Source organism: Aquibium sp. ELW1220, assembly GCF_030398385.1.
In the GTDB taxonomy this organism is placed as follows: domain Bacteria; phylum Pseudomonadota; class Alphaproteobacteria; order Rhizobiales; family Rhizobiaceae; genus Aquibium.
In genome coordinates, this window is record NZ_JAOAOQ010000044.1 from 1 (window position 1) to 47,409 (window position 47,409).

Here is a 47,409-nt window from a genome sequence, read left to right on the forward strand (position 1 = left end):
CGCTCCGTCGCCGACCGCCTCCTCAACGTCGCCTGCGCCATGCTGAAAGCCGGAACCTCCTTCGACCCCTCCCGGGCAACCCAGAAAACCTCTTGCTAAACGGTGGGGAGTCCCCCCCACTGCGTGGGGTTGGAGGATGGGCGCTGCGGCCGGCCACTCATCCTCCACCCCACGCAGTGGGGGCGGAGGTGGCGTCGCGAAGCGACGACGGAGGGGGGGGCGACGCTGGAGGATATGGCGACGACCGTGGAGCGGCGCCGACGGGCGGCGACGCAAGGTGGCTCGTCCTGGACCGGATCGCGGGCATGGACGGCGAGGCAGGGATTCCGGATACGCGCCGTCTCGCTTCGCTCGACGTCGCGTTCCGGGATGACGAAGGTGTAGAGGGGTCGCTGGCCGAGGTAGGCCCGTGCGGTTACCGGATTGGCCCCGCGGTGTCCCCCCTCCGCCTCGCTGCGCTCGGCACCTCCCCCCACTTCGTGGGGTTGGAGGATGGGCGCCGGCGCCACCGCTTTATCCTCCACCCCACGCAGTGGGGCGGAGGTGGCGTCGCGAAGCGACGACGGAGGGGGGGCGACGCTGGAGGATATGGCGACGACCGTGGAGCGGCGCCGACGGGCGGCGACGCAGGGTGGCTCGTCCTCTACCGGATCGCGGGGATGGACGGCGAGGCATGGATCCCGGATACGCGCCGTCTCGCTTCGCTCGACGTCGCGTTCCGGGATGACGAAGGGGAGGGGGAGGCGGCCGAGGCGGACCGGCTCAGCCCCGGGTGGCGATGAACCCGGCGATGGTGTCGCAGATGCGGTTCTGATCGTCGGCCGTCAGGTAGGGATGCATCGGAAGGCACAGGATGCGCGAGGGGAGTTCCTCCGACACCGGCAGGCCGGTCGGCACGCGCGGGAAGTGCTCATAGGCCACCTGCAGGTGCAGCGGCTTGACGTAGTAGATCACGCTCGGGATGCCGGCCGCCTGCAGATGCGCCTTCAGGGCGTCGCGGTGCGGGGTCTCGATGGCATACTGCGCCCAGGCCGAACGCCGGTTCTCGGGCACGACCGGCGTCTTGACCACGCCCGCGAGCCCTTCGGCATAGCGCCGCGCCACCACCTGGCGCTCCGCCATCTCGTCTTCGAGGATCGCGAGCTTCTCGATCAGGATCGCCGCCTGCAGCGTGTCGAGACGCGAGTTCAGGCCGACATGGACGTTGTCGTACTGCGTGGAGCCCTTGCCGTGGAAGGCGTAGGAGCGCAGCGTCTCGGCGAAGGCGTCGTCGTCGGTGAACATCGCGCCGCCGTCGCCGTAGCAGCCGAGCGGCTTGGCCGGGTAGAAGCTGGTCGAGCCGACGTCGCCGAAGGCGCCGCACCGGCGGTTGTCGAGGCTGCCGCCGATTGCCTGCGCGGCGTCCTCGATCACCATCAGCTTCTCGCGCCGCGCGATGGCGCCGATGGCGGGATAGTCGGCGGCAAGCCCGAACAGGTCGACCGGGATGACGGCCCTCGGGGTCAGCCGGCCTTCCGCCCTGACCATGGCGATGGCGGCTTCGAGGGAGGCGGGGTCCATGTTGTAGCTGTCGGGATCGATGTCGACGAAGACCGGCTCTGCCTTCGCCAGCGCGACCACCTCGGCGGTGGCAGCGAAGGTGAAGCTCGGGCAGAACACGGCGTCTCCCGGTCCGATGCCGCTGGCGAGCAGGGGCAGCAGCAGCGCATCGGTGCCGTTGGCGCAGGCCACCACGTTGCGGACACCGACATAGTCGGCGAGCTGCGTTTCGAACGCGCGCACGTCCGGGCCGAGAATGTAGGCGCCGCTGTCGATGACGCGGTCGACGGCAGCCTTCAGGCGGTTGCTGATACGCGCCCGCTGGGCCCCGAGATCGATGAACTGCATTGGCTCTCCAGCACTTCCCGCGCCGCGTCGGCGCCCTGTCCCGAACGTGTCTTAGGACGCGCGCCGGATCATTGCCAGACGCATTCGATCACCATGCGTAGGGTGCGGTAACGTGACGTTATGCAAGGAGAAAAAGGCGGTCGCCGAGCCTCAGCGGGCAGCTGAATCGAAATGGCGCCGCAGCAGGCGGACATTGCGGTTGTTGGCCTTGTAGAAGACGTCGAAGACCGAGCCCAGCACCGGAATGCTGCCGACGACGGTGTCGAGCGCGACGTTTCCGACCATCCGCGCGATCACGTGGCCGGGCGCGCCGGCGCGCCAGCCATGCAGGATGATGTGCCCGGACACCAGTGCGGCAGCGACGTCGCCCACGCCCGGGATCAGGCCGGCGACGGCATCTAGCCCGAAGCGGATGCCGGTGCCGGGGATGTGCCAGCGCGAATCGAGGTTTCGCGCCAGTTCCTCGAGACCGGCGATCCTGTCGCCTTCGTTCGTTCGGGCAGAACTGGTCATGCCGGGAGGTGCGGCTGCCGCGACTCCTCGAGGGCACGCAGGAAGATGCGGCGGGCGATGTGCGGCGAGGCACGGCCTTCGCCGGCGGCGCGGCAGGCCTGGCGGGCGGCCCAGTACCATTTGCCGCGCGCTTCGGGCCAGTCGTTCTCGAGCGCGATCGACGCCTGGGCGGCGTCGTGAATCTCGAGCGGGCGTGCATCTTCGCCCTGCAGCAGTTTCACCGGTTCATGGAAGAGGGACATTGCCTGCACTCGCTCTTGGGGACCGGATGATGAACGTACGGGAACCGGCGTGGTTCCGGCATGATCTGCAGCCGGACCCTCTCACGGAAAGCTTTCGCCGATGTGAAGGCGCCGCCGTCCGGCGACGGCGGCACAGGGACGATCGCGGCAGGAACGCGTCAGTCGCGGCGCTCGCGCCGCAGTTCGCGCCGCTCCTGCCGCAGGTCGCGGCGCTCCTCGCGCACCTCGCGACGGTGGGGCCGAAGGTTCTCGCCATCCCGCCGGGCTTCGCGCAGGTCGCGGCGCGCGTCGCGCAGATCGCCGCGGGCATCGCGGACGTCACGGCGCTCGCTTCGCAGTTCCCGACGCTCGCTCCGGTCCCTGCGGTCGAGGTAGCGGTCCCGGTACCAGGGCCGGTCGCGATAGTGGCGGCCGTGGTAGGCGTAGGGCTCGAACCCGACCACCGGCAGGCCGATGGAGACGCCGACGGACGAGATCGTGCGGTCGCGATAGCGCTCGCTGCGATAGGCGAGGTAGTTGCCGGAAACCCAGCCCCGTTCGCCCCGCCACCCGACGTCGCACCAGTTGTATCCGTTGAGACAGCCATGGACCACGACGCGGTCGCGCGACGGTATCGTGTCGAAGCGCTGGTAGGAGGTGCCGGGTCCGGTCCGGATGTTCAGGTCGCTGGTCGTGATGGCCTGCGTGGCGGCGCTGGCCGCGACGGGTGCGAGCAGCCCGAAGGCGAGCGTGGTGGAGATCAAAGTGTGCTTCAGCATGGGGAATTTCTCCTCTTGTTGAACGGTTTCCTTCCCTTCGCAGCCAGAAATCGGTGAGGCGCGGGTTCGTTCCGGCATGAAAAAAGGCGATTCCGCGGCACGAAAGACGCAGGGCAGGGCGCGGATCTACCCCCCAAGGCTGCGCGGACGGGACGCGGGCGCGCGCGACGGTGCGCGCTCGCGGCGGTCGGCTTCGCGGCCCGTGTGGTGTCGCGATCCCCGTCGGGGCCTCAGTTCGTCGAGAGGAGCGCGGCGATGTCGAGCGGCAGACGGCGGATGCGCTGGCCGGTGGCGTGGAACACGGCGTTGCAGATCGCCGGGGCGACGCCGACGATGCCGATCTCGCCGACCGGCTTGCCGCCCATCGGCGCGGCGCGGAAATCCGGCTCGCCGACCGAGAACACCTCGATGTCGGGAATGTCGGCGTTGGTGGGGATCAGATAGTCGCCGAGATTGTCGTTGACGATCCGGCCGTCGCGCGGGTCGACCCGCCCGCCCTCGAGCAGCGCCTGGCCGATGCCCATGACGATGCCGCCCCGGAACTGGCTGGCGGCGAGGTGGGGATTGTAGAGCCGGCCGCAGTCGAAGCCGGAAACGACGCGCCGGACGCGGACGGTGCCGAAATCCTCGTCAACCTTCACCTCGACGAAATGCGCGCACCACGAGGCGACCGAAGAGACGCCGCCGTCGGGCGGCCGCAGGCCGGCGACCGTCGTCATGATGCGGTGCCGCTCCTGCGCGCTCGTGCCGGCCGGGAAATTGTCCTCGATGCGTTCGATCCGGTCGCGGCCGATCGCCTTGAGCAGGTCGGCGATCGGAACCGCCCTGCCTTCGTCCAGCGTCGGGTGGATGCGGCCGCGGGTGATGTCGAGCGTGTTCAGTTCGCTGCCGCGGAACGGCGAACCCTGCTCGGTCAGGGCAAGGCCGATGATCGTCTCGCGCATCGCTGCCGCGGCCTTGTGGACGAGCCCGGTCATGACGCCGGCCAGCAGCGAATTGCCGGCGAGCGGCCCGCTCGGCAGCTCGCTGTCGCCGAGCCGCACCGTGACGTCGCCCGGCAAGACGCCGAGCGCGTCGGCGGCGGCCTGCGCCAGGATGGTGTAGGTGCCGGTGCCCATGTCGATGCCGGCCGACAGCACCTCGATGGAGCCGTCCGCATCGACGCGCAGGCCGGCTTCCCCGAAGTGGTCGAGCGCAGGGAACAGGCCGGCGGCGACGCCCCAGCCGAGGAAGGCTCCGTCGGCGTCGCGCATCGAGCGGGGCGCGGCAGGACGATCCTTCCATCCGAACCGCCGCGCGCCTTCGACGAGCGCCTCGCGCAGCCGGCGCGAGGACCAGGGCTGTCCGGTCTGCGGGTTGAACCCGGCCTCGTTGCGCAGCCGCAGTTCCACCGGATCGATGCCGGCCAGATGGGCCAGCTCGTCTATGGCGGATTCGAGGCCGAAAGCGCTCGGATGCTTGCCGGGCGCACGCATGTGCGCGGGCGTCACCGTGTTGACGTGCACGAGACGCTGGCGCGAGCGCAGGTTCGGCACGTCATACATGACGCTCGTGGCGGCGTTCAGCTGCTCGACGAAGGGGACGAAGACGGAGGTCTCGCTCTCGCCGTCCTGGACGATGGCCTTCAGGCGGCCGTCGGCATCGGCGCCGAGGCGCAGCGTCTGCCGCGTCGCCGCGCGGCCGCCATGGGCGGTGAAATTCTGGGCGCGGGTGACCGCCACCTTGACCGGCCGGCCGAGTTCGCGCGCCGCAAGCGCTGCGACCGCGCCATGCGTCATGGCGGTGACCTTGGAGCCGAAGCCGCCGCCGACGAAGTGGGAGATCAGCCGGACGTTCTCGAAGGGAATGCCGAACCAGCCGGCATAGGTGCGGGCCATCGCGTCGATCCACTGGCTCGGTTCGCGGACCGTCAGCCGGTCGCCCTCCCACCAGGCGACGGCACCGTGCGGCTCGATGGGGACGTGGTATTCGCGCGGGGTCTCGTAGGTCGCCTCGACGCGGAAGACCGATCCGGCGAGCGCGGCCTCCGCATCGCCCCGGTCGATGTCGACGGCGCCGACGGGGACCCCCGGTCCCGCGTCTTTCGACAGAATGCTCGGCACGACGTCGCCGGGCGCATAGTCGATCCGCAGGAGGGCCGCGGCGGTTTCGGCCTGCTGGCGGGTCTCCGCGATGACGGCGGCGACCGCCTGACCCCAGTGGAGGATCGACGCGGGGAAGACGTGGAACGGGCCTTCGCCCGGCGTTCCGTCGAGGAAACTGTCGGGGGCGCCGAGCACGGGCGTGTCGAACGGGGTGAACACCATCAGCACGCCGGGGCTCTGCCGCGCGGAAGCGGCGTCGACGGACAGGACCGTCCCCGCGCCGATCGTGCCGCGGACCAGGACGCCATGCGCCAGGCCGGCGGGGGCGGCGTCCAGGGCATAGGCCGCTTCGCCGCGCACCTTGCGATCGCCGTCCACACGCGCCAGCGGGGAACCGAGATGAAGAGCGCCGTCGGAGGCGTCGCCGTGCTTTCGCTTCGTCGGGTCCGTCACGACAGGTCCAGTGCGGTCAGGAGGGCGCGTTCCAGCGTGCGCGTCAGCAGGCGGATCTTGAAGTGGTTGTCGGGCGTCGACCGGGCGTCGCCAGCCGCGGTCGCGGCGGCCTCGGCGATGCGCGCCCGGGTGGGAGGCCCCGCCCGCAGGACGGCCTCGACGGACGGGAGCCGCCAGGGCTTCGTCGCGACGCCGCCGACGGCGACGCGGATCTGCGGACCGTTCCCCGTCAAGTCGACGGCGAGCGCCACGCTGACCGCGGCGAATTCGTAGGACTGACGGTCGCGCAGCTTGAGGTAGCTCGACCGCGCCGCACCCGCGTCGGCCGCTACGGAGACCGCCGTGATGATCTCGTCGTCGGCAAGCACCGTCTCCCTGCCGCTGCCGGCTTCAGCGAACAGGTCGACGAGCGCGACGTCGCGCATGTCGGTGTGGACGGTCGCGTCGAGTGCCGCCAGCACGATGGCAAGGTCTCCGGGATAGGTCGCCATGCAGGCATCGGTGGCGCCGAGGATCGCGTGATTGGGAGTGACGCCGCCGATCGCGGCGCAGCCGGATCCGGGCGTCCGGCGATTGCAGGCGGCATAGGTCGAGGCGTCGCGGAAATAGGCGCAGCGGGTGCGCTGGAGGATGTTGCCGCCGATCGTGGCCATGTTGCGGATCTGGCCGGAGGCGGCGCGTTCGATCGATTCCGCGATGGCGGGTGCCAGCCTGAGCACGTCGGCGTTGCGGGAGACGTCGGCCATGCGCGCCAGCGCGCCGATGTGCAGACGGCCGGCGTCGACGCGAACGGCGTCGAGACCGGCAAGGCCGCCGATGTCGACCAGGAGGTCGGGCTTCATCGCCCCGAGCTTCGCGAGGTCGACGACGGTCGTGCCGCCCGCGAGCGCGATCGAGCCGGGCAGGGCCAGAGCCTGCTTTGCCTCCTCAAGCGACGAGGCCCGCAGATAGGCCAGGCGGTTCATCGGCGTTCGACCACTGCTGCCGCGGAACGGACGGCTGCCACGATGTTCGGATAGGCGCCGCAGCGGCAGAGATTGCCCGACATCGCCTCCCGGATGGCCTCGTCGGAGGTCGCCGCCCCTTCCAGGATGCAGGCCGTGGCGGAAACGATCTGGCCCGGGGTGCAGTAGCCGCACTGCAACCCGTCCTCCGCCACGAAGGCCGCCTGAACGAGGCGCCCGACGGGGTGCTCGACCATGCCCTCGACCGTCGTGACGGCGCCGTGCTCCGCCTGGGCCGCAAGCGTCAGGCAGGACAGCACGCGGCGGCCGTCGACGAGCACCGTGCAGGCGCCGCACTGGCCGTGGTCGCAGCCCTTCTTGGTGCCGAACAGGCCCAGGCGCTCGCGCAGCACATCAAGGAGGGTTTCGCGGGCTTCCGCGCGGATCCGATGGCTGCGGCCATTCACCCGCAGGTGCAGATCGAGGTCGGTCCTGGCCGCGCTTCGAACGAAGGGGGTGTCGGCCGAACGCATCGTGCTGCTCCTTCGGCGGCTGACAGAGGCCGCCAGTTTTGAATACATCTTGTCCGGACCTTATCATGCCCGATGGGGCTTTCAAGAGCGCACAAACGACTCGCCCTTGGATGCAGCCGCGTCGATGCGGGATTCGAAAACAGACGATAATCAGAGATTTAGCCGAAAGCCGGCATGCCGAATTCCTGATCCTGAGCGACTGGAGCCGTTGACATGATGCGGACAATGTCCCTATCTTTGTGCACAAACATGCAGCCAAATATGTCCGGACATTGGACTGCCTGACAAAAAGGGGACGACGGTGGACGGATTTCGAGGGCGCAGAGCCGTCGTCACGGGAGCCAGCCGGGGGCTGGGCCAGGCCATGGCCGCTGCCCTGGCATCTGCCGGAATGGACGTCGTCATCACCGGCCGCGACCGCGAGGCGATGGCGGCGACGGTGGACCGGATCGAGGCGGACGGCGGCAGCGTCTCCGCCCGTGCGCTCGACGTCACCGATACGGCCGATGTGGAACGCTTCGCCGACGAGGTCTGGAGCGCCGGTCCGGTCGATGTCGTGATCGCCAATGCCGGGGTCAGCCTGGTGAAGCCGGCGATCGAAACGACGGACGCCGACTTCATGCGCGTCATCGAGGCCAATGTCCTCGGCACCTTCGCAACCATGCGGTCCTTCGGCGCGCGCATGCATGGCCGGGGCTCCGGAAAGCTGATCGCGGTTTCCTCCGACATCGGCATCCGCGGCAGCGCCAACTGGGTGGCCTATGCCGCGAGCAAGGGCGCCATCAATGCGATGGTGAAGACGCTTGCCTGGGAGTGGGCGCCGAAGCTGACGGTCAACGCCATCGCGCCGGGCGCCTTTGCGACCGACATCAATTCGCATCTGCTCTCGGTGCCCGAGATCATGGCGGCCATCACCGCCGAGACGCCGCTGGCGCGGGTCGGAGCCCCCTCCGAGATCGGACCGCTCGCCCTGTTCCTCGCCGGCCCGGGATCGGATTTCATGACGGGCCAGATCATCAGCCTCGACGGCGGCATCCAGAAGTCATGAGCGCGGCGGTCCTCCAGGCGGCCGGCATCCACAAGACCTTCGGGGGAGCGGTCGCGCTGCATGATGCGCGGCTGACCCTCCATGCCGGCGAGATCCACGCCGTCATGGGCGAGAACGGCTCCGGCAAGTCGACGCTCCTCGCCATTCTGTCTGGCGCCCTGCGCCCCGATTCCGGGACGATCGGCTTCGACGGCAGGAGCGTCGGCGCGCTCGATCCGGTCGAGGCGCGGGCGGCGGGGATCGCGATCGTGCATCAGGAGCCGCAGCTCGCGCCGTCCCTGACCGTTGCCGAGAACATCCTCATGGGCCGGCTGCCGGCATCGGCGGGATTTCTGCGCTGGCGGACCGTCAACGCCCGCGCCCAGGCGGTCCTCGCGACGCTCGGCATCGACGTCGACGTCCGCACGAAGGTGGCGGAACTCTCCATCGGCCGCCGCCAGATGATCGAGATCGCCAAGGGCCTCGTCGACGAGCCGCGGATCCTGCTGCTCGACGAGGCGACGAGCTCGCTCGACGAGGCCGATGCCGCGATCCTGTTTCGCCTGCTGCGCGCGCTGCGCGACAAGGGCGTCGCCATCGCCTTCGTCTCGCACCGCATGACGGAGGTGATGGAACTCGCCGACCGGGCGACCGTGCTGCGCGACGGCCATTTCATCGGCACGACGCCGATCGCCGAAACCGACGAGCGCGCGCTCGTCTCGATGATGGTCGGCCGCGACCTGAAATCATACTGGCACCGCGCGCCGGCAAGACCCGGCAAGGTGCTGCTCGACCTTCAGGAGGTCTCGCGCGGCTCTCTGCGCGACGTGACGCTCACGGTGCGCGCGGGCGAGGTGGTGGGCCTCGCCGGTCTCGTCGGCAGCGGCCGCAGCGCGCTCATGCGCACCATCACCGGCGTCAGGACGGCAACCTCCGGCGCCATCGTCGTGGACGGCCGGCGGGTGGACCCCCGCTCGCCGGCCCACGCCCACCGTGCCGGCATCGGCTACGTTCCGGAAGACCGCAAGGTCGAGGGCCTCGTCATGGGCTGGTCGATCCGGCGCAACGCGGCGCTGTCGCGCATGAACCTGCGCGGACCCATGGCGTTCCTCGGCAAGGCCTTCGACGAGGCGGCCTTCGTCGACGGCTCGCAGGGCCTGAAGATCAAGGCGACCGACTCCGGCCAGCGCGTCAGCGAACTCTCCGGCGGCAACCAGCAGAAGGTGGTGATCGCCCGCGAACTGGCGACGAACCCGAAAGTGCTGCTGCTCGACGAGCCGACGCGGGGCATCGACGTCGGCGCCAAGGAAGACATCTACGCGCAGATTGCGAAGCTCGTGGGCGAGGGCATGGGCCTTTTGATCGCGTCCTCCGAACTGCAGGAACTGCTCGGCGTCTGCCACCGCATCTGCGTCCTCTACCAGGGGCGCATCGTGGCCGAGTTCGACGCGGAAGAGGCGACCGAGGAAGCCATCGCCTACTGGGCGTCCGGCGCCCACGAACTGGAAACGTCATCTCAGGGAGCGGTGCACGCATGACGACGAACGAAGGTGGGCAGGCGGCGTCCGGCTCCGGCGTGCGGGTGGGGACCGTTCTCCGGCGCTATCTCGGCGTGGGCGCGGCCCTGCTGGTGCTGATAGTCGTCCTGTCGCTGACGCAGGACAACTTCCTGCGCTATTCCAACATCATGAACATCCTGCGCACCAATGCGGTGCTGTTCGTGGTGGCGGTCGGGCTGACCTTCGTCATCGTCAGCCAGGGTCTCGATCTCTCGGTCGGTTCCATGGTGGCGCTGGGCGGCGTGTTCCTGGCCTCGATGCTCGAGGCCGGGGTTCCTGCCTGGCCGGCGATCCTGATCACCGTCCTCGCCTGCACCTTCCTCGGCGCGCTCATCAACGGCGGTCTCATCGCCTATGGCGGCCTGAACTTCTTCGTCGTGACGCTCGGCATGCTGCAACTGCTGCGCGGCGCAGCGCTCGTGCTCTCCAACGGCGTGACGAAATCGACCATCGCGCACGAGCCGGTGCAGTGGCTGGGCGACGGCTTCGTGGCGGGGTTTCCCATGCCGGTGCTGATCGCCATTCTCGTCGGCATCGTCGGCTACGTGGTGATGCGGTGGACCCGTTTCGGCCGCAGCGTCTATGCCGTCGGCGGCAACGAGGTCGCGGCGCGGCTGTCGGGCGTCAACGTCAGGGCGGTGCGGTTCTCGGTCTACGCGATCGCCGCCCTCACGGCGGGCATTGCCGCCGTGATGCTGACCGGCCGCCTGACCTCCTCCCAGCCGGTCAGCGGCGCGCTCGGCCTCGAACTGTCGGCGGCCGCCGCCGTGCTCCTCGGCGGCGCGAGCTTTGCCGGCGGCAGCGGCACCGTCGCCGGCACGGCGATCGGCGTCCTCTTCCTCGGCATCCTGGCCAACGGCATCACGCTCGCGGGCGTACCGTCCTACTGGCAGGGCATCGCAACCGGCGTCGTTCTCGTCGCCGCCATCGCACTCGACCGCTTCCGCGGCCGATGACGCAAACCTCGTGAACAACCAAAAGGGGAAATCGACATGACGAAACTGAAGTCCATTCTGCTCGCAGGGGCGGCCGCAACCGCCGCGCTGACGGGCCTGGCCAGTGCCCAGGACAAGCAACCCGTCGTCGGCATCATCGGCGCCAACTACGCCATCGAGGCCGCGCGGGCGCAGTATGAATCGGTCGCGGCCGGCCTCAAGGCCCGCGGCATCGCCTACAAGTTCCTCGACGCCCAGCTCGACATCAACAAGCAGGTCGCCCACATCGACCAGTTCGTCGACGAGGGCGTGGCGGCGATCGCCATGGACATCGCCGGCGATCCCAACGCCGTGCTCGGCCCGCTGATGCGCGCCGATGCGGCCGGCGTGAAGATCTTCTCGATCGGCGGTACGCCGGGCTTCGACAAGACCCTGGTGCAGGTCAACATGCCGTCGCGCGAACTCGGCGTGAAGTCGGGCGAATATGTCTGCGAGGCGACCGGCGGCACGGGCGAGATCGCGCTCATCGAGGCGATCGAGATCCCGGTGCTGACGCCGCGCTGGGACGGCTTCAAGGAGACGATCAAGGAGAAGTGCCCCGACCTTGAGATCGTCGCGATCGAGCGCGCCATCCCCGACGACGCGGCGACCGGCCGTCCGCTCGCTGAAAACCTGCTGACGCGCTTTCCCGACCTCAAGGCCATCTGGTCGATGAACGACGGCATCGCGCTCGGCGCGGGCCTCGCCGCCAAGTCGTCCGGCCGCGAGATCCTGATCACCGGCCTCAACGGCGAGAACCAGGGCATCGACGGCATCAAGCAGGGCGTCATCTCGGCGAGCTGGGACATGATGCCGACCGACGGCGGCATGGTTCTGGCCGGCCGCATCGCCGACATCCTGGAAGGCAAGACGCCGGCGCCGACGACGACGGAAGTCATCCAGATCTCCGACGTCGCCACCTGGACCAAGGACAACGTCGCCGACTGGAAGCCCTACGACCAGCGGGTCGAGTACCCGGGTCTGCAGTAAGCCGAAGAGCCGGGTCCGGAGACACAACCATGCGCGCACTTCTCCTCAGCCAGATCGGCGTCGCCCAGGAGGTCGTCGACGATCTCGACGTCGACCTTCCGCAGGAGCATGAAGTGCTCGTCCGGACCTGCGCCTGCGGCGTCTGCCACAGCGACCTGCATTTCCGGCAGGGGAAATGGACCTCCTTTCCCATGCCGCTCGTGCTCGGCCACGAATGCGCCGGCATCGTCGAGAAGGTCGGGTCGCAGGTCAGCTACCTGAAGCCCGGCGATCACGTGGTGGGCTGCCTGACGCCCTTTTGCGGCGAGTGCGAGTACTGTCTCTCCGGTCGCATGTACATCTGCAACGGCGGCGGGCTGAACCGGCCGGAGGGCGGCAGGCCCCGCCTGTCGCGGCGCGGCAAGCCGGTCTCGCAATTCGTCAATCTCTCCGGCTTCTCGGAGATGATGCTGGTGCACGAACGCGCGCTGGTGAAGATCGACGAGGACATTCCGCTCGACGTCGCGGCCGTCGTGGGCTGCGCCGTCACCACCGGCGTCGGCGCGGTGTTCAACACGGCCGAAGTGCGGCCCGGCGAGACCGTGGCCGTGTTCGGCTGCGGCGGCGTCGGCCTCAACATCGTGCAGGGCGCCCATGTCGCAGGTGCCGGCCGCATCATCGCCGTCGACCGCTCGCCCGCCAAGGCTGAGGCCGCGCGGGCCTATGGCGCGACCGACGTCGTCGTCTCCGACGACGAGGTGGTCGGGCGCGTCGTCGAGATGACCGGAGGCGGCGTCGACCATGCCTTCGAGGCCGTCGGCCTGACCGTCACCGCGCAGGCCGCCTTCAACGTGCTGAAGCCCGGCGGGACCGCGACCATCGTCGGGCTGCTGCCGATGGGCGACAAGATCAGCGTCGATTCGACCATGCTGACCTTCGACCGGCGGCTGCGCGGCTCGTCGATGGGCTCCAACCGCTTCCGCATCGATATCCCCCGCTACCTGAAGATGTGGCAGGACGGCCGGCTGAAGATTTCCGAGATGATCACCGCGCGGATCACGCTCGACGAGGTCGACGACGCCATGGTGGCGCTCGACAAGGGCGACGGCATCACGCGCTCGGTGGCGATGTTCTGAGCGGCGGGACCGTCCGCGCCGGCGGACGGTCTGCCTTCCGGGTGTTGGTGGACGGTCTGGTCAGGCGGATAGCAGTAGACGCTATCGCTCATTCAGCGGCGTGTAATGTCGCCGCCGAACGTGCGCGTTCCCTGATATGGGCGAGGCGCCTTTCGTGCGACCAGCCCTCGCGCTCGAACCTCTCGGACATCGCCGTCTGCTCCGGGCTGGGCGGGCTGTCTTCGATCGATTGCAGATGCGCGGCCGTCGGGCGCTGCCTTGCTTGCACAAGCGCTTCGTCGGACGGGCCTTTTTCGTCTTTCGTCATCCTTGGATCATACCGGAATCAGCCCCGAATTGCCAGCTTCCAACGGCTTTTCCCGCTGACTCTCGCCGTTTCCGTCCGCCTCCATTTCATGGTTCTTTGTCGCGGGCGCCGGAGCTGAACCGGTGGAGAACCCCGGTGCAAGCCCGGCGGGCATTCTGGCAGCACCTGCGCAACAACCGGCAGTCGAACCGCGTCTTCGCCGACGACGAGGCGATCATCGAAGCCGCCTGCGACGCCTGGCGCAAGCACCTCGCCCAACCAAACGCAATCACATTGATCAGAATGTTGGGCCGGACGCATGTCGGGCAGCGGACAAGGTGGTTGGTATTATGAACCGACTTGCTGTCTTCCGCGGGCAGCGGGCGCGACCGTGGCGGCGGCGCGAGACAGATCCAGAACGACCACGCTGATCGCGGCTTGCAATTGCTCGGGCATCTCCGCGAGGATCGCCTCCCTAAGTGCACGCGCCGAACTGATACCGGTGGTTCGTAAACCCGCAACCGGCACATCGGCGCCATACCAGAATACAAGGTAGATGCCTTGCCCGGCGGCATTGGGATGAATGGCGTATCGTTCAGCAAGCTGCGCAGAAGCAGCGGTAAAAAGCCTGCTGCTCCACTGCCCCTTTACCTCAACCACCAGGAGCCGCTGAATGCCTGGAAGTGTCGCGCTCACCGTAATGTCGCACCGGTTTTCGTCGGCCATGTGGCGCTCGATCTCCACGGACAATCCAAGTGCCATCATGCGCGCATACAGCCGGTCCACCACGCGGTTGCGGCCCGTGTTCTCATCGACATGCGCGCCGCCTTCATAGAAGGTGTCGAGTGGGTCGGTTTCGGAGCCGCGTAGCCAGCCCTGAAGCGCTGCCAGTTCCTCGACCATCAGCGCGCGCAGATCCTCAACCGTAGCAACCTGGTGCCGGTCGAGCATCGCAACGATCTGCGCGGGCGACGGCGCTGCGAAATCCCGCAGCGCCAGGGCATGCAGCGTTTCGGCGCGCAGGGTCAGAAGCTGCGCTCTGAAGACATCAAAGCGGGAGTCGCCGAGCATATTGTCTAGCACAGGCAACTTGCGGTCAAGATCCGCGCTACCGATCTTCCAGATCACATCCGTGAAGAATCGGAATGCGCGTTCCCCTGGTGGTGAGCTCGTGCCGAAGCCGTTCGGGAGCGGGACCGGCGGCCACGCGGTAACGAATGTGTCGAGGATGCGGAAGATCGCCTCAGGTGAGAGCGGCAGTTGGTAAGCATTTTCCTTAGCGCCGAACCATCCGATGCGGTCCTGGATGTCAAGAACGACAGCTGGGTCGAGGCGTAATTCAGACCATGCCCGCGAGAGCGACGGAGTCTCGAAGAAAAAGCATTGCAGCGCCCAGAAGCGATGGCGGCGGGCCGCACTCTGATCCTGTTGCGTGTTCTTCCCGCTGTCCGCGACAGGATCGGCAAAGCGCGCATCGATCAGAGCCAGGAGCCGCGCCCGGTCGCCATGCTCGGCTGCCATCTCAAACAGCGTCTCCATCGCGTGCTGCGGCATGAGCGGATAACGCTCAAGCCAGTCGAGCGGCTGAGTTCTCAGGAAGCCCCGGAAACGCGCCTTCCGCTTCAGCCACGCGACGTTCGTCGGCGTCTCTTCGGTCGACACGAGCGCCGGCTCGATGTACGCGGCAATAAATTGGTCTACCGCCGCCTGATCCAGAAAGACAGCGTCCTCAAGGGCTTCCTCGAACGCCTTCTCTTCGGCGTCGTTGTCCATGAATGCTGGCCATGACCCGGCCTCGGTGTAGGCTGCCTTCAGGACGACTGGAGGGAGCGCGGTCAAGTCCGAGCCGTCCCGGAACCGCACGAGGCAATGCGCGTAGAATATCTGGGCCGTCGCCCGGCCTCGCCCGGTGGCTAGGTCCCGCAACGATGGACTGTGCACCATAAGATGCGGGATGCAGTTGCGCAGCGCCTCTGCAGGTGTGGCACCATAGTCCATGTGCGCCAGCTTTTCGGGTTCGAGCAGGTACATGCTCGCGAAGTATCTCGTCCACCCACCGACCAGACCGGCGGCAATTTCTTCGCGGTGTGCGTTGAAGTGCGTTTGGTTCTCCGCATGCACTTGCGCTTCGCGCCGCTGGTACCGTCCGCGGCGAAAGTGCATGTCTCGCCTTTGCTGCTCGCGTTGCAGGCGGGACTGACGCTCCCGCAGTGCCCAGACCCGCATCAGTGCCGGATTGGCCCGTGCGTGCGACCGCTGAAGCGTGCGGATGGGGCTAGCGCGCTGCTCGGTGTTGTGGGGGTTGTGCGGCATCAGCATCACCTGCCAAAGCGCATGATTTCCGGAGGCGATCGCCTTGTCAGCGACTACCGTCATGTCCTCGGCATGGAGCCGGATGCCTGCATGGGTTGTGCTTATATACAGGTCACTCACGGCCTGTTGAGTGGCGTAAAGTGTCTCATGGCTAAAGACTGCCAACCACTGCACCGCCCTTCGCAAGCCGTGATCCTCTTTCAAGTACCGCACAGAGTTACAATTGTCTCCGCCATGATAATCCGAGAAACGAAGTTGGCTAAGCCACTGCCATAGCCGATGAGGATCATGCGGCCCGGTGGCAATTTCGAAATAGCGATCCAGCACGTTACCCACAATCTTGCTGATGCCATTGCGGCATCGGCAGTGCCAGCGTTGACGGGGGGAGCAGGTACAGATGAGCCCCGACGTGAGTTCGTCGAGGGCACTGCGGAGCGTTCCCACATCCAGCGACGTGATCAACGTCTTGATAAAATAGCGGCGCTCGCGTTCGCGATCGCGGGGTTCGTCTTTAGTTGGATAAAGGCTGGCGGCGCCGCGGAGCAACGCAAGCAACTGCTGCAGACTAACACGCTCACCGCCGAGTTCCATCGCCGCGTGAGCGGCGAGATCGAGCGATACGGAAGTTCCTTCCGTGACGAGGGAAGGTACAATAGCTGCGGCGCGGTCCGGATCTGCCATGACCAGGGTGCGGAACGCACTCTTGCGCGGTCCGCGCCCAAGAGGGCCGAACAGAGCGATCCGCTCAAGATCCGGCACGAACATCGCGCCAGCATCTGAGGACGCGACCAACTCGAGTAAAAGATCGCGCATCGTCGCGTCTGCCGCTGCCGGGTCCAGGATTGCCGACGTTGCCTCGCGCACATCATCGTTGAAAAACTGGCCGACATTGAAGCGTCGCCACAGATCCCCGCGCCGAAAGAAAGGGTCATTGCGGGATATCTCGGCCAGCCGTGTCAGCAAGTGTTGTTTGGCCCGCGGTGTCAGACGGGCGGGATCGCCGTTGGCCAGCACCGCATACGGATCGAGGTCGACTAGGGTGTGTTGAATGTCTTCGCCCGACAGCGCCGCGAGCCACCCGAGAAGGCCCCGCAACTCAGTTCGAACGGCACCGGACGGCGCAATGATGGACAGCAGGCGGGTCAGCGAGAGCCGGTCGCCTGCGTCTTGAATGCGGCGGGCGATATACCGGGCGGCACAATACTCGGCCACGATCCTGTGCACGGGCTCATGCCGGTCGTCGCTGTCGGCGGGTTTCAGGAGCCGGGTGTCGACTACGAAACGTCCGTCCTTGCCCGCAACGGACGGCAAAAACGGAAAGTCCTCGTCCTGAAGCGGCTCGATGGTGCTGACGCCAGCGGCGCCGGAGAGCAGCAGCTTCGCAAAGATTTCGTCTCCAACGGCCATGACGCGATCGCGTGGCGGCCGCCCCACAGTCGAGACCGCGTCATTCGCCTCGTGGGCAAGCCGTCTGGTCGCGTCGTCGAAGATGCCGGTCTTCGAGGTGAAAACGTGCCCGCCCTCGATAAAGGCCTCGCCGAGCAATTGCAGGAACTGCGGATTGCCGAGCAGGCCGCCTAGGTCCATCCGGCGCGCCTCCCGGAGGAACCCATCAAAGTCAATTCCCGCGAAAGCCGCCTCGAAAAGCAGGCGCTGCTCATCCTCAGCGAAGGGTTGCAGCCGCACGGTAACGGGTGCAAGGCCGAAACAATCCTCGACATAGCGCGTCCGGCTGTGGTCCCACTCGCTTGACCTCCCGGCAAAGACAGTCACGTCACGCGAAAGGTCCGCTGCCTTCGCGACAATCGCATCGACTGCGACCGGGTCAGTCCGGGCCACCTCGTCCATGGCGTCGATGACAAGGCCCCGGCCGTTCGGCGCGCCTCTATGCCGGAAGATGCTGGCGCGAATGCTAGCTGTCTCGAGGATTCGCGCGAACTCGGCGAGGAGATCGGATTTTCCCGCACCTGGCTCCGCCAGGACAATGAAAACCGATCCCGTTTCGAGCAATGCTCGCTCGGAATAGAGGCGGTCTTCGACGATGAGTGTCCGCAGGATATACACTTGGTCACGCTAGCAAATCAGATCCCGATTTGCGAGAAGAACCTGAATTTATAAACCGAACCAGTACCAATTTTCCGTACGGAAACTGCAGCTCGCTTAGGCCAGACCGAAGCAGAATCCATGGGAACCGTCTTTCAGTTTTGATTTTCGCATCATGGTTCTACGGGAAATATGCACAGTATTACGTCCGCGCAAACGGTCGACGTTCCCGTTCACTACCAGAACTTTCTCAGAGAAGTGTCCGCTGGGCAATCGCAATCGTGCGACTCACAAGCGCGTAAAATTCGTAAAGCAAGTCGATTGGTCCGACTTCCGGGCCAATCATGAAGGTGAAGTTCAAGCCCACTTCGAATTCGAGCTGCTCTAAGCCGGGTGAGCCTCGATAGAACTCAACCGCCTGTCCCGGGATCATCTGGGTGGCCGTCGCATTGCCTGGAGACATGAGGCCCTGATCAAATCCCATGGGAACCGAGCCAGCAGGACCGCCTCCGAAGCTCAGGGCTCCGTCGGCTCCCATGAAGACCATTGGCATTCCGGCCCGCATAGCCAAGCTCAAGCGACCAAGCACGACCGGCAGGATGTAATGATGGTCGTCGGTGTTCCGCACTTCCGAGAGGCGCCAGAAGAGCTCTCTCGCACCAGCGTATGGCTTTAGCCGATCAATCAGCTTTACGGCCTTCTGGGAAAGGCCTTGGAGCCGCTTCGGCGCTTCGCGCCGGTACTTCTGTTCGCTTTCTGCAGACGGAAAGGCAGTTTGTCGGGTGACCGATTGGCCGTTCGCGCGCACCAGATCGGAGATCATGAGGTTCAGGGCAGACCTCATGTTGCTTAAGGCATCGCCAATTATCCCCTCGATGCTCGCTGGGAGCGGATGCTGCATGGTGATGGTGAATACAAGCTCCTTGGTCGAAGGATCGGTGGCCCACGCGAGCTGCCACCGGGCCGCCTCCAAGTAGGACCCGATGGCCTGCTCCAGTTCGATGAGAAGCTGGCGCGCTCGGTCCAGTTTGCCAGCGGCATTCGGGAGAGGACCAGGAACAACGTTCCCAAACTTGCGGGGAGTGGCAGTCACTGGAGCGGGCATCGGTACCAGCTTTAGGACCTCGACACCATCGACGCGGTAGGATGTGCCGCTCGCATCGCGGTTCATCATGACGATGGGCAAGTCGATGTTCCCCTTCTCTGATCATTAAGCACGTACATGGAAAATCTTAAGGCCACCCTGAGCACCCTTAGCAATTTTACGGGTGGATGCGGCTAATACTGGACTATCTTTCGGTATTCCACGATGCTGCCCTCGCGGACGATCCCGAGGCCCTCGTGACCGGCCAGCATACCGACGTGTCGGCTGCGGCAGATCCACAACTCGTCACCGTCGACGGCATCCTGCATCATCTCCGCGATCGTCTCGTCGCACCGAGCGATCATTCTGTCCCGTGACCTGGGGAAATTCCGTCCGTGGCCGTCAACGAAATGGCGGATCACCACGTCCCGGTCCGCCTTCTCGATGGCAACGGGCTCCATTCCTCTCGCCATTTCGGCTTCAGTCGACCTTTCGCGCATCCCGCCACCTCCCCTTCGGCAGGGTGCACACAGGGTGGTCACATCCTGCCTAGTTCCCGTCGAGCGCGCGAGCAATCTCCGGGCGCAAGTTCACGGTATCCCCAAAAAGATTCAGAGGAGACATTCGCCTGGCGCGTGACCATAGGTGACAAAGATTGCGGATTCGAATTAACGTAATTCTTGTCGCCATTCGGGCGTATCTCGGAGGACAGAATGAAACGGAGATTAGCATTTCTGCTTGTCGGAATCTCGTCATCGATCGGTGTGGCTCTGGCTCAGCAGCCCGCCGATATAGGCTTAAGACTTGATTGCCGCGAATGGTCTACCACTAGCGGCCCGGACAAGAATTTCGACTTATCCATCAAGATGCCCGCCAGTGCTATGGAAAGAGGCTATGTCCGAACCGGCGGTGGATGTGCCGTAATTGGCTGGCACCCTGACCGCCCTATCCTGCTGGGCAACAGGCCAGAAGACGCTGATGGTTGGTTTTGCGCCGCGGGAGATCCTCCGGGTTACCCCGTCAATCTGACACTTCAATCGTGGGTTATCGGATGCAGGGTCGAAACTGGCCGTACTTCGAGCGCTGAATAAGGCGCTCTCAAATGTAATCACTCGGGGACGCCTGACCTGGCGCCCCCGCCCGTAACCTCTCGTAACGGCTCTGGTCTTTATCACCGCCACCAAATGAAGAACATGCCGCCGATGCTGCTGCTTGGGGACGCCCTTATCGCGCTCGAAGCTTCGTAGCTCGACTGCCCGCCCTGTCATAGACGTCCTGGAACAGGTGTCGGTGGATCGCCCGCAGGTGCGAGAGGCTGAAATCCCCTTCGGGCACGCCCTCGCGCTCCATCACGAACTCGCGCTCGAAGTACTCGAGTTCGCTGGCGTCGCGCATGTTAAGCCGGTTTTTGAGGACGGTATGGTCAGGCGGATAGCAGTACACGCTATCGCTCATTCAGCGGCGTGGATCATCGCCGCCGACCGTGCGCGCTCCCTGATATGGGAGAGGTGCCTTTCGTGCGACCAGCCCTCGCGCTCGAACCTCGCCGTCTGCTCCGGGCTGGGCGGGCTGTCTTTGATCGCTTGCAGATGCGCGGCCCTCAGGCGGCGCTGCCTTGTTTGCACAAGCGCTTCGTCGGACGAGCCTTTTTCGTCTTTCGTCATCCTTCGATCATACCGGAAACGGCCCCGAATTGCCAGCTTCCAACAGCTTTTCCCGCTGACTCTCGCCGTTTCCGTCCGCCTCCATTTCATGATTCCCCGTCGAGGAAGGAGATTCGCGCCATGGGATCAGCGGTTAAATGCGGATGGACGATGGGGACATGACCGTTGGCATGATTTGATGTCAACCGGCGCCGAGGGCGGCGGCGGTCGCGACCTTGCGCCTGGGCGAGGGCGGTCCTGGACGGGCGCGCGTGCACTGGGCAGGCGCAATGCGTCTTGCTACCGGCCAGGACCAAACGCCGGCCGCCAGGCCGGATGGCTCTCTGCGGCCAATCCGTTCTTATCATTTCGGAAAATCGGGAAATCTGGTCGGAGTGGCAGGATTCGAACCTGCGACCCCATCGTCCCGAACGATGTGCGCTACCAGGCTGCGCTACACTCCGTGACCAGTCGGGGGGGTCTATAGCGCCCGCCTGCCGATCCTGCAAGCGCGTCGTCTCATATTTTCGCGGTCCTGCGTGCTTCCGTTGCACGCCTGGCCGGTTGCGGCTGATTGCAGCCGGCAAAGGGTGCGGCGAGGGGCGGGAAGCGGGGCGGCGGTGGCACGATGCCTGCCGCCGCTGCAAGGGACCCAGGTGGGGTTCAGTAGGGGCTCTGGACGTCGCCGGTCTCGACGTAGACGGTCTTCAGCTGCGAATAATGATGCAGCGCGGCGAGCGAGTTCTCGCGGCCGATGCCCGACTGCTTGACGCCGCCGAAGGGGATTTCCGCCGGCGACAGATTGTAGTGGTTGATCCAGCAGGTGCCTGCCTGCAGGTCGGCGATGACGCGATGGGCGCGCGGCAGGTCGCGCGTGAAGATGCCGGCCGAGAGCCCGAACTCGGTGTCGTTGGCGCGCTCGATCGCCTCCTCTTCCGACGAGAAGCCGAGCACGCTCATCACCGGGCCGAAGATCTCCTCGCAGGCGATGCGCATGTCGTCGACGACGCCCGTAAAGACGGTCGGCTCGACGAAGAAGCCGCCTTCCAGCCCCTGCAGCCGTGGCACGCCGCCGCCGCAGGCAAGCGTCGCGCCCTCGGCCTTGCCGATCTCGATGTAGCCCATCACCTTCTCATGCTGCTGGGCGTTGATCAGCGGCCCCATCTGGGTCTCCGGATCGAGCGGATCGCCGATGCGGATCGCCTTGGTGCGGGTCGTCAGCCGGTCGAGGAAGCGCTCGCGGATGCCGTCCTGCACGAAGACGCGGGTGCCGTTGGAACAGACCTGCCCGGTGGAATAGAAATTGGCGAGAAGCGCCCCGCCGACGGCGTTCTCGACGTCGGCATCGTCGAAGATGATCAGCGGCGACTTGCCGCCGAGTTCCATCGTGGCGTGCTTCATGTGCGAGCCGGCGAGCGCCAGCACCTTGCGGCCGGTGGGCACCGAGCCGGTCAGCGACACCTTGGCCACGACCGGATGCGAGGCGAGCGCGGCGCCGACGTCGCCGAAGCCCTGCACGACGTTGAAGAGCCCGTCGGGCAGGCCGGCCTCGGTGTAGATCTCGGCCAGCGCCAGCGCCGACAGCGGCGTGTTCTCGGACGGCTTGAAGACCATGGCATTGCCCATGGCGAGCGCCGGTCCCGACTTCCACGCTGCGCCCTGGATCGGATAGTTCCAGGCGCCGATGCCGACGCAGACGCCGAGCGCCTCGCGCCGCGTGTAGGCGAAGGGGCCGCCGAGATCGACATAGTCGCCGGTCACCGAAGCGACCGCGCCGCCGAAGAACTCCAGCGCGTCCGCGGCCGAGGCCGGGTCGGCCACCAGCGTCTCCTGGATCGCCTTGCCGGTGTCGAGCGTCTCCAGCCGCGCCAGCACCGCGTTGCGCTCGCGCAGCAGGTCTGAGGCGCGGCGCAGGATGCGGCCGCGCTCGACCGGCTTCAGCCGCGCCCAGGCGCCCTGTGCGGCACGCGCGGCCTCGACGGCGAGCTCCACGATGTTGGGCGTGGCGGCATGGACGCGCGCGATCACCTCGCCCGTCGCCGGGTAGATGACGTCCATCGGCCGCCCGCCCTCGTCCTCGACGAAGCGGCCGTTGATGTAGTGCGAGGCTTTGGGCTGGGCGTTCATTCCGGTTCTCCCTGGCGCGCGCGGCCGCGCGTTCAACTCAGTTCTGTTCGACGGTCAGGCCGTTCTCGTTGATCTTGATCTCGACGCCAGACGGCTTCGATTCCTCGCGCAGGACATAGATGCCAAGGGCGATGACGGCCACGACCAGCGCGCCGATGACGAGATAGAGTGTGTTGTTTCGCATTGCGGTCTCCGATCTGTTGAAGCCGCACTTATCCTGCCCGCGCTCGAACCGGAAGACGGCGCGGGACAGCGGACCGCCTGGCGCTCAGCGTCTGTGTCGTACGATATGGTTGCTTCCATTGCAGCACCTGTACCGCATGTGGTACAGGCTTCTTCATGAAGCGGATCGTCGCCCGGTTCTTCAGGCAGGATTCTGGACGAGAGCCGGTGCGCGACTGGCTGCTCGACCTGGAGCCGGCCGACCGGAAGATCATCGGCAAGGACATCGCGACGGTGGAGTATGGCTGGCCGCTCGGGATGCCAGTCTGCCGGGCTCTGCGTGATGGGGTGCATGAGACGCGATCCACGATCCGGTCGGGAAAGGTCGAGGCGAGGGTCTATTTCCTGGTCGACGACGGCGTGATGGTCCTGCTTCACGCGGCCGCCGGCAAGGACCGGCAGAAGGACGACATCGAACGGGCGCTGGTCCGGGCAGCGAGCCACCATGGCCGCAACGCCTGAGGGCCGCGCGTGAACGGAACGAGGAGCGACGGAATGGTCAATGCGCATGAGACGATCGGCAGCAGCCTCGAGGACCTGCTCGACGGCACGGGAGAGCGCGAGGAAGTCTATGAGGAGGCCATCAAGCGCGTCATCGCCTGGCAGCTGGAGGCGGCCCGCAAGGCGGCGGGCCTCTCCAAGTCCGACGTCGCCGGCAAGCTCGGCACGAGCCGCTCGCAGCTCGAACGGATACTCGACCCGACCAACCCCGCCGTGTCGCTCGCCGTTCTGGACCGCGCGGCGCGCGCGGTCGGCAAGCGACTCAAGGTCGAGATCGTCGATCCCTGAGGCGAGGGCGGCTGCGAGCCTCACCGGTCGCTGACCTGCCAGCGCGGGTTGATCCAGGGCTCCTGGTTCGACGGCGGCAGCGGCGTGCGGCCGAGGATGTGGTCGGCGGCCTTCTCGCCGGTCATGATCGACGGGCCGTTGAGATTGCCGTTGGTGATGCGCGGGAAGATCGAGGAATCGGCGACGCGGAGCCCCTCGACGCCGATCACCCGGCATTCCGGATCGACGACGCTCATCGGATCGTCGGCGCGGCCCATGCGGCAGGTGCCGCAGGGATGGTAGGCGCTCTCGACATGCGCGCGGATGAAATCGTCGAGCTGGTCGTCGCTCTGGACGTGGGCGCCGGGCGACAGCTCGCGGCCGCGATAAGGGTCGAAGGCCTTCTGGCCGAAGATCTCGCGCGTCAGGCGGATGCAGTGGCGGAAATCGGTCCAGTCGTCGGGATGCGACATGTAGTTGAAGCGGATCTCCGCCTTGGCCGACGGGTCGGGCGAGCGCAGCGTCACCGCCCCGCGCGATTTCGAGCGCATCGGCCCGACATGGGCCTGGAAGCCGTGCATCTTCGCCGCCGCCTTGCCGTCGTAGCGGATCGCGGCGGGCAGGAAATGGTACTGGATGTCGGGATAGTCGACGCCCGCCTTCGAGCGGACGAAGGCGGCCGCCTCGAAATGGTTGGTCGCGCCGAGACCGGACTTGAACAAGAGCCACTGCAGCCCGATCCGCGCCTTCGACAGCGGGTTGAGCACCGAATAGAGCGTGATCGGCTGGATGGATTCCTGCTGGATGTAGAGTTCGAGATGGTCCTGCAGGTTCTGTCCGACGCCCTTGCGGTCGGCGACGATTTCGATGCCGCGGTCCTTCAGATGCGCGGCCGGGCCGATGCCCGACAGCATCAGCAGCTTGGGCGAGTTGATCGAAGAGGCGGCGAGGATCACCTCGCGCCGCGCCCGCACGATCTTGTCTGGTCCGCGCAGGCCGATCTCGACCCCCACCGCACGGCGGTTCTCCATCACCACGCGGCGGGCCAGCCCGTTGACGAGCCGCACGTTCCCCCGCTTCAGCGCCGGCCGCAGATAGGCATTGGCGGCCGACCAGCGGCGGCCGAGATGGATCGTCTGCTCCATCGGGCCGAAGCCTTCCTGCTGGCGGCCATTGTAGTCCTCGGTGATCTCGAAGCCCGCCTCGCGGCCGGCCTCGGTGAAGACCTGGTAGAGCGGGTTCTGGCGCGTGCCGCGGCGCACGTGCAGCGGGCCGTCGGTGCCGCGCCAGCCCTCCTCGCCGCCATGCGAATGCTCCATGCGCTTGAAGTAGGGCAGGACGGCGGTATAGCCCCAGCCGGTGGCGCCGGCTTCCGCCCAGTGGTCGAAGTCGCGCGCGTGGCCGCGCACATAGACCATGCCGTTGATCGACGACGAGCCGCCGATCACCTTGCCGCGCGGCGTGGCGAGCACGCGCCCGCCGAGATGCGGCTCGGGTTCGGTCGACAGGCCCCAGTCGTAGAGGCTCATGTTCATCGGGAAGGACAGGGCCGACGGCATCTGGATCAGCGGCCCCATGTCGGTGCCGCCATATTCGATGACGATGACGGAGTTCTTCCCGTCCTCGGACAGGCGGTAGGCCAGCGCGCAGCCGGCGGAGCCGGCGCCCACGATGACGTAGTCGGCTTCAAGCATGGTTCGGACCCGGGCAGGACTGGTCGTCACGCATCGGCGACGTGCTTCAGGAAATCGGCGAGCGCGATGTTGCCGCCGGTGGCGATGACGAGCACGGTCCTGCCGGCGACGTCGGCTTTGCCCGACAGCAGCGCGGCGAGCGAGGCGGCGCCGGACGGCTCCAGCACCAGCTTCAGCCGCTCGAAGGCGATGCGCATGGCACTGCGCACGGCCGCATCCGACACGGCGATGCCCTCGACGCCGGCGGCCCGCACCGCTTCGAAGGGCGCATCGCCCGGCCGTCGTGCCATCAGCCCGTCGCAGATCGTGCTCGGCCCGACCGGCGTCGCCTCGATCGAGCCGTGGGCGAGCGAGCGGCCCATGCCGTCGAAGCCTTCCGGCTCGACGGCGAGGATGCGGGTCTGCGGCGAAAGGTAGTGGAAGGCGAGCGACACGCCGCCGATCAGCCCGCCGCCGCCGACCGAGCAGAAGACGATGTCGGCCGCAGCCCCCTTGGCCGCGAGCTGTTCCAGTGCCTCGAGCCCGGCCGCCGCCTGGCCGGCGACGATTTCCGGATCGTCGAAGGGATGCAGCAGCGTCAGCTTCTCCTCTTCGGCGATCGCGCGGGCCTTCTCGGAGGCGACCTCCTCGCGGGCGCGGGTGCCGTGCTCGGTCAGCACCACGCGCGCGCCGTAGCCGGCCGTCGCTTCGCGCTTGGCGGCGGGAACGTCGATCGGCATGACGATGGTGACGGGAATGCCGAGCGCCTCGCCGGCCGCCGCAAGGCCCTGCGCGAAATTGCCCGACGAATAGGCGACGACGCCGCGTGCGGCCGCTTCCGGCGACAATTGCTTCAGCCGCCAGTAGGCGCCGCGCGCCTTGAAGGAGCCGGCCCATTGCAGCGATTCCGGCTTGACGAAGACGCGCGCCGCGCCGGTGCGTTTGGCGAGCGCTGCGGATTCGAGCAGCGGCGTGGTCTGGGTGGCCTCACGGGTGACGGCATGGGCGCGCTGCAGGTGGTCGAGCGACGGGATCATCTCATTCTCCCCTCGGAAACCGCTTGGCTTCCTCCAGCACGTTGAGATCCATGTGGTTGCGCATGTAGCGCTCGGAGGCCTGGCGCAGCGGCTGGAAGTCCCAGGGGTAGTAGGAGCCGTTGCGCAGCGCCGGGTAGACCACCCAGCGGCGCGCCTGGCTCTCGCGCACCTCGGCGTCGAAACGCGCCATGTCCCAGCGCGCCCGCACCATGCCCATGCAGCGCGCCACGGTTTCGGCATGCACAGGGTCGGCGGCGAGGTTGGTCAGCTCCAGCGGGTCGGCGGCGAGGTCGAAGAGCTGCCGCGGGTCGATTTCGCAATGGACGAACTTGAAGCGCCCGTCGCGGATCGCCACCAGCGGCGCCTGCGAGCCCTCTGCGGCATATTCCATCAGCACCGGCGTCGAGCGAGGCACGCCCGAGAGCTGCGGCACGAGCGAGATGCCGTCGGTCCAGGGCATGATGGACGCCATGTCGATGCCGGCGAGGTCGCACAGCGTCGGCAGGACGTCGAGGTTGGAGGCCGGAGCATCGATGCGCCCGGCCGCGATGCCCTTGCCGGCGAGCATCAGCGGCACCCGCGCCGAGCCCTCGTAGAAGCACATCTTGAACCACAATCCGCGCTCGCCCAGCATGTCGCCGTGATCGGAGGCAAACAGGATCAGCGTGTCGTCGAGCATGCGCGTGCGGGCAAGCACGTCGATCAGCTCGCCGACCTTGTCGTCGAGATAGGAGATGTTGGCGAAATAGCCCTGCCGCGCCCGCCGCACCATGTCGGGCGTGATGTCGAAGGAGGGGTAGTCGCTGGCGACGTAGAGGCGCTGCGAATGCGGGTCCTGCTGTTCGTAGGGGATGAAACCGACCTCCGGCTCCAGTGCAGGGCAGCCGTCGTACAGGTCCCAGTATTTCCGCCGCGCGACATAGGGATCGTGCGGATGGGTGAAGGAGACGGTGAGGCACCAGGGACGGCGCTCGGCGTCGGTCGAATGCCTTGCGTGCTCGTAGAGACGCTGCGTCGCCAGGAAGCAGACCTCGTCGTCATACTCCATCTGGTTGGTGATCTCGGCGACGCCCGCACCCGTGACCGAGCCGAGATTGTGATACCACCAGTCGATGCGCTCGCCGGGCTTGCGGTAGTCCGGCGTCCAGCCGAAATCGGCCGGATAGATGTCGGTCGTCAGCCGCTCCTCGAAGCCGTGCAGCTGGTCGGGACCGACGAAGTGCATCTTGCCCGACAGGCAGGTGTGGTAGCCGGCGGCGCGCAGATGGTGGGCGAAGGTGGGGATCGACGAGGGGAACTCGGCGGCATTGTCGTAGACGCGCGTGCGCGACGGCAGCTGCCCGCTCATGAAGGCCGCGCGGCCCGGCGCGCAGAGCGGCGAGGCGGTGTAGTTGTTGACGAAGCGCGCCGAGCGCTGCGCCAGCGCCTTGAGATGCGGCGCGTGCAGGAAATCGGCCGGCCCGTCGGGAAACAGCGTCCCGTTCAGCTGGTCGACCATGACGACGAGGATGTTGGGGCGGGTCATCGCGGCTCCTTCGTCGTCGCGAGCTTCATGTCGAGATAGTCTTCCACCAGCCTGGTGGCGGCGGAAGCATCCGGCGGCTGGTCCTTCAGCGCGTGGCGGATGTAGAGCCCGTCGATCATGGCCGCGATGCCCTCCGCGGCGCGGACAGCGGCCGGCCGGTCGAGGAGGCGGACGAGCCCGCTCATCAGGTTCGAGTGGAGCCGCCGCGCATAGACCCTGAGCAGCCGCCGCATCTCGGGCGAGCGCTGCGCCTCGACATAGAAGGCGAGCCAGGCGGCGGTGATCTCGGGTCGGAACTGCTTGTCGGAGAAGTTGACGGCGATGACCGCCGCGATGCGCTCGCGCGGCGTGCGGGCATCCGCCAGGGCGGCGCGGCAATCGGCGCCCAGTTCGGACAGCAGATGGCGCATCGTGGCCTGCAGCAGGTCCGTCTTGGCGCCGAAATAATGATGCGCGAGCGCGGAGGAGACGCCCGCGATGCCTGCGATCTCCGACATCGTCACGTCGACGGAGCCACGCTCGCCGATCGCGGTGATGGTGGCGTCGATCAGCGCCCTGCGGCGCACCGGCTGCATTCCGACCTTGGGCATCTGCGGCTCCGTGGATGCCCGAGGCTAGATTTGATTGACGCATCAATCAAGAAAAAACGAGCGGACTCATCGCCGGGGCAGCGAGCGCGGTACGGATGCCGTGCGCGAAGGCAGACGGTCGTTCTGCGTTCACATGCGCGATCGTTGCGCCGTTGCCCTGCGGACGGGCAGGAAAGGGGTGCGGGCGGAAGAACATCTATGCCCGCCCTGAAGCAAAAGTCCGGATTTTCGGCACGTCGGGTGTTCAAACTGATGAAAAAGACAGCAGGAAAAATCCGTTTGCATTGATGATTGACAGGACTCGGGCACGTATCGCAGTCTTGCGAAAAGGGCGGATGTCGCCAGTTCAATAAAAATCCGGACGCTGCAAGTCGTGGCGTCGAACGTTGTTGCGCGCGGTCGATGCCGCGCGGACGGTTGTGCTGTTTCAAAGGGGTGTACCATGGACTTCAAACGCTTCGCGCCACGCTTCGCAGCGGCGGGCGCCTTGGCCCTGTTCGCCGCCATCGCTCCCGCCGCGGCGGACTTCGCTGCGGTCGGGAACCCGAAGCCGGCCGTGATTCTGTTCGGACCGACCAATGACGGCGGCTGGTCGCAGGCAATCGACGAGGCGCGCCAGAAGCTGGAAGGCGACCTCGGGCTGAAGATCCCGCAGGCAGCCGAAGTGCCGGAATCGGCCACCGCCATCCGCCCGGCGGCGGAACTCTTCATCGAGCGCGGCGCCAACATCGTGATCGGCTCCGCCTTCGGCTACTCCGACACCTTCGCCACGCTCGCCGAGCAGTTCCCGGAGGTCGTGTTCATCAATCCCGCGGGAACGACCAACGGCAAGAACCTGAAGAGCGTCTACGGCCGCACCTACGAGACGCACTATCTGTGCGGCATGGTGGCGGGCGGGCTGACCAAGTCGAACAAGATCGGCTTCGTCGCGGCCAATCCCTTCGGCCTCGTCAACTGGACCGTCAACGCCTACCTGCTCGGCGCCCGCCAGGTGAATCCGAACGTCGAACTGTCGGTCGTCTTCACCGGCGCCTGGGGCGATCCGGTCAAGGAGCGCGCGGCCGCCGAGGCGCTGATCGAGCAGGGTGCGGACGTGCTCGGCCAGCACGTCGACACCCCCACGGTGCAGATCGTGGCGGCGGAGAAGGGCGTCTACGGCACCGGCCACCACCGCGACCTGTCGGAGTTCAGCAGCGCCACCCAGTGCTCGTCGGTCTGGACCTGGGAACGCTTCCTGAAGCCCGAGATCGAGAAGATCGCCGCCGGCACCTTCGAGGCCACCCCCTATGGCGCATTCCTCTCCATCAAGGAGGGCGCTATCGACATCGCCTGCTGCGGTCCGGCCGTCTCCGACGAGTTGAAGGCGAAGGTGATGGCCGAGCGCGAGGCGATCCTCGCCGGCAAGCAGATCTTCGCCGGCCCGCTGGCCGACCGCGACGGCAAGGAACGCGTGGCGGCCGGCGCGACGCTCGGCGACGGAGACCTCTGGGGCATGGACTGGTTCGTGGCAGGCGTGAGCGGGCAGTAGCCATACGCTCCCCTTTGGTTGCGGTAGTGCCGACATGACCGATGCGATCGCTTTGCGTGGAGTCTCCAAGAGCTTCGGCGGCTTCAAGGCGCTGGACGGCGTGGACTTCACCGCCCGCACCGGCGAGGTTCACGCCCTGCTCGGCGAGAACGGCGCCGGCAAGTCGACGCTGATGAACATCGCCGCCGGCCTCTATGCGCCCGACGAGGGTCGGATCGAGATCGGCGGCGAGAGCGTCCGGCTGTCGGGAGCCCGCGAGGCCGCCGCGCGCGGCGTGGGCATGGTGCACCAGCACTTCAAGCTGGTGCGCGCCTTTTCCGTGCTGGAGAACATCTGCCTGTTCAATCCCGGGCGGTCGTCGGCCGAGATCGCCAAGCAGGCGACGGAGCTTGCCGGCCGCATGGGCTTCGAGGTCGGGCTGTCGCAGCGGGTCGGCGACCTCGGCATCGCCGAGCAGCATCGGATCGAGATCCTCAAGGTGCTGGTGGCCGGCGCCCGCATCGTGATCCTGGACGAGCCGACCGCCGTGCTGGGCGAGGCGGAGGGGCGGGTGCTGATGGGACTGGTGCGCGGGCTGGCCGAGGCCGGCCGCGCCGTCATCCTCGTCACCCACAAGCTGCACGAGGCGCTCGACCATTCCGACCGCATCACGGTCATGCGCGGCGGCCGCAGGATGGCCGAGGCGCGGCCGGCCGATCTCGACCCGTCGCGGCTGACGACGATGATCGTCGGCGAGCAGATCGTGGAACGACCGTCGCCCTCGAAGGCGATCGGCGCGACGCGCCTGCGCCTGGAGGACGTGCACCGCCCCGGCGAGGACGGACGCCGCGGCCTCGAGGGCATCTCCTTCGAGGTGCGCGGCGGCGAGATCTACGGCATGGCCGGCGTGTCCGGGAATGGCCAGAACCAGCTCGCCGAGGTGATCGCCGGCCTGGCGGAGCCCGAGGCGGGGCAGGTTGCGATGGGCGACGGCGCCGGCCTGAACCCCGCCCCGCCGCTGAAGCAGCGGAGGGCGCGGCTCGCCTTCATTCCCGTCGACCGCTACCGCCACGCGCTGGCCGGAGGGGTGGGCGTGACGGAGAATTACGCGGTCAAGGGCACGCTCGCCGGCCGCTACGGGTCGTGGCTGCGCTTCGACCGCAAGGCGGCACGCGCGGCGACGCGGGCGGCGATCGGCGCCTTCGACGTGCGCGGCGTGCGCAGCCCCGGCCAGCGCGCCGCACTCCTGTCGGGCGGCAATGCGCAGAAGCTGGTGATCGCGCGCGAGTTTGCCGACGAGCCGGCCGTGGTGCTGGCGCACAGCCCCTCGCGCGGTCTCGACGTGCGCGCCACCAAGGCCGTGCACGACCGCCTGCGGGAGGCGCGCGACCGGGGCGCCGCCGTCATCCTGATGAGCGAGGACCTGGACGAGATCCTGCTGCTTTCCGACCGGATCGGCGTGCTGAACGGCGGCCGCATCGCGGCCGAGTTCGCCGCACCGCCGACCGGGCGGCGATCGGCGCGGCGATGGTTTCGCACGAGGCGGCATCATGAGCGACGCACCGCTTGCCGCAGACGCAGGTCTGGGCGCTCCGGCCGGGGCGGGGAAAGGCCGCGGCCTGCGGCCCGCGTTTCAGCTGGTCCCCTTCCTGGAGGTGCGCCAGAGCGTGTCGGAGGGCTACCGCATCGCGGTCTATGCGGCGAGCCTCACGGTCGCCGCGCTGGCTTCGGTGGCGCTGCTCGCCTTCTCGGGCGTCGCGCCCGCCGATCTGGCGCGCGAGATCGCGACCGTCGGCTTCGGCTCGCCGCGGGCGCTGGGCTCGGTGCTGGCGCAGACCGCTCCGCTCGCCATCGGCGGGCTCGCCACGGCGATCGCCTTCCGCGCCGGTTTCTGGAACATCGGGCTCGAGGGCCAGATGATCCTCGGCGCCATCTTCGCGGCCTTCGTGGCGATCCACGACGTCGGACCGGAGAGCCTGCGCATCGTGCTCATGGCGCTCGCCGCCTGCGCCGGCGGCATGCTGTGGATCGCCGGGCCGGGTTTCCTCAAGCAGCGCCTCGGGGTCAACGAGGTGATCAGCACGCTGCTCCTGAACTACGTCGCCTTCAACCTCCTGCTGCACCTGCTCTACGGGCCGTGGAAGGACCCGGTCTCGGCCTTCCCGCACACGCAGCAGTTCGAGACCTTCGAACGCCTCGCGCCGCTCGGCTGGCAGAACCTGACGCTGGCGCTGCCGCTGGCCATCGCGGCCGTGCTCGTCGCCTGGTGGGCGCTCTCCTTCAGCCGCTTCGGCTACCTCGTCGACCTGATGCGCGCGAACCGCGAGATGGCGCGGGCCGTCGGCGTGCCGGTGGTAGCGCTGTCGACAGTGGCGATCCTCGCCTCCGGCGCCGTCGGCGGGCTCGCCGGCTTCGCGATCGCGGCCGGGATCGAATTCCGCACCACGCAGAACTTCTTCGTCGGCTATCTCTTCTCCGGCGTCCTCATCGCCTTCATCGCCCGCAACCACCCGCTCGGCGTGCTGTTCGTGTCCTTTGCCATGGCGGTGCTGCTGCTGCTCGGCCAGAGCCTGCAGGTCTTCTTCGGCATCCCCGCGGCGCTGGTGCAGCTGGTGCAGGCGATCTTCATCCTCTGCGTGGCGGCGTCGGAATTCTTCCTCACCTACCGCATGCACTGGCGGAGCGCGTCGTGACCGAGTTCCTCTTCAACTGGGTGGCGATCGTTCCGAGCTTCGCGGTGCCCTTCGCACTGGCGGCGCTGGGGCTGATCATCTGCGAACAGGCGGGCGTGCTGAGCCTCGGCGCGGAAGGCTTCATGCTGGTCGGCGCGCTGGCCGGCGTCGGGTTGATGATCGGCGGCGCCTCGCCGGAGGCCGCGCTTGCGGGCGCGGCGCTCGCGGGCGCCGGGCTGGGCCTCGTCTTCGCGTTCCTGGCCGCGAGCCTGAGGATCAACCACGTCATCGCCGGTCTGGCGCTGGTCTTCTCGGCACAGGCGCTGACCAGCTACGTCGCGACCAGCCAGAAATGGACCAACAAGGCGATCGGCGGCCTGCAGCCGGTCTTCCTCGGCCAGGACATCGTGGCCTTCGCCACGCCTGTCCTCTTTCTCGCGGTCGTGTGGGTGCTCTACCGCACGCGGGCCGGACTGGCGCTGCGGGCGGTGGGCCAGAACCCGGCGGCGGCCGACGCCGCGGGCATCGACGTGACCACGGTGCGCATCCTGGCGGTCGTCGCCGGCGCCGCGCTGATCGGTCTGGCCGGCGGCTACCTGACGCTCGCCGTCACGCGGATCTGGGTCGACAACGTGGTCGGCGGCCGCGGCTGGATCGCCATCGCGCTGGTCATCTTCGCCCGCTGGCACCCCTGGCGGGCGCTCGCCGGTGCCGTGCTCTTCGGCTGCATCGAGGCGCTGATCCCGCGGCTCGCGGCGGCCGGCGTCGACGTGCCCCGCTACCTGCTCCTGATGACGCCCTACCTCGTCACGCTGCTCGTCATGGTGTGGACCGCGGCCCGGCTGCGCGACCGCTCCGCCCAGCCGGCAGCACTCGGCATCCACCACATCCGCGAAGAGCGGACCTGACCTCCAACCATCTTCAACCCAAGGGAGAGACGATCATGATCATCTACGAACCGCCCCAGCCCGCCACCTCGGTGCCGCTGATCGACCTCGCCGACAGCTTCTCGGACGACATCGAGAAGCGGAAGAAGGTCGCCTGGGAAATCCACAAGGCCTGCGTCGACCCGGGCTTCTTCTACATCACCAACCACGGCATCCCGCAGCAGGTGATGGACGACCAGCTGGCGCTGGCGGCGAAGTTCTTCGAGCTGCCGCTGGAGGAGAAGATGGCGATGGATTCGCGCTTCCAGTCCTCCACGCGCGGCTATGAGCCGATGGCCGCCCAGACGCTGGACGAGGGCTCGCCGCCCGACCTGAAGGAAGGCTTCATGTCGAGCGTCAACGCCGACGAGAACCACCGCTACACGAAGCTCCAGGTCCCGGGCACCGGGCTTAACCAGTGGCCGCCGAGCTTCCCGGAGTTCAAGGTGCAGTACGAGGCCTATGTCGAGAAGGCGCTCGACCTCGGCCGGCACGTGGCGCGCCTGATCGCGCTCTCGCTGGAACTGCCGGAGGATTATTTCGACGCCGGCCTCGAGGAGCCGCTGCATTACTGCCGCATCCTGAAATATCCGCCGATGCCGAAGGACGCCAAGCGCAATCAGCTCGGCGCCGGCGCGCACACCGACTGGGGGCTGATCACGCTGCTGCTGCAGGACGATGTCGGCGGGCTCCAGGTGCGCAGCGCGTCGGGCGACTGGCTGGCCGCTCCGCCGATCCGCGGCGCCTACATCGTCAATCTCGGCGAGATGCTTCCCGTCATCACCAACGATGCCTACAAGGCCACCATGCACCGGGTGCTGAACAACACCAGCGACAAGGTGCGCTATTCCTGCCCGACCTTCGTCGACCCGGAATATTTCTACAAGGTGAAGTGCGCCGAGACCTGCCTTGGCCCGGACGGCACGGCGAAACATCCGGAGATGACGGCGGGCGAGCACCTGCGCGCGCAGTTCCAGAAGACCTTCGGCATCGCCGCGTGAGGCCCGCCCGATGAACCTCCTGATGCAGGTGAGCCTCTTCTCGGCGGACTTCGTGGCGCTGTCGGAATTCTACCGGGATGTCTTCGACCTCCCGGAGAATGTCGGTCTGCGCTCCGACGTCTTCCGCGGCTACATGTCGGGCGAGTGCATGATCGGCTTCAGCGCGCTGGCGGCCTACGACATGCTGGGCCTGGACGAACGCAAGGCGGGCGAGGGCGACCAGACCGCGCTGACCTTCCGCTTCGACACCAAGGCCGATCTCGACGCCGCCATCGCGATGGCCGAGGGCAGGGGCGCGACACTCGTGAAGCCGCAGTTCACGACCTACTACGGCTGGTACATGGCCGTGCTGCGCGATCCCGACGGCAACGCGCTGCGGCTCGCCTGCCCGACGCCCTGAACGGGCGATCGACGATCGGCCGGCCCGGCGTCCGTGAAGGGCGCCGGGCCTTGCCTTGCAGGCCTGCCGGCAGCCCGGCAGCCCTTCCAATCGAAAGGAGCGTCCCGTGAAAGCCATCGTCCGCGGTGTCGAGAAGGAGATTCCGGACGTGCCGTTCCGCGACTGGTGCTCGCGGCACGACTGCGCGGTGGTGTCGATCGACATGCATCTCGGGCACCTGTCGGAGGATCCGATGTGTCCGTGCCCCGCGCCGCGCGGACGCGAGATCATCGCGCCGGTCGACGCCTTCCACCGCCGGGCGCGGGCGCTGGGCGTGCCGATCGTCCATGTGCGCTCGACGCTGCGCAAGACCGGCGAGGACGATCTGAAGGGTCGGCATCCGGCGGCCTGGCGCACCCTGGTGCAGCTCTATGCCGACCCGATCCCCGGCATCGCCGAGCACGCGATCGAGGGCTCGCGCTGGACCGAATTCGCCACCGAGGTGCTCGACACCGACCTGATCGTCCAGACCAAGCGCCGGCTGTCGCCTTTCTACCCGACCGACCTCGACTTCCTGCTGCGCTCGATGGGCGTGAAGCGCGTCGTCTTCAACGGCGGCATGACCGACTGCTGCGTGCTCAATGCCACGTTCGACGCCTCCAACCTCGGCTACCGCGTCTGCGTGGCGGCAGACCTGGTGCGCGGATCGGACGAGGAACTGGAGACCGCCGCGCTGTCGATCGTCTCCTATCACACCGGGCTCGTCATGAAGGCGGATGAGATCCTGGCGGTCTGGGAGGCCGAAGGCTGAGCGACCGCGCGCGCCGGCGGACCACGCCGCATCGCGGGTCCGCTATTGCCGCATCCGGGCCGGAACGGCAAAGGGGCCGCCGATGGCGACCCCCCTGCTGCAGAGTGGTGGCGGACAGCGATCAGTCGAGATCGCCGACCACGTCGCACAGGCGCTGCATCGACGCCATGTTGACGCCGGCGCCGGCATCCATGCTGCCGGTGGCCGACGTGCCGTCCTGCGCCGTGCTGGCGGTCGTGTCGGTCGACACGCCACCCGAAGCGCCGGCGGTGCCGGTCGTGGCGCCGGCCGTCGTGTCGGTGGAGGTGCCGGCGGCGGTGTCGGCCGTCGTGCTCGGCGTGGCGTCGCCCGTGATGCTCGGGCTGGTCGTGGTGCCGGCGGTGGCGCCGGTGCCGGTGGTGGCGCCGGCCGTGCCGTCCGTGGAGGTTCCCGACGCGGTGCCGCCCGACGACATGGTCGAGCCCGAAGCCGACGCGGTGTCCATGGTGTCGCAATAGCTGGTCACCTGGGTCTTCTGCTCGTCGGAGAGGCCGTCCCAGCTGGCGCTGATCTCGTCTTCCGTGCGCAGCGTGCCGAGGGCGGAATCGCTGAAGAAGGCATTGCCGAGTTCCTCGTTCCATCCCTGGGGCATGGACGAAGACATGGCGCTGGAATTTGCGGTGTCCGTGGTGGTCGTGGCGGTCTGGGCAAGCGCGGGAGCACACAGCATCAGCGCGACGGCGGTGGCCGTCATCATCCTGGTCTTCATGGCTTTCCTGTCCTTTTTTCGTTGTTGCGCCTGCTTGAGCAAGCGTCCTCCCGAACCGGCATCCGTGTCCCGTGTTCCCGCACCCCGCGAAAAATTCGCCATGCAATTCGATGGCGGACGCCGGTCCCGCGCGGGCGCCGGAGGAACATTCCCGCCGCGTCGTCCGTTGCGCCTGCGACTTCGATCCGGAGGCGACCGACCGCATGGACCAACAGACGACGCGCGCGCAGCGACACCGTCCGGCCGACCCGGGTGTCGTGATCGTCGGCGCCGGTTTTGCCGGGCTGGAGGTGGCGAAGGAACTGGGCCGCGCGGGCATCGGCGTGACCGTGATCGACCGCGAGAACCACCATCTGTTCCAGCCGCTGCTCTACCAGGTCGCGACTGCGGGGCTCTCGGCCGCCGACATCGCCGAACCGATCCGCAAGGTGCTGCGCGGCCACGACAGCGTCCAGGTGCTGCTGGGGGAGGTGGAAGCCATCGACCCGGCGGCGCGGCGGGTCCGGCTGGCAGGCGGTCCGAGCCTCCCCTACGAGGTGCTCGTCCTGGCGGCCGGCGCGGTCGACAGCCATTTCGGCCATGACGAGTGGAAGCCCCATCTGCTGGGGCTCAAGTCGCTCGCGAACGCGCAGTCCATCCGCTCGCGGGTCCTGCTCGCCTTCGAGCAGGCCGAACGAAGCCTGGATCCGGTCGAGCAGCAGCGCCTGATGACGATCGCCATCGTCGGCGGCGGCCCGACGGGGGTGGAACTCGCCGGGTCTCTGGCCGAACTCTGTCGCCACACGCTCGCCGACGACTTCCGCAACATCGCGCCCGAACACGCACGCATCATGCTGATCGAGGCGGGGCCGCGCCTGCTCGCGGGCTTTTCGCAGGAGGCCTCCCGCTATGCTGAGAAGCGCCTGCGCAAGCTCGGTGTCGAGGTGCTGACAAATACCGCGGTCGAGGACGTGCGCGCGGGCTCGGTTCGCATCTCCGGCAGCGACGTCGCCGTCGGGCACACGCTGTGGGCCGCAGGCGTCGCCGCCTCGCCGCTGGCCGCCATGCTGGGGGTCGAGACCGACAAGGGCGGACGCGTCCTCGTCGATCAGACGCTTGCCGTGCCCGGCCTGCCCGGCGTCTACGCTCTCGGCGACCTGGCCCATTGCCCTGGACCGGACGGCAAGCCGGTGCCGGGCCTCGCGCAGGTGGCCAAGCAGCAGGGTCGCCATCTCGGGCGCGGCCTCGTGCGCCACATCCGCGACGGCGCGCCGCTGGAACCGTTCCGCTATCGCGGCCGCGGCAACACCGCGATCGTCGGCCGCAACGCCGCCGTCTTCGAGCAGGGTCGCTTCAAGGTCCGCGGCTGGTTCGCCTGGTTCGCCTGGGTGGTCATCCACGTCTATCTGCTCGTCGGGTTCCAGAACCGCATCCGGGTCTCGGTCCAGTGGCTCTGGCGCTACATGACCTATGAGCGCGGCGCCCGCCTGGTGACGGAAAAGGATCGGCAGCAGGGGTGAGGCCCGGCGGTCGCGAGGTGCCCCGCCGCGTTGCGCATTTCTGCACTTTCCCCTGTGCGCGCCTTCAATCGGTTCAGGCTTGAACAGTTCCTTGCCGCTCGCCACATTTCTTGTATCGTGCGACAAGAGGTTCCGCAGGGAGAGACATCCATGACCGCTGCCATCGTTGGCTGGGCGCATTCGCGCTTCGGCAAGCTCGAGGACGAGACGCTCGAGAGCCTGATCGTCAAGGTCGCGACCGAGGCGCTGGAGCATGCCGGCATCGGCCCCGACGACGTCGACGAGATCGTGCTCGGCCATTTCAACGCCGGCTTCTCAGCCCAGGAATTCACCGCGAGCCTCGTGCTGCAGGCCGACGACCGGCTGCGCTTCAAGCCGGCGACGCGGGTGGAGAACGCCTGCGCCACCGGGTCGGCCGCCGTGCGGCAGGGCATCCGCGCCATCGACGCCAACGCCGCGCGAATCGTGCTCGTGGTCGGCGCCGAGCAGATGACGAAGACGCCGGGATCCGAGGTCGGCAGGAACCTGCTGCGCGCGTCCTACCTGCCCGAGGACGGCGACACGCCGGCGGGCTTTGCCGGCGTGTTCGGCAAGATTGCGGCCGCCTATTTCCAGCGCCATGGCGACCAGTCCGACGCGCTCGCCCGCATCGCCGCCAAGAACCACAAGAACGGCGTCGACAATCCCTACGCCCAGATGCGCAAGGATTTCGGCTACGAGTTCTGCCGCGCCGAGAGCGAGAAGAACCCCTATGTCGCCGGGCCGCTGAAGCGCACCGACTGCTCGCTCGTCTCCGACGGTGCGGCGGCGATCGTGCTGGCCGACATGTCGACGGCGCTGTCGATGCGCCGCGCCGTCGCCTTCCGCGCCAATGAGCACGTGCAGGATTTCCTGCCGATGTCGAAGCGCGACATCCTTCTGTTCGAGGGCTGCTCGACGGCCTGGAGCCGCGCGCTGGAGAAGGCGCGGCTGACGCTGGACGATCTCTCCTTCGTCGAGACGCACGACTGCTTCACCATCGCCGAACTGATCGAGTACGAGGCGATGGGCCTGGCCAAGCCCGGGCAGGGCGCCCGCGTCGTGGCCGAGGGCATCACCGACAAGAACGGCCGGCTGCCGGTGAACCCGTCGGGCGGGCTGAAGGCCAAGGGCCACCCGATCGGCGCGACCGGCGTCTCGATGCACGCGCTGACGGCGGCGCAGCTGACCGGCGAGGCCGGCGGCATCCAGGTCGAGGGCGCGAAGCTCGGCGGCATCTTCAACATGGGTGGTGCCGCGGTGGCCAACTACGTGTCGATCCTCGAACGCGTCAAATGAAACCGGTGGCCGTCGTCACCGGCGGAGCCTCCGGCATCGGCCTTGCCGTTGTCGAACGCCTGCTGGACGACGGCTGGTCGGTGGCCGTGCTGGACGCCAACGCCGAGGCGCTCGCCGAGAGCGAGGACGAGCTCGAGGGCGAGGAGGTCGTCTTCCTGCGGGCCGACATCACGGCCGGCGAGGATGTCGACGACGCCTTCGATGCGGTGGTGGAGCGCTTCGGCCCGATCGGCGGGCTGGTCAACTGCGCCGGCATCGCCCGCGACCTCCCGGCGCTGGAGACGAGCGCGGAACTGTTCCGCCGTATCCTCGACGTCAATCTCGTCGGCTCCTTCATCTGCGTGCGGGCCGCGATCGCGCGCCGCGCCGATGCGCTGGCGATCGTCAACGTCGCCTCCGTTTCGGGCCTCCGCGCCAATGCCGGCCGCGTCGCTTATGGCAGCTCGAAGGCCGGGGTGAAGATGATGACGGAGGTGCTCGCGCTCGAACTCGGCGCCGACGGCATCCGCGTCAACTGCGTCGCCCCTGGTCCGATCGACACGCCGCTGGTGGCGCAACTCCACCGTGCCGAGGACCGCGCCGACTGGGTTGCACGGGTGCCGCAGGCGCGCTACGGCGGGCCGGCGGAGGTTGCCGCGGCGGTGGCCTTCCTGCTGTCGCCGGAGGCGAGCTACGTCAACGGCCACACGCTGGCCGTCGATGGCGGGTTCCTCGCGGCAGGCATCATCCGCCGCGACCGCTGACCAGGACAGGATTTCGGAGGAGAATTCCCCATGCGCAGACGTGCTGCCACCCTTGCTTTCGGCCTCGCCCTCACGGGTATGGCCGCCGCCCAGGACGACCTCGGCACGCCCTATGTGCAGGCCTTCTGCGTGCTGGCCAATGCCGAGGACGGCATGGGCAGGCTCTATCTGGCGACGCCCGGCCTCAGCGACGCGATCATGGCGGCGCTTGGCGAAAACGAGAAGCTGCAGGCCGAGACGCCGGACGAGAAGCCGCCGCTCGGCGACGGCATTCCCTGGCAGAGCTTCCCCGATGTCGCCCCCGTGTGCGAGGCAGGCAGGACGGTGGCCGACGGCGACAGGCTGATCGCCGAGGTTCAGTACCGCTTCCCCGACCAGCCGGACGGCAACTGGATCGACCGGCTCGTGCTCGTGAAGGGTCAGGACGGCGCCTACACGATCGACGACGTGCTCTATGGCGAGGAAGGCGAGGACTCGTTGCGCGGCGCGCTGGCAAACGCCTTAGCCGAATAGCCTCAGGCTCCCGGCCAGATCGGCACGCGGCCGAAGGCGGGGATCTTCAGTGCAGGCCGGGCGATGTCCAGCCCGGCCACCAGACCCATGAAGTGGATCTCGACGCCGCTGCGGACGCCGAGCGCAAAGCCGGCGAGGCCGTTGAAGGTGACGTGCAGGTCCCGCCCGTCGGGGGCGAGGTCGACCGAGGCGACGCCGGGCGCATAGTCGCGGCCGGCGGCGTTGGGCGGCAGCGTCGCGCCGAGTGCGGGCACCTGCCGCAGCACGTGGGCGACGAAGCTGTTGGAGTTCGGCCCCGGCCAGATGCGGTAGTCGCCATTGTGCGACCAGGGATAGGAGGCGATCGCGGCGTCCATCTCGGCAAGCACGCCAAGGGCGCGCTCGCCGTCGGCCATCGCCACGAGCTCGGGCGCGTTGGAATACCAGCGCCCGTCGGCCGCCCAGCCGTCGCGGCGGATCGGCGAGCCCCAGCCGACCTTGTCGTAGCGTTCGTAGCGGGTGGAACCCGGCCGCTTGAGCACGATCCAGCTGTGCACCGAGAAGGCGCCCTTGAGGCCGCCGGTGCGGGCGGCGAACACATAGACGGCCGCCGCGTCGCGTTCGGGCGCGGCCGGCAGCATGCCGCTCGACGACCAGTCGGCCGAACGCCAGGAGCCGGGCCGGTCGACCAGCGACCACCAGCCGGCCGTGGCGACGGCGGGCGCGACGAACAGGATGGCGACCAGCATCGTCAGCAGCTTGAGCGTTTGCAGGATCCGAAAGCCTTTGCGTCTCATCATCGAAGGGAATAGGTGCGGGCGCAGGATTGAGACAGTGAAATCTTGGTGAAGCCATGGCGAACCCCGTCCTCGTGGAAGTGACGCGCGGCAACCGCGTCGAAAGCCGCCACCGCGGCGCGGTCGTCGTGGTCGATGCCGAAGGCGGCACGCTGTTCGAGACCGGCGATGCCGACCGGCCGGTCTTCCCGCGTTCCTGCATCAAGGCGATCCAGGCGCTGCCGCTGGTGGAGAGCGGCGCGGCCGATGCCTTCGGCTTCTCCAATGCCGATCTCGCGCTGGCCTGCGCCTCGCATTCCGGGGAGCCGGCGCATGTCGCGGGTGCGGCCGGGATGCTCGCCCGCGTCGGGCTGGACGAAAGCGCGCTCGAATGCGGCACGCACTGGCCGGGCAGCCAGGAGGCGACGCTGGAACTCGCCCGCGCGGGCGGCGCGCCGTCGCAGCTGCACAACAACTGCTCGGGCAAGCACGCCGGCTTCCTCTGCGCCTGCAATCACATGGGGCTCGCCCACCGCGGTTATGTCGACTACAGCCACCGCTACCAGGCGGTGCTGCGCGGGGCGATGGAGGAGGTGACGGGCGCGATCCACGACGAGGCCAATGCCGGCGTCGACGGCTGCGCCATCCCGACCTACGCCATTCCGCTGCGGGCGCTGGCGCTGGGCTTCGCGCGCATGGGCAGCGGCATCGGCATGGGCGTGGAGCGGATGAAGGCGGCCCGGCGGCTGCTTGCCGCCTGCATGGCCGAGCCTTTCCACATGTCGGGCAGCGGCACGATGGACCTCGCGCTGATGCAGGCCGGGCAGGGCCGCATCTTCGTCAAGACCGGCGCGGAGGCCGTCTATGTCGCGGCGCTGCCGACGCTCGGGCTCGGCATCGCGGTGAAATGCGACGATGGCGGCACGCGCGCCTCGGAGGCGATCGTGGCCGAGGTGCTGGCCGGCCTCTTTTCCGGCGACGAGGCGCTGTCGGCCCGCCTGCGCGACCTCGCCCGCCCGGCGGTAAGGAACCGCAACGGGACCGCGGTGGGGCAGGTGCGGCCGACGGAGGCGCTGGCCGCCCTGCGCTGAGCGCGAGCGGGGCGCGCGGGCGGCAGCCCTGCGCCGGTCGACGGCGACCGGGAGCGCGGCGCGTCAGCCGGCATAATTGGCCGCGAGCGTCAGATGCGCGAAGCCGGCGGCGCCGGCGAGCGCGAGGTCGCCTGTGGCGGGTTTCCCCCAGCGATGGCCGACGATGGCGCCGTTCGGCGTTTGCGAGATCATGTTGCCGGAGATGATCGCCGCGCCGGCGCCCTCCACGACGCTGACCGCGATGCCGGTGCCGGCCCGGCGGATGACGTTGCCGGTGGCGGAGACGTCGCGCAGGAACGACCCCCAGCCAAGCTGCAGGCCGTAGCGCGGCGCACCCTCGATCACGTTGCCGGTGACGGCGGTGTCGGCTTCCACGGTGATGCCGATGCCGAAGCCGGCGCCGGAGGATTCGTAGGGGCCGGTTTGCGCGAGGTTGCGGACGAGATTGCCGGAACAGACCGCGAGCCGCCCGCCCTTGTCGAAATTGACGATGGAGATGCCCTTGGCGGCGCCGTCGACGATATTGCTGGCGATCACCGCACCCTCGAAGGCGAATTCCGAATAGATCGCCGTCTCGCCCGAGCGCAGGCAGGTGTTGGCGGTGACCTGGAGGTTGCTGCCGCCGTTCGAGCGGATCGCCGAGAAGGCGCAGTCGGACACGTGATTGCCCGAAATCATGACGCTGCCGGCGCGGAACACGTTGATGCCGTTACCGACCTGGCCGGTGCCGCCGTCGCGCGCAAGAATGCGCTGCACGCGGTTGCCGGTGACCAGCGTGCCGTCCTCGCCGGGCGACCGGCGATGCACCAGGATGCCGCCATTGCCGCAATCCGACACCGTGTTGCCGGAAATCTCGATCCCGGTCGCGTCGACGCTGTAGAGGCCGAAATCCGCCGCGCCCGAGATCGTCGAGCGCGTGACGCGGCCGCCGCAGCGCGTGAGCGCCAGCGCGCTCCTGGCGCTGCCGACGAAGCCGCAGCCGTCGATGACCAGCCGCGCCACGTCGCGAAGGTCGAGCGACGCCCGCACGCCGTCGGCAAGCCCTCGGTTGGCACCGTCGAACACCAGGCCGGACAGCTCGATGTGCTCGGCCCCCTCGCAGACGAGGATTGGACCGTCACCGCCATGGGCGATGCGCGTGGCGCCCGGTACGCCCGACAGCACCAGCCGGCGCGGCAGGGTGATGGAGGAGACGACATAGGTGCCGGCCGGCAGCGCCACCGGCACGTCGCGCCCCGCGGCGGCCGCGAGCAGGCGCGCGAAGGCCCTGCTCTGGTCGTCGAAGCCGTGCGGCCGGACGCCGAACTCGGCGGCGTCGATCGCGCCGCGCAATGCCGCCGTCTCGAAACCGGACAGCACCTGGCCGCGCGCAGACGCGGTCCCTGCCGCCATCGCGGCGCCGGTGCCCGCGGCAATCGCCGCCCCCGCCAGTCCCGCCATGAAGCGCCGCCTGTCCAGCATCGGCACGTCCTCCTGGTGCAACGGTCGGGCCACGCAGGAAGCGTGCCAGACGGGGCAGGCGGCCCGCAAGGGTTGTTTCGCAGGGCCTCAGACCCCACCTTCCATCGATGAGCAGAGCATTCACCAGCAACGACGACAGCGATTCCGGCCTCAACGACATCGGCGAACGCCCGGTCAGCCCGCACCGCAACCTCGTGACCCGCGAAGGGCTCGCCGCGATCGACGCGCACCTCGCCGAATTGCACGAGCACTTCGCGCGGGCCGAAGCCGAGGCCGACCGCGAGCAGATCGCGCTCGTCTCGCGCGACCTGCGCTACTGGACCGCGCGGCGCGAGAATGCCGAACTGTCGGAGCCCGATCCCGGCAGCGATGTGGTGCGCTTCGGCATGAGCGTGACGATCGAGGACGAGGACGGAGCGGAGAAAACCTGGCGCATCGTCGGCGAGGACGAAGCCGACGCCGCGAACGGCACAATCAGCCACGTCTCGCCGATGGCGCTGGCGCTGTTCGGCAAGGGCGTCGGCGCGCTGGTGACGGTCGGCGGCAAGGAATGGGAGATCGTCGGGCTGGGGTGAGGGTGAGGGCGCCCGGCGGCGGGATCGGGCGGCGCGCCGGGCCGTTTCAGGTTGTCGAAATGCCCGGTTCCGATAGAAAGGCCGGCGAGGGAGCCTCTCCCTCCAGTGAGGCAAGGTATCGATCACCTGCGCAGCTTAACTGGCCGGGGCGTTCCGGCCATGGAGCGGCTTCACGCCGGGGAAACGCGTAGAGGCCCGGCATCCGGTAGTGGCGTTCGATCTCCGCGAAGCACCGGTTCGTGCCGAAGGCGTCGGCAAGCATGGCTCTCCGCTCTGCATCAGGGATATCTTCGTCACCGCTGTCCATCTCGAAGATGATCTGAACGGTCCCGGCCGAGACGACCAGCATCATGTCCTTCGGATCGAACTGAAGGAGCACCGTTTCGTTTTCCCGCACTCGGCTCGAAAGCAGTTCGGACGGCCTGCTTCTGCCGTGGAACCCGTCCATCGCCAGGGCGAGCTGGTCGCCGAAGACGTGGACGTCCTGTCGCAAACCCTCGGCGCCGTCGATCTGGAACCATTGCATCGCATGCGGAGGGCTCGGTTCGAAGTTGATTTCCAGCCGGCACCCCAAGCCACCTTCATACATCCAGTACAGCGGAAAGACGTCCTCGTTCGAGATATACGCCCAATCCCCGGGCGGCCCGAGCACGTCGGAAGTCGCCCGCAGGTCGAGTGCCGGCGTCAGCGGACCGAGGTTGCCCGTCTTCAGGAAATCACGAAACGAGGCAAGATGGGGCATGATCCGCTGATCTGATTGCGCCGACGTCGCCAGACGCGTCGGGGTGGTCTGACGGCGCGGCTACAATCGTGCTTCCCGGACCGGTTGTCCATCGAGGCCCTTTCCAGGCCGAAGCTCGTGCTGCGTTGGCTGTCTCGCGCAGCTTATCCGAGAATTGCCCCGTGAGCGCGGAAGAGCCTCGTCGCCGACGGGGTCCGGCGATGGCGCCTGAAACAGAATTGCCAATTCTGTTTCAGGCAATGAAGCTAAGCTCCAGAACCTCAGAAAGCCGAAGTCCTTTGCCACTTCAGGATGCCACGTCCTTTCTGGCCGGGAAACATCGGGTGTAACGTTTCTGCGGTAGTGATCGAGAGAATGTCGTCCACGATTGAAAATGTTCGCGCCTGTTCAGTGCCTACCCATCCGGGATGCCACGAAACCTCGACTTCGGTGACAAACTGATCCGCGCCGTCAATTCGGAAGCGACCTGAATAGGCCATCATACTCTTGAAAAGGTCAGCATCGCCGGACTCGTTATCGGAGGGCTTCCTGCCTTTGGAAGTGATGACGGTAATCATCCGGTTGTCGGGAGTTATGAAGATGTAGCCGAGCGGGTCGGCCCCGTACATGTCCCTGCACTCACCCGAGTCGGTCACAGCGAACTGGAGCGATAACAGCTTCCAAACACCAAGCAGGTTTTCGTGGCCCATATACACACCGCCTCGCTATCATTTCTTCACTGCCGAGTTGAAGGCGGTGAAATCAAATTCCCCGTCGGCACGGCCCAGGCAAATAGACAAGGGAAGTAAACTGGTCGAATGCTACCGGACAGTTGCCCGGAGCCTCGGCGTCGGGCATCCGGTTCAGCCTACCAAGACCGCTCGGACATTGAAACAGAATCATAGTATTCCGTTTCAACTTTCGCTGTCCTCCGCATGATCCCGGAAGAACGCGGCTGCGCCGGTTTCGTCGATCTCGCCGGCGGCCAGCGCCATCGTGAACACGTAGATCCGGCCGTCGTCGGCGGACATGCGATAACCGTTCAGGGCGAGGAAGAGCATGGCGGTGACGATGGCGGTGCGCTTGTTGCCGTCGACGAAGTGATGGTTGCGGGCGAGGCCGAAGGCAAAGGCTGCAGCGAGATCGAAGACGTCGGGCGTCCCGGAGGCGGCCTTGTTCTCGGCGCGATGCAGCGCGGACTCCAGCGCATTCTCGTCGCGCAGACCCTGCGCGCCGCCGTGCCGGCGCAGCTGCTCGGCGTGGAGCGCCTCCACGACCTGCCGGGTGGGGAACCGCCAGCTCATTCCGCGAGCTTCTGCAGCGCGACCTTGTAGCGATCCATGATCTCGCGCGCTGCCGCCATCTGCTCTTCGAACTTGTCCCCCGCCTTCCTGAGGACGATCCCGTCCTTGTCCTGCGAGACCACGACCGAGTCGCCCGCCTTGAGATTGAGGCTCTGGAGCAGGTCCTTCGGCAGGATGACGCCTTCGGAATTGCCGATCTTGCGGATGACGGTGTTCATGGCGAGGTCTCCTGTTGCAACGGACATTAGAACATTGGTCGCACAAAGTTGCAACAGGGGTTGGAACAGCCGGGACCGTGAAGTCTCGCATCGCAGGGCGGAAGCCCCCTCACCGTCACGCTTCGCGTGCCACCTCTCCCCCACTTCGTGAGGGAGAGGAATCGCCAATCGCGGATGCCGTGCTCCCTGTCCCCCGTGACATGTGGGAGAGGAGGGCGGTGGCGGGACGTCCCCGGGTCAGAGCAGTCGAAACCGCTCGCGCCTGCGGATCCGGATGGTGGAGAGGGCGAGCTTCGCCGTCTTCCTTGGTCTCGGGGGGCAGGAATGGAGCCGAGGCCGGGCCCTGCGGCGGCCTCCGGTCGCCGCCGTCCCCCCCTCCGTCGTCGCTTCGCGACGCCACCTCCGCCCCCACTTCGTGGGGTGGAGGACAAGAGGCCGCAGCGCTTCCGTCCGTCCTCCAACCCCACACAGTGGGCGGAGCTGCCGCAGCTCAGCGAAGGCGTCCGGATCCGGAATCCATTCCGAGACGTCGGCAGGAAGGAGGCTGACGCCCCCAGCGTCACGGAATGGATTCCGGACAGCCGCTCCGCGCTGCGCGCGGTTCGTATCCGGAATGACGCGGGTATGTCCGCCGGCACCGAGACTGCCTCCGCTCTTGCACGGCGTCCTCACCCCCGCCTTCGTCATCCCGGAACGGCGTCCGACGCGGAGCGAAGGACGACGTATCCGGGATCCACGCCTCGCCATCCATGCCCGCGATCCGGTCCACGACGAGGCA

Annotated in this window: 47 protein-coding genes, 1 tRNA gene and 1 pseudogene; 22 read left to right on the top strand and 27 right to left on the bottom strand. The window is 67.6% G+C overall.

Annotated features, from left to right (window positions below):
* Positions 1-305 precede the first annotated feature (305 nt).
* Entirely contained in the window at positions 306-782 is a 477-nt protein-coding gene (locus tag N1F91_RS25920; protein ID WP_289996446.1) for a hypothetical protein, read from the top strand.
* Here the strand turns inward: N1F91_RS25920 and N1F91_RS25925 are convergent.
* The 7 genes from N1F91_RS25925 to N1F91_RS25955 all read right to left on the bottom strand — a co-directional run bounded on the left by N1F91_RS25925 (position 763) and on the right by N1F91_RS25955 (position 7,414).
* Positions 763-1,887, bottom strand: coding sequence for a DegT/DnrJ/EryC1/StrS aminotransferase family protein (locus tag N1F91_RS25925; RefSeq protein ID WP_289996448.1), 1,125 nt, complete (start codon positions 1,885-1,887; stop codon positions 763-765). The genes N1F91_RS25920 and N1F91_RS25925 overlap by 20 nt on opposite strands.
* 150 nt (positions 1,888-2,037) lie before the next feature.
* Positions 2,038-2,400, bottom strand: coding sequence for a DUF4112 domain-containing protein (locus N1F91_RS25930; protein WP_289996450.1), 363 nt, complete (start codon positions 2,398-2,400; stop codon positions 2,038-2,040).
* Entirely contained in the window at positions 2,397-2,642 is a 246-nt protein-coding gene (locus N1F91_RS25935; RefSeq protein ID WP_289996452.1) for a DUF982 domain-containing protein, read from the bottom strand. The genes N1F91_RS25930 and N1F91_RS25935 overlap by 4 nt, the downstream gene beginning before the upstream one ends.
* Before the next feature lie 158 nt (positions 2,643-2,800).
* The gene (locus N1F91_RS25940; RefSeq protein WP_289996454.1) at positions 2,801-3,400 is read right to left on the bottom strand and encodes an SH3 domain-containing protein; all 600 of its coding nucleotides are present in this window, start codon (positions 3,398-3,400) and stop codon (positions 2,801-2,803) included.
* Between the two features lie 230 nt (positions 3,401-3,630).
* On the bottom strand, positions 3,631-5,937 hold the full coding sequence (locus N1F91_RS25945; RefSeq protein ID WP_289996455.1) for a xanthine dehydrogenase family protein molybdopterin-binding subunit: 2,307 nt from the start codon (positions 5,935-5,937) through the stop codon (positions 3,631-3,633).
* Complete coding sequence (locus N1F91_RS25950) at positions 5,934-6,902, bottom strand: FAD binding domain-containing protein (RefSeq protein WP_289996456.1); 969 nt, start codon at positions 6,900-6,902, stop codon at positions 5,934-5,936. The genes N1F91_RS25945 and N1F91_RS25950 overlap by 4 nt, the downstream gene beginning before the upstream one ends.
* A complete protein-coding gene (locus N1F91_RS25955; protein WP_289996457.1) occupies positions 6,899-7,414 on the bottom strand; it encodes a (2Fe-2S)-binding protein in 516 nt (171 codons plus the stop codon). The genes N1F91_RS25950 and N1F91_RS25955 overlap by 4 nt, the downstream gene beginning before the upstream one ends.
* Before the next feature lie 301 nt (positions 7,415-7,715).
* Here N1F91_RS25955 and N1F91_RS25960 point away from each other — a divergent pair, with 301 nt between their 5' ends.
* From N1F91_RS25960 to N1F91_RS25980, 5 genes are read left to right on the top strand one after another with little or no spacing between them, the layout of a single operon-like run.
* On the top strand, positions 7,716-8,462 hold the full coding sequence (locus tag N1F91_RS25960; RefSeq protein ID WP_289996460.1) for an SDR family NAD(P)-dependent oxidoreductase: 747 nt from the start codon (positions 7,716-7,718) through the stop codon (positions 8,460-8,462).
* Positions 8,459-9,979: a sugar ABC transporter ATP-binding protein gene (locus N1F91_RS25965; RefSeq protein ID WP_289996461.1), complete on the top strand. Its 1,521-nt coding sequence runs from the start codon at positions 8,459-8,461 to the stop codon at positions 9,977-9,979. The genes N1F91_RS25960 and N1F91_RS25965 overlap by 4 nt, the downstream gene beginning before the upstream one ends.
* A complete protein-coding gene (locus N1F91_RS25970; RefSeq protein WP_289996463.1) occupies positions 9,976-10,956 on the top strand; it encodes an ABC transporter permease in 981 nt (326 codons plus the stop codon). The genes N1F91_RS25965 and N1F91_RS25970 overlap by 4 nt, the downstream gene beginning before the upstream one ends.
* Positions 10,957-10,992: 36 nt before the next feature.
* Positions 10,993-11,964, top strand: a complete 972-nt coding sequence (locus N1F91_RS25975) for a sugar ABC transporter substrate-binding protein (protein ID WP_289996465.1) — start codon at positions 10,993-10,995, stop codon at positions 11,962-11,964.
* Between the two features lie 29 nt (positions 11,965-11,993).
* Positions 11,994-13,079 carry a Zn-dependent alcohol dehydrogenase gene (locus N1F91_RS25980; protein ID WP_289996467.1) on the top strand — a complete coding sequence of 362 codons (1,086 nt, stop codon included), beginning with the start codon at positions 11,994-11,996 and terminating at the stop codon, positions 13,077-13,079.
* Positions 13,080-13,167: 88 nt separating this feature from the next.
* Here N1F91_RS25980 and N1F91_RS25985 read toward each other — a convergent pair whose 3' ends face one another.
* Positions 13,168-13,386 carry a hypothetical protein gene (locus N1F91_RS25985; RefSeq protein ID WP_289996469.1) on the bottom strand — a complete coding sequence of 73 codons (219 nt, stop codon included), beginning with the start codon at positions 13,384-13,386 and terminating at the stop codon, positions 13,168-13,170.
* 135 nt (positions 13,387-13,521) lie between these two features.
* Here N1F91_RS25985 and N1F91_RS25990 point away from each other — a divergent pair, with 135 nt between their 5' ends.
* Positions 13,522-13,719 (top strand): hypothetical protein, encoded by a 198-nt coding sequence (locus N1F91_RS25990; protein WP_289996470.1) that lies wholly within the window; start codon positions 13,522-13,524, stop codon positions 13,717-13,719.
* On the opposite strand, the gene N1F91_RS25995 is transcribed toward N1F91_RS25990, so the two are convergent.
* The 8 genes from N1F91_RS25995 to N1F91_RS26030 all read right to left on the bottom strand — a co-directional run bounded on the left by N1F91_RS25995 (position 13,714) and on the right by N1F91_RS26030 (position 22,759).
* Positions 13,714-17,742, bottom strand: a complete 4,029-nt coding sequence (locus tag N1F91_RS25995) for a hypothetical protein (RefSeq protein WP_289996471.1) — start codon at positions 17,740-17,742, stop codon at positions 13,714-13,716. The genes N1F91_RS25990 and N1F91_RS25995 overlap by 6 nt on opposite strands.
* Positions 17,743-17,971: 229 nt before the next feature.
* Positions 17,972-18,907 (bottom strand): hypothetical protein, encoded by a 936-nt coding sequence (locus N1F91_RS26000; RefSeq protein ID WP_289996472.1) that lies wholly within the window; start codon positions 18,905-18,907, stop codon positions 17,972-17,974.
* Positions 18,908-18,999: 92 nt separating this feature from the next.
* Complete coding sequence (locus N1F91_RS26005) at positions 19,000-19,170, bottom strand: hypothetical protein (RefSeq protein WP_289996473.1); 171 nt, start codon at positions 19,168-19,170, stop codon at positions 19,000-19,002.
* A gap of 859 nt (positions 19,171-20,029) precedes the next feature.
* Positions 20,030-20,260, bottom strand: a complete 231-nt coding sequence (locus N1F91_RS26010; protein WP_289996474.1) for a hypothetical protein — start codon at positions 20,258-20,260, stop codon at positions 20,030-20,032.
* Complete coding sequence (locus tag N1F91_RS26015) at positions 20,257-20,469, bottom strand: hypothetical protein (protein WP_289996475.1); 213 nt, start codon at positions 20,467-20,469, stop codon at positions 20,257-20,259. Before N1F91_RS26015 ends, N1F91_RS26010 begins: the two co-directional genes overlap by 4 nt.
* Positions 20,470-20,835: 366 nt before the next feature.
* Positions 20,836-20,912: transfer RNA gene (locus N1F91_RS26020), tRNA-Pro, on the bottom strand.
* Between the two features lie 199 nt (positions 20,913-21,111).
* On the bottom strand, positions 21,112-22,575 hold the full coding sequence (gene betB / locus N1F91_RS26025) for a betaine-aldehyde dehydrogenase (protein WP_289996477.1): 1,464 nt from the start codon (positions 22,573-22,575) through the stop codon (positions 21,112-21,114).
* A gap of 37 nt (positions 22,576-22,612) precedes the next feature.
* On the bottom strand, positions 22,613-22,759 hold the full coding sequence (locus tag N1F91_RS26030) for a hypothetical protein (protein ID WP_289996478.1): 147 nt from the start codon (positions 22,757-22,759) through the stop codon (positions 22,613-22,615).
* Between the two features lie 155 nt (positions 22,760-22,914).
* On the opposite strand from N1F91_RS26030, the gene N1F91_RS26035 reads away from it, so the two are divergent.
* Both N1F91_RS26035 and N1F91_RS26040 read left to right on the top strand, forming a co-directional pair.
* Positions 22,915-23,259, top strand: coding sequence for a type II toxin-antitoxin system RelE/ParE family toxin (locus N1F91_RS26035; protein ID WP_289996479.1), 345 nt, complete (start codon positions 22,915-22,917; stop codon positions 23,257-23,259).
* A gap of 33 nt (positions 23,260-23,292) precedes the next feature.
* On the top strand, positions 23,293-23,586 hold the full coding sequence (locus N1F91_RS26040; protein WP_289996480.1) for a helix-turn-helix transcriptional regulator: 294 nt from the start codon (positions 23,293-23,295) through the stop codon (positions 23,584-23,586).
* Between the two features lie 20 nt (positions 23,587-23,606).
* On the opposite strand, the gene betA is transcribed toward N1F91_RS26040, so the two are convergent.
* Genes betA through betI form a run of 4 tightly spaced genes read right to left on the bottom strand, consistent with a single transcriptional unit; the run spans position 23,607 to position 28,390 of the window.
* Complete coding sequence (gene betA, locus N1F91_RS26045; protein WP_289996482.1) at positions 23,607-25,259, bottom strand: choline dehydrogenase; 1,653 nt, start codon at positions 25,257-25,259, stop codon at positions 23,607-23,609.
* A gap of 26 nt (positions 25,260-25,285) precedes the next feature.
* Positions 25,286-26,275: a threonine/serine dehydratase gene (locus N1F91_RS26050; RefSeq protein ID WP_289996483.1), complete on the bottom strand. Its 990-nt coding sequence runs from the start codon at positions 26,273-26,275 to the stop codon at positions 25,286-25,288.
* Between the two features lies 1 nt (position 26,276).
* On the bottom strand, positions 26,277-27,800 hold the full coding sequence (gene betC, locus N1F91_RS26055; RefSeq protein WP_289996484.1) for a choline-sulfatase: 1,524 nt from the start codon (positions 27,798-27,800) through the stop codon (positions 26,277-26,279).
* Complete coding sequence (betI, locus tag N1F91_RS26060) at positions 27,797-28,390, bottom strand: transcriptional regulator BetI (RefSeq protein ID WP_289996486.1); 594 nt, start codon at positions 28,388-28,390, stop codon at positions 27,797-27,799. Before betI ends, betC begins: the two co-directional genes overlap by 4 nt.
* 442 nt (positions 28,391-28,832) lie before the next feature.
* Here betI and N1F91_RS26065 point away from each other — a divergent pair, with 442 nt between their 5' ends.
* The 7 genes and pseudogenes from N1F91_RS26065 to N1F91_RS26100 all read left to right on the top strand — a co-directional run bounded on the left by N1F91_RS26065 (position 28,833) and on the right by N1F91_RS26100 (position 35,686).
* A complete protein-coding gene (locus N1F91_RS26065; protein WP_289996487.1) occupies positions 28,833-29,918 on the top strand; it encodes a BMP family ABC transporter substrate-binding protein in 1,086 nt (361 codons plus the stop codon).
* Between the two features lie 34 nt (positions 29,919-29,952).
* Positions 29,953-31,164 (top strand): annotated as a pseudogene (locus tag N1F91_RS31190) (ATP-binding cassette domain-containing protein); the annotation flags it as partial.
* 283 nt (positions 31,165-31,447) lie between these two features.
* Positions 31,448-32,590 carry an ABC transporter permease gene (locus N1F91_RS26080; protein WP_289996491.1) on the top strand — a complete coding sequence of 381 codons (1,143 nt, stop codon included), beginning with the start codon at positions 31,448-31,450 and terminating at the stop codon, positions 32,588-32,590.
* Positions 32,587-33,477, top strand: a complete 891-nt coding sequence (locus N1F91_RS26085; RefSeq protein ID WP_289996493.1) for an ABC transporter permease — start codon at positions 32,587-32,589, stop codon at positions 33,475-33,477. The genes N1F91_RS26080 and N1F91_RS26085 overlap by 4 nt, the downstream gene beginning before the upstream one ends.
* Positions 33,478-33,512: 35 nt before the next feature.
* Positions 33,513-34,496, top strand: a complete 984-nt coding sequence (locus tag N1F91_RS26090) for a 2-oxoglutarate and iron-dependent oxygenase domain-containing protein (protein ID WP_289996494.1) — start codon at positions 33,513-33,515, stop codon at positions 34,494-34,496.
* 10 nt (positions 34,497-34,506) lie between these two features.
* The gene (locus tag N1F91_RS26095; protein WP_289996495.1) at positions 34,507-34,896 is read left to right on the top strand and encodes a VOC family protein; all 390 of its coding nucleotides are present in this window, start codon (positions 34,507-34,509) and stop codon (positions 34,894-34,896) included.
* 106 nt (positions 34,897-35,002) lie between these two features.
* On the top strand, positions 35,003-35,686 hold the full coding sequence (locus tag N1F91_RS26100) for an isochorismatase family cysteine hydrolase (RefSeq protein WP_289996496.1): 684 nt from the start codon (positions 35,003-35,005) through the stop codon (positions 35,684-35,686).
* A 121-nt stretch (positions 35,687-35,807) separates the two neighbouring features.
* On the opposite strand, the gene N1F91_RS26105 is transcribed toward N1F91_RS26100, so the two are convergent.
* Positions 35,808-36,434 carry a hypothetical protein gene (locus tag N1F91_RS26105; protein WP_289996497.1) on the bottom strand — a complete coding sequence of 209 codons (627 nt, stop codon included), beginning with the start codon at positions 36,432-36,434 and terminating at the stop codon, positions 35,808-35,810.
* 203 nt (positions 36,435-36,637) lie between these two features.
* On the opposite strand from N1F91_RS26105, the gene N1F91_RS26110 reads away from it, so the two are divergent.
* From N1F91_RS26110 to N1F91_RS26125, 4 genes are all read left to right on the top strand, one after another.
* Positions 36,638-37,933: an NAD(P)/FAD-dependent oxidoreductase gene (locus tag N1F91_RS26110; protein ID WP_289996499.1), complete on the top strand. Its 1,296-nt coding sequence runs from the start codon at positions 36,638-36,640 to the stop codon at positions 37,931-37,933.
* Between the two features lie 150 nt (positions 37,934-38,083).
* Positions 38,084-39,250, top strand: coding sequence for an acetyl-CoA acetyltransferase (locus tag N1F91_RS26115; protein WP_289996500.1), 1,167 nt, complete (start codon positions 38,084-38,086; stop codon positions 39,248-39,250).
* A complete protein-coding gene (locus N1F91_RS26120; protein ID WP_289996501.1) occupies positions 39,247-39,993 on the top strand; it encodes an SDR family oxidoreductase in 747 nt (248 codons plus the stop codon). The genes N1F91_RS26115 and N1F91_RS26120 overlap by 4 nt, the downstream gene beginning before the upstream one ends.
* 30 nt (positions 39,994-40,023) lie before the next feature.
* Complete coding sequence (locus tag N1F91_RS26125) at positions 40,024-40,506, top strand: hypothetical protein (RefSeq protein ID WP_289996503.1); 483 nt, start codon at positions 40,024-40,026, stop codon at positions 40,504-40,506.
* 2 nt (positions 40,507-40,508) lie between these two features.
* On the opposite strand, the gene N1F91_RS26130 is transcribed toward N1F91_RS26125, so the two are convergent.
* A complete protein-coding gene (locus tag N1F91_RS26130; RefSeq protein ID WP_289996517.1) occupies positions 40,509-41,258 on the bottom strand; it encodes a DUF3750 domain-containing protein in 750 nt (249 codons plus the stop codon).
* A gap of 80 nt (positions 41,259-41,338) precedes the next feature.
* Here N1F91_RS26130 and N1F91_RS26135 point away from each other — a divergent pair, with 80 nt between their 5' ends.
* Positions 41,339-42,352 carry an asparaginase gene (locus N1F91_RS26135; protein WP_289996506.1) on the top strand — a complete coding sequence of 338 codons (1,014 nt, stop codon included), beginning with the start codon at positions 41,339-41,341 and terminating at the stop codon, positions 42,350-42,352.
* 63 nt (positions 42,353-42,415) lie between these two features.
* On the opposite strand, the gene N1F91_RS26140 is transcribed toward N1F91_RS26135, so the two are convergent.
* The gene (locus N1F91_RS26140; RefSeq protein ID WP_289996507.1) at positions 42,416-43,813 is read right to left on the bottom strand and encodes a TIGR03808 family TAT-translocated repetitive protein; all 1,398 of its coding nucleotides are present in this window, start codon (positions 43,811-43,813) and stop codon (positions 42,416-42,418) included.
* Between the two features lie 107 nt (positions 43,814-43,920).
* Here N1F91_RS26140 and greA point away from each other — a divergent pair, with 107 nt between their 5' ends.
* Complete coding sequence (greA, locus tag N1F91_RS26145; protein WP_289996508.1) at positions 43,921-44,388, top strand: transcription elongation factor GreA; 468 nt, start codon at positions 43,921-43,923, stop codon at positions 44,386-44,388.
* A 46-nt stretch (positions 44,389-44,434) separates the two neighbouring features.
* On the opposite strand, the gene N1F91_RS26150 is transcribed toward greA, so the two are convergent.
* From N1F91_RS26150 to N1F91_RS26165, 4 genes are all read right to left on the bottom strand, one after another.
* Positions 44,435-45,130 (bottom strand): hypothetical protein, encoded by a 696-nt coding sequence (locus N1F91_RS26150; protein WP_289996511.1) that lies wholly within the window; start codon positions 45,128-45,130, stop codon positions 44,435-44,437.
* Between the two features lie 260 nt (positions 45,131-45,390).
* On the bottom strand, positions 45,391-45,819 hold the full coding sequence (locus tag N1F91_RS26155) for a lipocalin-like domain-containing protein (protein ID WP_289996512.1): 429 nt from the start codon (positions 45,817-45,819) through the stop codon (positions 45,391-45,393).
* 204 nt (positions 45,820-46,023) lie between these two features.
* A complete protein-coding gene (locus N1F91_RS26160) occupies positions 46,024-46,413 on the bottom strand; it encodes a type II toxin-antitoxin system death-on-curing family toxin (RefSeq protein WP_289996514.1) in 390 nt (129 codons plus the stop codon).
* Positions 46,410-46,631: an AbrB/MazE/SpoVT family DNA-binding domain-containing protein gene (locus N1F91_RS26165; protein WP_289996516.1), complete on the bottom strand. Its 222-nt coding sequence runs from the start codon at positions 46,629-46,631 to the stop codon at positions 46,410-46,412. The genes N1F91_RS26160 and N1F91_RS26165 overlap by 4 nt, the downstream gene beginning before the upstream one ends.
* Between the last annotated feature and the right edge of the window lie 778 nt (positions 46,632-47,409).

Bases quoted from the DNA above. Each gene is read 5' to 3' on its own strand.
- N1F91_RS25920 (WP_289996446.1), top strand. From the start codon at position 306: ATGGACGGCGAGGCAGGGATTCCGGATACGCGCCGTCTCGCTTCGCTC.
- N1F91_RS25925 (WP_289996448.1), bottom strand. From the start codon at position 1,887: ATGCAGTTCATCGATCTCGGGGCCCAGCGGGCGCGTATCAGCAACCGC.
- N1F91_RS25930 (WP_289996450.1), bottom strand. From the start codon at position 2,400: ATGACCAGTTCTGCCCGAACGAACGAAGGCGACAGGATCGCCGGTCTC.
- N1F91_RS25935 (WP_289996452.1), bottom strand. From the start codon at position 2,642: ATGTCCCTCTTCCATGAACCGGTGAAACTGCTGCAGGGCGAAGATGCA.
- N1F91_RS25940 (WP_289996454.1), bottom strand. From the start codon at position 3,400: ATGCTGAAGCACACTTTGATCTCCACCACGCTCGCCTTCGGGCTGCTC.
- N1F91_RS25950 (WP_289996456.1), bottom strand. From the start codon at position 6,902: ATGAACCGCCTGGCCTATCTGCGGGCCTCGTCGCTTGAGGAGGCAAAG.
- N1F91_RS25955 (WP_289996457.1), bottom strand. From the start codon at position 7,414: ATGCGTTCGGCCGACACCCCCTTCGTTCGAAGCGCGGCCAGGACCGAC.
- N1F91_RS25965 (WP_289996461.1), top strand. From the start codon at position 8,459: ATGAGCGCGGCGGTCCTCCAGGCGGCCGGCATCCACAAGACCTTCGGG.
- N1F91_RS25970 (WP_289996463.1), top strand. From the start codon at position 9,976: ATGACGACGAACGAAGGTGGGCAGGCGGCGTCCGGCTCCGGCGTGCGG.
- N1F91_RS25975 (WP_289996465.1), top strand. From the start codon at position 10,993: ATGACGAAACTGAAGTCCATTCTGCTCGCAGGGGCGGCCGCAACCGCC.
- N1F91_RS25980 (WP_289996467.1), top strand. From the start codon at position 11,994: ATGCGCGCACTTCTCCTCAGCCAGATCGGCGTCGCCCAGGAGGTCGTC.
- N1F91_RS25985 (WP_289996469.1), bottom strand. From the start codon at position 13,386: ATGACGAAAGACGAAAAAGGCCCGTCCGACGAAGCGCTTGTGCAAGCA.
- N1F91_RS26005 (WP_289996473.1), bottom strand. From the start codon at position 19,170: ATGATCGCTCGGTGCGACGAGACGATCGCGGAGATGATGCAGGATGCC.
- N1F91_RS26010 (WP_289996474.1), bottom strand. From the start codon at position 20,260: ATGAGCGATAGCGTGTACTGCTATCCGCCTGACCATACCGTCCTCAAA.
- N1F91_RS26015 (WP_289996475.1), bottom strand. From the start codon at position 20,469: ATGACGAAAGACGAAAAAGGCTCGTCCGACGAAGCGCTTGTGCAAACA.
- betB (WP_289996477.1), bottom strand. From the start codon at position 22,575: ATGAACGCCCAGCCCAAAGCCTCGCACTACATCAACGGCCGCTTCGTC.
- N1F91_RS26030 (WP_289996478.1), bottom strand. From the start codon at position 22,759: ATGCGAAACAACACACTCTATCTCGTCATCGGCGCGCTGGTCGTGGCC.
- N1F91_RS26035 (WP_289996479.1), top strand. From the start codon at position 22,915: ATGAAGCGGATCGTCGCCCGGTTCTTCAGGCAGGATTCTGGACGAGAG.
- N1F91_RS26040 (WP_289996480.1), top strand. From the start codon at position 23,293: ATGGTCAATGCGCATGAGACGATCGGCAGCAGCCTCGAGGACCTGCTC.
- betA (WP_289996482.1), bottom strand. From the start codon at position 25,259: ATGCTTGAAGCCGACTACGTCATCGTGGGCGCCGGCTCCGCCGGCTGC.
- N1F91_RS26050 (WP_289996483.1), bottom strand. From the start codon at position 26,275: ATGATCCCGTCGCTCGACCACCTGCAGCGCGCCCATGCCGTCACCCGT.
- betC (WP_289996484.1), bottom strand. From the start codon at position 27,800: ATGACCCGCCCCAACATCCTCGTCGTCATGGTCGACCAGCTGAACGGG.
- betI (WP_289996486.1), bottom strand. From the start codon at position 28,390: ATGCCCAAGGTCGGAATGCAGCCGGTGCGCCGCAGGGCGCTGATCGAC.
- N1F91_RS26065 (WP_289996487.1), top strand. From the start codon at position 28,833: ATGGACTTCAAACGCTTCGCGCCACGCTTCGCAGCGGCGGGCGCCTTG.
- N1F91_RS26080 (WP_289996491.1), top strand. From the start codon at position 31,448: ATGAGCGACGCACCGCTTGCCGCAGACGCAGGTCTGGGCGCTCCGGCC.
- N1F91_RS26090 (WP_289996494.1), top strand. From the start codon at position 33,513: ATGATCATCTACGAACCGCCCCAGCCCGCCACCTCGGTGCCGCTGATC.
- N1F91_RS26095 (WP_289996495.1), top strand. From the start codon at position 34,507: ATGAACCTCCTGATGCAGGTGAGCCTCTTCTCGGCGGACTTCGTGGCG.
- N1F91_RS26105 (WP_289996497.1), bottom strand. From the start codon at position 36,434: ATGAAGACCAGGATGATGACGGCCACCGCCGTCGCGCTGATGCTGTGT.
- N1F91_RS26110 (WP_289996499.1), top strand. From the start codon at position 36,638: ATGGACCAACAGACGACGCGCGCGCAGCGACACCGTCCGGCCGACCCG.
- N1F91_RS26115 (WP_289996500.1), top strand. From the start codon at position 38,084: ATGACCGCTGCCATCGTTGGCTGGGCGCATTCGCGCTTCGGCAAGCTC.
- N1F91_RS26120 (WP_289996501.1), top strand. From the start codon at position 39,247: ATGAAACCGGTGGCCGTCGTCACCGGCGGAGCCTCCGGCATCGGCCTT.
- N1F91_RS26125 (WP_289996503.1), top strand. From the start codon at position 40,024: ATGCGCAGACGTGCTGCCACCCTTGCTTTCGGCCTCGCCCTCACGGGT.
- N1F91_RS26135 (WP_289996506.1), top strand. From the start codon at position 41,339: ATGGCGAACCCCGTCCTCGTGGAAGTGACGCGCGGCAACCGCGTCGAA.
- N1F91_RS26140 (WP_289996507.1), bottom strand. From the start codon at position 43,813: ATGCTGGACAGGCGGCGCTTCATGGCGGGACTGGCGGGGGCGGCGATT.
- greA (WP_289996508.1), top strand. From the start codon at position 43,921: ATGAGCAGAGCATTCACCAGCAACGACGACAGCGATTCCGGCCTCAAC.
- N1F91_RS26150 (WP_289996511.1), bottom strand. From the start codon at position 45,130: ATGCCCCATCTTGCCTCGTTTCGTGATTTCCTGAAGACGGGCAACCTC.
- N1F91_RS26155 (WP_289996512.1), bottom strand. From the start codon at position 45,819: ATGGGCCACGAAAACCTGCTTGGTGTTTGGAAGCTGTTATCGCTCCAG.
- N1F91_RS26160 (WP_289996514.1), bottom strand. From the start codon at position 46,413: ATGAGCTGGCGGTTCCCCACCCGGCAGGTCGTGGAGGCGCTCCACGCC.
- N1F91_RS26165 (WP_289996516.1), bottom strand. From the start codon at position 46,631: ATGAACACCGTCATCCGCAAGATCGGCAATTCCGAAGGCGTCATCCTG.